Origin of the sequence: Pantoea sp. SO10 (assembly GCF_005281435.1) — a bacterium.
GTDB lineage: Bacteria > Pseudomonadota > Gammaproteobacteria > Enterobacterales > Enterobacteriaceae > Pantoea > Pantoea leporis.
In genome coordinates this window covers 1,264,735-1,321,528 of the sequence record NZ_CP040095.1, presented here as the reverse complement: position 1 = coordinate 1,321,528, position 56,794 = coordinate 1,264,735, and the positions used below count along the sequence as shown (strand labels likewise).

Here is a 56,794-nt window from a genome sequence, read left to right as displayed (position 1 = left end):
CTTCCGCAAACGCAATGCTGACCTGCATCGGCCCGCCGGTATGAATTGGGTTGAGGTTGCCAAACAGCTTTTGCCCCATCGGCACCATATCGATTAAATCATCAAAAATGGCGCTCAGCTCTTTCTCGCTGCGCACCTTATCCAGACGTGCGGCATAGCTTTCGCCATTCGGTGATTTGATCAGCAGTGCGGTGCGCACCAGAAATGCCGGCACATGCACTTTGGCGGCGCGGCGATCAATCTCGCCCCAGGCGATTTTCGGTAAGCCCGGCACCACCGCATCGGCGCTGAAGTTAGACTCCTGATCGGTAACGGCAATCACCGCGCAGAGGTTGCTGACGCTGGCATCAATTTGCTGCACGCGGAACGCGGTATAGATATCGTCGGCCCAGGCGGATTTCTGTTTAACGTCGCTGGGCAACAACTGCTGGATTTGGCTTTTTACATCGGCGGGCTGACGCGCGGGCGCCTGCGGCTCTTTTTTCGTGCTACAACCGGCCAGCACCAGCGCAGCCAGCAAAGCTGCGCCTTTCATCATCTTGCTCGTGTTCATCCTGCTCCCTGACGCCAACAAAAACCGTACCTTAACGTTTTCAGTGGCCTGCCGCTATCGGAGCGGGAGGATTTTGCGCGCTAGCTCCAGCGTTCAGCGGCCTGATGATCGCTATCACGGGCATCAACCCAGCGGTCGCCTGTGGCGGTGGCTTCACGCTTCCAGAACGGCGCGCGGGTTTTCAGGTAATCCATGATGAATTCGGTGGCGGCGAATGCGCTGCCGCGATGCGCGCTGCTGACGCCAACAAACACGATCTCATCGCCAGGAAACAGTTCGCCAACGCGATGGATCACCGTGACCTGCTGCAGCGCCCAGCGCTGACGCGCGTCTTCTACGATCTCCCCCAGCGCTTTTTCCGTCATGCCGGGATAGTGCTCCAGCGTCAAGGCCGCCACGCTGGCACCGAGATTGTGATTGCGCACTTTGCCGGTGAAGGTGACGACCGCGCCATCGCTGTCATGGGCGGCGAGTTTTTCGTACTCCTCGCCGACGTTGAACGGCTCTGAACCCACACGAATCCGCGTTTCCATCATCAGCCTCCGGTGACCGGCGGGAAAAAGGCCACTTCATCACCCGCACGCAGCGGATGACTCATCGGCACCAGCGTTTGGTTTACCGCCGCCAGCAGCTTGCCGGATTCCAGCGCCAGCGCCCAGCGATCGCCCTTCTCTGCTAACGCCGCGCGCAGCGTGGCGACATCGGCGTAGTCAGGCTGCAAATCCAGTGAAGCGGTGCCGGTTAATTCCCGCACCTGAGCAAAAAACAGCACCTTAATCATGGCTCACCGCCCTGAAGTCGCCGGATTTGCCGCCGCTTTTAGTCAGCAAACGCAGTTGGTCGATGACAATGTCTTTTTGCACCGCTTTGCACATGTCATAGATGGTCAGCGCTGCAACGGACGCCGCCGTCAACGCTTCCATCTCGACGCCGGTTTTACCGGTGAGACGACAGAGTGTGGTGACGCGCACGCGATTATGCTGCGGTTCCGCCAGCAAGGTAACCTCCACTTTGCTCAGCATCAGCGGATGACAGAGCGGAATCAGTTCCCAGGTGCGTTTTGCCGCCTGAATACCGGCGATGCGCGCGGTGGCGAACACGTCACCTTTGTGATGGCTGCCGTCAATAATCATCTGCAGCGTTTCGGCGCTCATCAGCACCAGCGCTTCGGCCTGCGCTTCGCGCACCGTTTCGGTTTTGCCTGAGACATCCACCATGTGGGCTTCGCCTGCGGCATTGATATGAGTTAACGATGACATGCTTACAACTTCTTCAAATGTGAGACGAAATTACACGGACGCGTACGCGCATCCAGCTGATCTTCGATAATGCGCTCCCAGGCGCTGCGGCAGGCGTTGGTCGATCCCGGCACGGCAAAAATCAGCGTCTGATTGGCTAATCCAGCCACCGCGCGCGACTGCAGCGTCGAGCTGCCGATCTCTTCATAGGAGATCATGCGGAACAGCTCGCCAAAGCCTTCGATTTCGCGGTCCAGTAGCGGCAGCAACGCTTCTGGCGTGCTGTTTTTGCTATTGAAACCGGTGCCGCCGTTAACGATCACCACTTGCACATCGTCGCTGGCAATCCAGCGCGATACCGTGGCGCGAATGCGATAGCGGTTATCTGGCACAATCGCGCGATCAACCACCTGATGCCCGGCTTCCGCCAGCGCTTCACGCAGATAATCGCCCGATGTGTCATTGCTGGCATCGCGGCTATCCGAGACGGTCATCACCGCCACATTTAAGGCGACAAATTCGCCGGAAGGTTTACCCATGGCCGTAACTCCTGTGTTTAGCCACCAATAAAGGAGAGATTTTGCGTGATGCCGGTGTTGCCCTGATGCAGGAAATGCGTCTGCTTTTTCTGTCCAAGGCTGTGCGCAATGCGCGCCTGCAACTCGTCTTGCTGATCGTCAGAGGCCAGCAGATCGCGCAGCGACACGCCGCCGTCACCAAACAGGCACAGATGCAGATTGCCCAGCGCCGAGACGCGCAGGCGGTTGCAGCTGGCACAGAAATCTTTCTCGTACGGCATGATCAGGCCGACTTCGCCCTGATAATCGGGATGACGGAACACCTGCGCCGGACCGTCGCTGCGGCCGCGCGACTGGCGTTGCCAGCCTTGCAGGATCAGCTGATCGCGGATTACTTCACCGGAGATGTGATGACGGCGGAACAGATCGCTGCCTTCACCGGTTTCCATCAGTTCGATAAAGCGCAGTTGAATCGGTCGCAGGCGCAGCCACTCGAGGAAGGTGCTGAGGCTGTGGCTGTTCACATCGCGCATCAGCACGCTGTTGACTTTCACTTTCTCGAAACCGGCATCAAAGGCGGCGTCGATTCCCGCCATCACCTCGGCAAATTTGTCCTGGCCGGTAATGGCGTAAAACTGGCGTGCGTCGAGGCTATCCACGCTGACGTTGATATGGGTGAGACCGGCAGCGCGCCAGGCATGTACGTCACGCGCCATGCGATAGCCGTTGGTGGTCATCGCGATCTGGCGAATGGCGGCGTTTTCACGCACTGCAGCGATGATGTCGGTGAAATCACGCCGCATGGAGGGTTCGCCGCCCGTCAGGCGCACTTTTTCCGTGCCCGCCGCCGCAAAGGCACGCGTCACGCGACGAATCTCATCCAGCGAGAGAAAACTTTTATTGTGCGTACCGTTCGGCTTATAGCCGTTCGGCAAACAGTAGGTACAACGGAAGTTACACACATCCGTGACCGACAGGCGCAGATAGTAAAAGCTGCGCGCATAGGCATCTGTAAATTGTGGCACCTGAACACCTTTCCAAAGTCGGGAGATGCAGTCATTTCTTTCTGCACCCTGGCAGCTCAAGGCTGCGGCCTGGCTTCCATATCTATAGCGACTTAGGAAACCAGGCTTGGGAGTTTGTTGTCATTATGGACAACACGGTTAAAACGAATGGTAGCGCGATTAACGGTTAGCATCCATGAGTGATTTTCGCTATATATCTTGATGCATAACGTTTTTTCACCGCATTTTCGCGACAGGATACGGTAAAATGCACCACAGATATTGATGCACATCAGTTCAACTACGCCTCAACGCGAGGACGTCAGTGACAAAGGAGAAACATGAATCGAACCCTGGCAGATTTGGATCGCGTAGTGGCATTAGGTGGCGGACACGGTTTGGGCCGCGTGATGTCGGCGCTGGCACCGTTAGGTTCGCGCCTGACCGGCATCGTCACCACCACCGATAACGGCGGATCCACCGGCCGCATTCGCCGCTCGGAAGGCGGCATTGCGTGGGGCGATATGCGTAACTGCATCAATCAGTTGATCACCGAACCGAGCGTCGCCACCGCGATGTTTGAGTATCGCTTCACCGGCAATGGCGAGCTGGCCGGGCATAATCTGGGCAACCTGATGCTGAAGGCGCTTGATCATCTCAGCGTGCGCCCGCTGGAAGCCATCAACATCATCCGCAATCTGCTCAAGGTCGATGCGTTTCTGATCCCGATGTCGGAACAGCCGGTCGATCTGGTGGCGCAGGATGGCGAAGGCAATATGGTGTACGGCGAAACGGCAATTGATGAGATGAAGCAGCCGCCCGAAGAGTTGATGTTACATCCGAATGTGTTGCCAACCCGTGAAGCCATCGAGGCGATTGGCGAAGCGGATTTGATTCTGATTGGCCCCGGCAGCTTCTACACCAGCCTGATGCCGATTCTGCTGATGGAAGAGATGGCGCGCGCGCTGCGCCGTACGCCTGCCACCATGGTGTTTATCGGCAATCTGGGCCGCGAACTGAGCCCAGCGGCGGCTAGCCTGAATGTGGCCGATAAGTTGGCAATTATGGAGAAAGGAATTGGCAAGCGGGTGATTGATGCGGTGGTGGTGAGTCCAGCCGCCGATATTCGCGGCGTGGAAGAGCGTTTAATCATTCGTGAACCGCTGGAGGCCGCCGACATCAAATATCGCCATGACCGCCAGCTACTGCGCATCGCGCTGGAACACGCGATTCAGGCCGTTTAATTTCCAGGTGCGCATGAATGCGCACCCTACGAAAACCGCGCTGAATTCCTGTAGGGTCGTCATTCATGGCGACCTGGATACCACAATCAGGAAGCCGCAATAAACAGCTCGCGCAGTTGATGCAACTGATCGCGCACGCTGGCAGCCTCTTCAAACTCCAGATTCTGCGCGTGCTGCTGCATCTGCCCTTCCAGCTCGTGAATCTTCTTCTGCATCGCTTGCGGCGTAAGCGCCATATAGTTGGCTTCCGCTTCTGCTGCGGTGCGTGAGGCGGTTTTGCCTTTACCACGCGTTTTCACTACGTTTTTGCCGAGCTCAAGAATATCGGTGATCTTCTTGTTGAGCCCTTGCGGCGTAATGCCATTCTCTTCGTTGTATTTCTGCTGCTTCTCACGACGACGCTCGGTTTCGCCCATCGCGCGCTCCATCGACGGCGTGATTTTATCGGCGTAGAGAATCGCCCGGCCATTGATGTTACGCGCGGCGCGACCAATGGTCTGAATCAGTGAACGCTCCGAACGTAGGAAGCCCTCTTTATCGGCATCGAGAATCGCCACCAGCGACACTTCCGGCATATCCAGACCTTCTCGCAGCAAGTTGATGCCAACCAGCACATCAAATTCGCCAAGACGTAAATCGCGGATGATCTCCATACGTTCCACAGTATCGATATCCGAGTGCAGATAGCGCACCTTCTCGCCGTGCTCCACCAGGTATTCGGTAAGATCTTCCGCCATACGCTTGGTCAGCACAGTCACCAATACGCGCTCGTTAATCTCAACACGCTTGCGGATTTCCGACAGTAAATCGTCGACCTGCGTCGCCACCGGCCGCACTTCCAGAATCGGATCCAGCAGGCCGGTTGGACGCACCAGTTGATCGATCACTTCACCACCCGATTTTTCCAGCTCGTAGTTGCCCGGCGTGGCCGACACGTAAATGGTTTGCGGAGCGGCTGCTTCAAACTCTTCAAACTTCATCGGACGGTTATCCAGCGCCGACGGCAGGCGGAAACCGTACTCCACCAGCGTCTCTTTACGCGCGCGGTCACCACGATACATGCCGCCAATCTGCGGAATGGTGACATGCGATTCGTCAACCACCAGCAAGCCATCCGCCGGTAAATAGTCGAACAAGGTCGGCGGCGGCTCGCCCGGTCCGCGCCCGGAGAGATAGCGCGAGTAGTTTTCGATGCCGGAGCAGTAACCCAACTCGTTCATCATCTCGAGATCGAACTGCGTACGCTGGGAAATACGCTGCTCTTCCAGCAGCTTATTGTTCTCCAGCAGCACTTTGCGGCGCACCACCAGCTCATCTTTGATCTCTTCCATCGCCTTAAGAATGCGCTCACGCGGCGTCACATAGTGCGTTTTCGGATAGACGGTAAAGCGCGGGATCACCGAATCAATCTGCCCGGTGAGCGGATCAAACAGCGACAGCCGCTCAACTTCTTCATCAAACAGCTCAATACGCAGCGCAATGTCGTCCGATTCCGCCGGGAACACATCAATCACTTCGCCGCGCACGCGGAAGGTGCCGCGCTGGAAGGCCTGATCGTTGCGGCTGTACTGCAGCTCCGCCAGACGACGCAGAATGCTGCGCTGATCGATAATCATGCCGCGCGTCAGATGCAGCATCATTTTCAGGTAGAGATCGGGATCGCCCAAACCGTAGATCGCCGAAACCGATGCGACTACGATGACATCACGGCGCTCCAGCAGCGCTTTGGTCGCCGACAGACGCATCTGCTCAATGTGCTCATTCACCGAGGCATCTTTTTCGATAAAGGTGTCAGAACTCGGCACATAGGCTTCAGGCTGATAGTAATCGTAATATGAGACGAAAAACTCCACCGCGTTATCCGGGAAGAACTCCTTCATCTCCCCGTAGAGCTGCGCCGCCAGGGTTTTATTTGGCGCCAGCACCATCGTCGGGCGGTTGAGGTCGGCAATCACATTCGCCACGGTAAAGGTTTTACCTGAGCCGGTCACGCCCAACAGCGTTTGATGCGCGAGTCCATCTTCCAGTCCCTCTTCGAGACGGCGAATCGCCTCAGGTTGATCCCCTGAAGGCTTGAAAGCGGAGTTGAGTTTAAAGACTTTGCTCATGTTTTAGCGGTTCCAGCAGATGAAGTCGGCGGGCAGGCTGCTAATTCTACTCTGCTATGGCGAATTTGCCAGAAAAAAATACTGGACATAATCACAGTAACCTTGCACGATAATGGTACCTGACGGCGATTCTCTTCAGTGCAATTTAAGCGGCAGGCGGCAAGTTGTTGTTGCGCAATGTTATCCCCAGGCGGAGGATGCTTTTAACATTTGTCAATAGAGTGTCATTAAATTGCAGTCCGATGACAAGGCAGATAATTCGCATGCTTGATTTTAACTAACCTGCTGTTTTAATTCACTTTGACTCAAAAGCCCAGTTTCTCATCATAATGTAGTAAGGCCGCGAATTTACTCGCTTCCACACGGTTTTCAGTCGCTAATGCACAAGGTTATCCACAGTAATGGTGGATAAGTGAATCCAGCCCCGAGCCCATCGGCTGTGTATAATTTTCTCCCGCCCATTCTTAATCGTGAAAAAAAATTTTTTCGCATTTATTTTTCCCGCCGTGCGTGTCGCATTCCCCCCCTTTTTCCCGGTTTACCTTCCCGTGCCCGGCGTAAAGTCAGGCGTTAAGGCCATTTATTTCTCCGGTTATTGCCTTACGAACGATCAAATGCACCAGAAACGTTAAGCAGTCAGCACCGTCAAAGTGCAGTCGGTTTATCACCGCTGGCAATTGTTAAGCGTTTCTCAACTTTTAGCGGCTGATTTGTCAGGTTTCCGCCGCAGTTGCGCCTGAATTCCTAACCTGGCCTGGGAATTGCAGTGTTAGCACTATGGAGTGACGAGTCCATATCGGCGCTTGCCGACGACAGCGGTGTCCATCAATCGTGCACGACTGTATGCCAGACGACACAGAGCGGGAGCATTCAGGCTAATAATCTGGAAGGAGTATGTCAGATGCTGAGTTTACGTTCGGTGAATCAGTTTTACGGTCAAAATCACATTCTGTGGGATGTCGATCTCGATCTGCCGCCGGGCACCTGTACCGGCGTGCTGGGCAGTCCCGGCATGGGCAAAACCACGTTGGTGAACTGCATTATGGGCCGCCTGCCAATTAACAGTGGCTCAATGACCTGGCAGGAAGATGGCGCGCCGCCGGAAGATTTACTGTTGCAACCGGCCGAACTGCGCGCGCGCACCGGCATTGGTTATGTGCCGCAAGGACGGCATATTTTCTCGCAAATGAGCGTGGAGGATAACCTGCTGATCGCCCTGATGGCGGCACAGGACGATCGTAGCCGTGCCATTCCGGAAATGGTGTTCGACCTGTTCCCGGCACTCTATTCATTGCGCCATCAGCGCAGCGGCGAGTTGCCAATGGAACAGCAGCAACATTTGGCCCTGGCGCGTGCGCTGGTGCTGCAACCCAAGCTGGTGATTCTGGATGAGCCGACAGAGGGGATGTCGCCGTGGCTGGAAGAGGAGATGGGCAATCTGATTCGTCGGTTAAACCGTGAGTATGGTTTAACCATTCTGCTGCTGGAGCAGCACGTCTCGTTTGTCCGCCGCGTCGCCGATTATTTCCTGCTGCTGCATCGCGGACGCAATGTGGCGCACGGCAAAGTGGCGCAGTTGGATGATTTGACGGTGAATAAGTGGCTGACCGCAAGGTGAAGAGGTAGCCAGGTCGCCGTGAATGGCGACCCGGGTTATTTATTGCGGCAACGTCAAAAAACGCCCGCACTCGGCCTGCTGCGCCTGCTCGCGTAGGTGCGGAATCTCACCGAGGAGCGGCGCATCAATGCGCTGACGCAGCGTATCCATGTATTCCTGATGACGTTTGCCGGGCGGCTGAATATCATTGGCAATCCAGCCCGCAAGGCGTAATCCGCGCGCTTTAATCGCTTCGGCGGTGAGCATGGCATGATTGATGCAGCCTAACTTCACACCCACCACCAGAATCACCGGCAGCTGCTCGGCTTCCACCCAATCGGCGTAAGTTTTCGTCTCCGACAGCGGCGTAAACCACCCGCCTGCGCCTTCGACTAACACCCATTCTGCCTGCTGCTCCAGCGCGCGCAAGCCCGCTGACAGCGTGGCAAAGCTAATCGGCCTGCCCTCTTCCGCGCTGATGATATGCGGCGAGGTCGGCTCGACAAACGCCAGCGGGTTCACCTGCTCGTAGCTTAACGACAAGGTGCTGTAGCGTTGCAACGCCAGCGCGTCGCTGTTGCGAATGCCTTGCGGCGTGATTTCGCAGCCGGATGCCACCGGCTTATAGCCTGCGGTGCGTAAACCGGCGGCGCTTGCCGCCTGCAGCAGCGCGCCGCTGGCCACGGTTTTGCCCACTTCGGTATCGGTTCCGGTAATAAACCAGCGTGTCATTTGCTTAAAACTCCATACATCAGGTGATAACTCAGGCGATAACCGGACTCGTCCTGCGGCCAGCGCTGCTCAAGCTGTGCCAGTTGGGAACGCGTTAGCACGCTGGCGCCGCGTCCATCGTGCAGGTGCGTGGCCCCAATGCCTTTCAGCGAGCGCATAGCGCTGAGCGCGCTGGGAAAATGCAGGGTGATAACCTGCTGCTGCACGGCGATCGGCAACGTCGCGGTGGCCGCATGAAACTGCGCAGCGCTGAGGAAACGGTTGGCGTGCCGGCGACCATCCCGCTGCGCCCACGCGTGATGCACTTCGTGCAGCGAACCGTCGAGCAGCGTGGAAAACAGCACCGTGCCGCCCGGCCGCGTGACGCGCAAAAACTGCTGCAGCGCAGTATGCAAGTCGCTGCTCCACTGCACCGCCAGATTGCTCCACACGCCGTCAACGCTGGCGTCCGGCAGCGGCACCGCATCGATATCGCCCAACAGATAGTGCTGCGCCGATTGCTGATCGCGCGCGGTTTGCAGCATGTTGGGCGACAGATCGAGCGCCGTCAGCGTGCGCCCGCGATCGCGCCAGTAGCGGCTATACCAGCCGGTACCGCACCCGGCATCCAGCAGGTGCGGACCAAAACCAGCGGGCGCCAGCGCCAGCAGCGCATCGCCGCTCAGCCGCTGTAACTGCGCGTGCTGCTCGTAATGCGCAGCCGCACGACCAAAAGCCTGCGCCACGGCCTGTTTGTTAACCTGCAGCGTCATACAGCGCCTCCAGCAGACGATCAATGTCATCGGTGTGATGTGCAGCGGTAAGCGTGATGCGTAGCCGAGCTGTGCCCGGCGGCACGGTTGGTGGCCGAATCGCACTGACCCAACAGCCGGCCTGCGCCAGCCGCTGCGACAACGCCATTGCCGCGCTGTTTTCGCCAACGATCAGCGGCTGGATGGCGCTCGCAGAATCGACCAGCTGCCACGGCAAATCCGCCGCAGCGGCGCGGAAACGCGCAATGTGGCTGTGCAGTTTTTCGCGCAGCGCATCACCTTGCTGAATCTGCCGCAGTGCCGCCAGCAGCGCATAGCACTGCGCCGGTGGCATCGCGGTGGAGTAGATCAGATGGCGGGAAAACTGCTCGACGTAATCAGCGGTGGCGTCATCGCACAGCAGCGCCGCGCCGCTGACGCCAAACCCTTTGCCGAAGGTAACGATCAGCAGTTCCGGTTTGACCTGCTGCTGCCAGCAGCTGCCGCGCCCTTGCGCGCCAGTCACGCCGATACCGTGCGCATCATCCACCAGCAGCCAGCCGTTGCCGCGCCGCGTCTCTGCGGCGATCTTTGTTAGCGGAGCGCTGTCGCCGTCCATGCTGAACACGCCTTCGGTCACCACCAGCGTGCCGCCTTCCGACGGTGTTGCCAGCAGCTTCGCCAGGCTTTCCGGCTGATTGTGGGCAAAACGGCGCAGGCTCGCCGGGCTGTGGCTGGCGGCATCCAGCAGTGAAGCGTGCGCCAGCTTATCGGCGAAGATGCGATCCTGCTTTTCCGCCAGCAGATGGATCACCGCCTGATTGGCGGCAAACCCCGAAATGAACAGCAGCGCGCGCGAATAGCCCAGCCAGTCAGCCAGTTCCTCCTCGAGCTGCGCATGGTGGCGGCTGTAGCCGGTCACATGCCCGGATGCACCCGCGCCAGCACCCGTCTCGGCCGCGCCCTGCTGCCACGCGGCAATCACCGCCGGATGCTGGCTCAAGCCAAGATAGTCGTTGCTGGAAAAGTGACGATAACGCTGCCCCTCCAGCGTAATTTCCCGCACGCTGTTGTGCTCAACGCGACGCCGTAAACGCCAGCCATCCGCGGCGCGCCGCGCCGTCAGCGCCTCGTCGATACGTTGTGACCAGCCCATTTACACAGCCGCGTTGTAGAACTGCGCGGTATCCGCGTGCAGCAGCTGCTCGCTGAGCTGATGCTGCTGCTCATTGTCACCCGCCGTTGTCGCGGTGTGCTCCGGATTCAGGCCCAGTTTGCGGAACAGAATCAGATCCTTGTCCTCTTCCGGATTTGGCGTGGTAAGCAGTTTGCAGCCGTAGAAGATCGAGTTAGCGCCGGCCATAAAGCACATCGCCTGCGTTTGCTCGCTCATCTGCTCGCGTCCGGCAGAAAGACGCACGTGCGACGAGGGCATCATGATGCGCGCCACCGCGATGGTGCGGATGAAGTCGAAGGGTTCAACATCGTCGTTATCGGCCAGCGGCGTGCCTTTGACCTTCACCAACATGTTGATCGGTACGCTTTCGGGCGGCGTCGGCAGATTCGCCAGCTGCACCAGTAAGCCCGCACGATCTTTCACCGTTTCACCCAGACCCACAATGCCGCCGGAACACACCTTGATGCCCGCGCCGCGCACTTTATCCAGCGTATCCAGACGTTCCTGATAGCTACGCGTGGTGATGATGTTGCCGTAAAACTCTGGCGAGGTGTCGAGGTTGTGATTGTAGAAATCCAGTCCCGCTTCGGCGAGGCGCTGCGCCTGGTCGCCATCCAGCGTGCCAAGCGTCATGCAGGTTTCCATGCCCATCGCTTTCACGCCCTGCACCATCTGCTGAAGGTAAGGCATGTCGCGCTCGTGCGGGTTTTTCCACGCGGCGCCCATGCAGAAACGGCTCGATCCCGCCGCTTTGGCTTTGCGCGCCGACTCCAGCACCGCGTCCACTTCCATCAGACGTTCCGATTCCAGCCCGGTTTTGTAACGCGCGCTCTGCGGACAGTATTTACAGTCTTCCGGACAGGCGCCGGTTTTGATTGATAGCAGCGTGCTGACCTGCACCTGCCGTGGATCGAAATGTTGACGATGCACTTGCTGCGCTTCAAACATCAACTCAAGGAAAGGTTTATCGAAAAGTGCCTGAGCTTGTGCCAGTGTCCAGCGGTTTGCCATTGCTTACTCCAGAAAAAGGGGGTTCATCCCGACGATTAACGTGGTTATACTTGTAAACTAAATCTTTTTAAAATGGTTTACAACTCACATGTTCACTCAGGATGACCTCAACTTTGACCGTCAGCATATCTGGCATCCCTACACGTCGATGCGCGATCCCCTGCCCTGTTATCCGGTTGTGGCGGCGCACGGCTGCCAGCTGCAGTTGGCCGATGGACGTGAACTGGTGGACGGCATGTCGTCGTGGTGGGCGGCAATCCACGGCTACAACCATCCGCGTCTCAATCAGGCGCTGCAGCAGCAAATAACGCAGATGTCGCATGTGATGTTTGGCGGCATCACCCATCCGGCGGCGGTGGAACTGAGCCGCGAGCTGGTTGCCATGACGCCTGATGCGCTGGAGTGCGTGTTCCTCGCCGATTCGGGTTCGATCGCCGTCGAAGTGTCGATGAAAATGGCGCTGCAATACTGGCTGGGACGCAACCAAACGCGACAGAAATTCCTTACGCTGAAGCGCGGCTATCACGGTGATACCTTTGCCGCGATGTCGGTGTGCGATCCGGAAAATTCGATGCACAGCCTGTGGCGCGGCTATCTGCCGGAACATCTGTTCGCCAACGCGCCGCAGTGCGCTTTTGATGACGCGTGGAACGAGGCCGATTTCGCCGATTTTGCGCAGCTGGTGGAAATCCACCATCGGGAGATTGCGGCGGTGATTCTGGAGCCGATTGTGCAAGGCGCAGGCGGGATGCGTTTCTACCATCCGCGCTATCTGCAGCAGGTGCGCGAGCTGTGCGATCGCTACGGTTTGCTGCTGATTGCCGATGAGATCGCCACCGGATTTGGCCGCAGCGGCAAGCTGTTTGCCTGCGACCATGCGGGTATCACGCCGGACATTCTCTGCCTGGGCAAAGCGCTGACCGGCGGCACCATGACGCTCTCCGCCACGCTGACCACGCGTGAGGTCGCGGATACCATCAGCCGCAGCGCAGCGGGCTGCTTTATGCACGGCCCTACTTTTATGGGCAATCCGCTGGCCTGCGCGGTGGCGGTGGAAAGTCTGAAGATGATCAATGAAGGCGGATGGATAACGCAGGTGGCGCACATCGAACAGCAGCTGCGCACCGAGCTGCTGCCGCTGCGCCGTCATCACGCGGTGGCCGATGCGCGCGTACTGGGTGCGATTGGCGTGATCGAAACCCATCAGGCCGTGAACATGGCGGCGCTGCAGCACTTCTTCGTTGAACGCGGCGTGTGGATTCGTCCATTTGGGCGCTTGCTGTACCTGATGCCACCTTATCTGATTTCTGCCGCCGAACTGACGAAACTAACGCAAGCGGTCGGTGCGGCACTGGATGTTGCGGCGCATTTCCACCATGATTGAGGGTTCTGCACAACCATAAAAGGAGCGATCATGCGCGTAGTTAGCCAGGATTTTAACGACGGCGATAAGATGCCAGAGCGACACGTTTTCAATGGCATGGGTTACCAGGGCGACAATCTGTCACCGCATCTGGCGTGGGATGATGTACCGGCAGGCACAAAAAGCTTTGTTGTCACCTGCTACGATCCTGACGCGCCTACCGGTTCCGGCTGGTGGCATTGGGTGGTAGCGAACATTCCGGCTGAAGTTACCGTGTTGCCGCAGGGTGCCGGTTCCGGCGTGGCGGACTTGCCGGAGAGCGCCATTCAGACGCGTACCGATTTTGGCCAAACCGGCTACGGCGGCGCAGCGCCACCGCAGGGCGAATCCCATCGCTACATCTTTACAGTGCATGCGCTGGATACGGATAAAATTGACGTGGATGAAGGCGCGAGCGGCGCGATGGTTGGCTTTAATGTGCATTTCCATGCGCTGGCCAGTGCGTCGATTACGGTGAAGTACGCGTAACAGCTCAGAATCGCGCTGTTAGGAAATATGCCTGCCTGTTTGATCAGGCAGGCATTTTATTTATCCCAACGGGTGGATAACCACCCACATTGGGCCTTGTCCTACCGCGTAACGCGCCAGCGGATTAAGCAGACCGCGTTCCTGAATCTTATACACTTCGATGTGGTGCGATTTCTGTCCCGCCGCTACCAGATATTGACCGCTGTGATCAATATTGAAGCCGCGCGGCTGGGTTTCAGTTGGCTGGTAGCCTTCAATCGCCAGCACCGAGCCATCTTCACTGATGCTGAACACCGTAATGGTGCTGCTGGTACGGTCGCAGGCATAGAGGAAACGGCCATCCGGCGTGATGTGGATGTCCGCCGCCCAGCGCGTGTCGCTGAAATCTTTCGGCATCATATCAAGGCTCTGCACGCGCTCAACCTGGCCGTGCACATTGTTCAGCGCCCAGACATCCACGGTGCTATCCAACTCGTTCACCACGTAGCCATATGCGCCGTTCGGATGGAAGGCCATGTGACGCGGACCGGCACCTTCAACGGTGGTGACCTGCGCTTGTTCGCGCGGAGCCAGAGTGCCGTCTGCGTTCAGTTGATACAGGCAGATGCGGTCCTGCTTCAGTGCCGGTACAAACAGCGTTTGGTTATTCAGATCGATATTGGCCGAGTGGCAACCGTCTAACCCGCTGATCACCTGAACTGGCGCTTGCGGCAAACCATCGCTGCCAATCGGGCTGATGCTGACGCAGGCATCGTTGTACGAACCGCAGAACAGATAATTGCCCTGACGATCGGTGGAGATGTGGGTTGGGCTGCCCGGCAGCGGTGCTTCACCGGCGAGGCTCAGCGTGCCGTCGGCCGCAATGCGAAACGCCAGCACGCGAAAATTCGGACGCACACCGACATAGAGAAAATCTTTCTTCGGGCTCACCACCATCGGCTGCACCTGGCCGGCAACATCTGTTACCTGCAATAACGTCAGTGCGCCATCTTCCTGCAACTGCCAGGCATGAATCTGCTGGCTCTCGGGACTGGCGGTATACACGACTTGTTTCATGCGTTTTCCTTATTCGCTGCCTGATGAAAGGGATAACTGTAGCGCGTTTCATTTTGTCGCGCTGGATTCATTTGTGCCCTGTTTTTTGTCTCAGGGCCGCTGCCGGGTGTAGACTCAATGCTTTGCCAACTCCCGGACGGAAAGTGTAATGAGCTACCGCGTAATCGCCCTTGACCTCGACGGCACCCTGCTGACCCCGAACAAAACCATCTTGCCTGAATCCATCGAAGCGCTGGCCCGCGCGCAACAGGCGGGCGTGAAAGTTTTGATCGTCACCGGTCGCCACCACTGCGCTATCCACCCTTTTTATCAGGCACTTAAGCTGGATACACCCGCAATTTGCTGTAATGGCACCTATTTGTATGATTATCCCGCGAAACAGGTGCTGGCCGCCGATCCGCTGGATAAAAGCAGAGCCGCGCGGGTGATTGAGATGCTGAATGAAGAGAATATCCACGGTCTGCTGTATGTCGATGATGCGATGCTGTACCAAACGCCAACCGGCCATGTGACGCGTACGCTTAACTGGGCGCAATCGTTGCCGGAAGCGCAGCGTCCGCTGTTCCTGCAGGTGCCAAGCCTGGCGCAGGCGGCGATTGAGGCTGATTCGATCTGGAAATTCGCGCTGTCGCATCCCGACACGCGCGCGCTGCAGCAGTTTGCCGAACGCACCGAAGCCGAACTCGGTCTGGCGTGTGAATGGTCGTGGCACGATCAGGTAGATATCGCCAAAGGCGGCAACAGCAAAGGCAAGCGTCTGGCGCAGTGGGTTGAGAGTCAGGGCTTTAGCATGCAAGACGTGCTGGCGTTTGGCGACAACTACAACGATCTCAGCATGCTGGAACAGGTGGGATTAGGCGTGGCGATGGGCAATGCCGATGACGCCATCAAAGCGCGCGCCAAAAAGGTGATTGGCACCAATCTGGAACCGGGCATCGCCGAAGTGATCTATCAAGAGGTTCTGTAACCGTAAAATGTAGTGGCGCAATTCATGGCGCGGATTTTTCTCACACCGCGCAATGAATCCATTTACGCTGCTATCGACACGCTCTTGATCTGCGCATACAGCCACTGATCCGGTCGAATGCCCAGCTCATCGCGCGCCCACGGCGAAATGCGTGCCCACAGTTCGCTGATGCCAATGCGCAGCTTCACTTCCACCTGATCGTCAATCTCCAGCAGCTCAACCACCTGTGCCGGCAGAATATTGCGGATCGAGGTGTTATGCGGCGGCTGCAATGCCAGCGACACATCGGCTGAGGCGATGCGAATACGCAGCGGTGTTTTCAGCGGCTGATTCACCCGGCTCACCCAAATATGCTGATCGCCAAGCGACAGCGCGGTCATCGGGTAATCAGGATGCTGCTCCAGCACCTGCACGCGCAGCACGCTGGTGCGCTCGGCGAGCGGCAGCCACGGACGCATCGCCGAACTGCTCCACACTTTTTCCAGCGGACCAAAGGCTTTCACCTGGCCGGCATCCAGCACCAGCACGTTATCCGCCAGCTGCAGGATTTCATCGAGGCTGTGCGATACGTAAAGAATGGGAATATCGACCTGCTTCGCCAGCTTTTGCAGATAGGGCATCAGCTCACGTTTGCGCGGCAGATCGAGCGACGCCAGCGGCTCATCCATCAGCAGAATATCGGGCGCCGTCAGCAACGCGCGGCCAATCGCCACGCGCTGTTTTTCACCGCCCGAAAGCGACGCAGGAAAACGCGTCAGTAGCGATTCTAAACCCAGCAGCGCCACCAGCGCGTTGAACTGCGACTTCATTGAGGCCGCCATGCCGTATTGCAGATTGCCGCGCACGCGATAATGTGGAAACAGCCGCGCGTCCTGAAATACATAGCCGATGCGGCGCTTTTCCGGCGGCAAATTCACGCGCGTGGCCGAATCGAACAGCAGGCGATCGTTTAACTCAATACGTCCGCTCTGCGGCTGGGTTAATCCGCCAATCGCGTTAATCAACGAGGTTTTGCCCGCACCCGACACGCCGAAAATGGCGGTAATGCCGCTGGCGGGAATATTGACGTTAACGTCGAGCAGGTGATCGCCCAACTGCTGAGAAAGTTGCAGATTGAGCATTATGCCGCTCCCAGCCGTTTACGGCCCCAACGCGCCAGCAGCTCCGACGCCACCAGCGACATCAGCGCTAACGCTATCGCCACCGCACAGAGGCGCGCGGCGGTGCCTTCCGCGCCCGGCGTTTCAATCAGGGTAAACATCGCCGACGGAATGGTGCGCGTCTCGCCGGGAATGTTGGATACAAACGTGATGGTGGCGCCAAATTCGCCCAGCGAACGGGCAAAGGCCAGCACCGTGCCGACAATAATGCCCGGCAAGGTGAGCGGAAGCGTAATGGTGAAAAATACGCGCCTGCGCCCGGCACCCAGCGTGCGTGCGGCCAGCTCCAGTTTGGTATCCACCGCTTCCAGCGCAAGACGAATTGCACGCACCATCAGCGGAAACGCCATCACCGCCGAAGCGATCACCGCGCCGCGCCAGCTAAAAGCAAAGGTGAAACCGAACCAGTCATACAGCCATTCGCCAATAAAACCGCGCCGGCCTAAGGCGATCAGCAGCAGATAACCGACCACCACCGGCGGCAGCACCAGCGGCAGGTGGACGATGCTGTCCAACAGAGTTTTGCCCGGAAAGCGGCAGCGCGCCAGAATCCAGGCCATCAGGATGCCAAACGGCAAGCTGCATATCACAGCTACACAGGACACTTTCAGGCTGAGAAAAACGGCCTGCCATTCGGGATCGCTCAATATCATTTCTTCGGCGTGAATCCATACTGTTTAAACACGGCAGCGGCATCCGGCCCCTGCAAATAGTTGTAGAAGGCTTTCACCGTTGCGTTCTGATGTTCTTTGACAATCGCCATCGGATATTCCACTGGCTTGTGGCTATCTTCCGGGAATCGTCCTACGACCTGCACTTTTTGACTGGCCACCGCGTCCGAACCATACACGATGCCGTACGGCGTTTCGTTACGCTCAACCAGTGCCAGCGCGGCGCGCACGTTGTTGGCTGGCGCCAGCTGCGGGGATAAAGCGTCCCACGCGCCGAGTTTTTGTAATGCTTCTTTGGCATAAATGCCGGCCGGCACGTGATCCGGATCGCCCACCGCCAGACGCTCGCCTTTCAGCAGGCGTTTCCAGTCGGTTTTGCTATCAATAGTGACCGCTTTAGCCGCGTCGCTTTTCGGTGCAATCAGCACTAAATCATTGCCAAGCAGCGTATAGCGCGTGCTGCTCACCACGCTGTTTTTTGCCACCACATCGTCCATCCACTGCTGATCGGCAGAGATGAACAGATCGGCCGGTGCGCCCTGATCGATCTGGCGCGCCAGCACCGAAGAAGAGGCAAAAGAGGATACCACTTCTACACCGCTTTTCTTCTGGTACTGCGTCGCAATCTCCTGCAGCGCATTGGTCAGCGATGCCGCTGCAAACACGGTGATTTTCTCTGCGGCCGCGGCATGACCGGCCAATGAAACGCTTAAAACGGTTGCAGCAGCCCAACGGTACTTGATGGTTCGCATTTGTTGCTCCTTTTTACGTTATATATTTGATAATACAACGTACGCGCAAATGCGTCATGAGCTTTATATCGGCAGGATTTTACGGAAGTTCAGAAACAAAACGCCCGCAGGAAGCGGGCGTTGAGAAATTAGTGTTGTGAGCTGTTAACAGGACGATCATCGCGGCGGCCAAATTTTGAGATGACGTTGAAAACTTCACCCAGGCCGTAAATCAAACCGAGCATAATCGCCATCACAATCGGCACCATGATGATAGCCACAGCCAGGCTTTTTAACAGTTCCAGCATGGAAACCTCACGCAGAAAATAAAAAAGTGATTGTAACGGTTAGCGAAAAAAACGCACTGCCCTTTTCGTGCTTTTACTTTTAAGCAGTAAACTGAGCGGATTAACCTAAGGAGCTGACATGCAGGCAGAACTTTCTCTCCATATTCGTCTTCAGCAGAAGCTGTTTGCCGATCCGCGTCGCATCGAATTACTGAAACGCGTGCAGCAAACCGGCTCTATCAGCCAGGGCGCGAAACTGGCGGGCATCAGTTATAAAAGTGCCTGGGATGCGATCAATGAGATGAATCAGCTGGCCGACAAAACGCTGGTGGATCGCGCCACCGGCGGTAAAGGCGGCGGCGGCGCGCAGCTGACGCGTTATGGCGAGCGGCTGATTCAGCTGTTCCAGTTGATGGAGCAGATCCAACAAAAGGCTTTCGATGTGCTGCAAAACGACAGCTTGCCGCTCGACAGTTTGCTGGCGGCGATTGCGCGTTTCTCGCTGCAAACCAGCGCGCGCAATCAGCTGTTTGGTACGGTGCTGGCCAGCGATCATCAGCAGGTGCAGCAGCACCTTGAGGTGCTGCTCGCCGATGGCGTAACGCGCCTGCAGGTGGCGATCACCGCACGCAGTGCCGAACGCTTGCAGCTCGACAGCGGCAAAGAGGTGCTGGTGCTGATTAAAGCACCGTGGATTCACGTCAGTCACGCCGCCGCCAGCAGCGACAATCAACTGGCTGCGCAGATCAGCGCAATTGAGCCCGGCGATCAGGTTAGCGAAGTATTGATGGCGTTGCCGAGTGGCGAAACGCTGTGCGCGACCGTCACCAATGAGGCGGTGAAACAGCAGAATCTGCAGGTTGGTGCCAGCGTCACCGCCAGTTTTAATGCCGAACACGCCATCATCGCCACACTGCTCTGAAATCCACGCCATGATTTGACTTCGTCTGCATCGCTGGCTAAAACTGGACGACACGATGCATAAAACGGAATAGATCATGGCTTCATTGCAAATTTCGCAAGGTACGTTTCACCTTAGCGACACCCGAGCACTGTCCCTTAACGATTTAACCCTCAACAGCGGCGAAAGCTGGGCGTTTGTCGGCGCCAACGGCAGCGGCAAGTCATCGCTGGCGCGCGCCCTTTCCGGCGAGTTGCAGCCCGGTAAAGGCAGCGTGCAGCAGGATTTTCAACGCCGTACGCGCCTGTCGCTGGAGCAGCTACAGAAACTGGTCAGCGATGAGTGGGAACGCAACAACACCGATTTGCTAAGTGAAGGCGAAGACGATACCGGTCGCACCGCCGCACAGATCATTCAGGATGAAGTGCAAGATGCGGCGCGCTGTCAGGCGCTGGCGCAGCAGTTTGGCATCACTTATCTGCTCGATCGTCGCTTCAAATATCTCTCCACCGGCGAGACGCGCAAAACACTGTTGTGTCAGGCGCTAATGGCGCAGCCGGATCTGCTGATTCTCGATGAGCCTTTCGATGGGCTGGATGTGGCGTCGCGCGCCAGCCTGGCGCAAACCCTCAACGATCTGCATCAAAGCGGCTATAGCGTGGTGCTGGTGCTCAATCGCTTTGATGATATTCCCGATTTTGTCGGGAAGGTCGGCGTGTTGGCCGAATGCACGTTAACCCACGTGGGCGATCGGCGGGCGATTCTGGCCGAAGCGCTGGTGGCGCAGCTGGCGCACAGCGAGAAGCTTGCTGGCATGGCGCTGCCGGAGGCGGATCAACCCGATCAACTGCCGCAGCTGGCCGAAGATGCGCCGCGCGTGATACTGCGCAACGGCGTGGTGTCGTACAACGACAAAGCGGTGATTGATGGCCTGAACTGGCAAGTTAAACCCGGTGAACACTGGCAGATTGTGGGGCCGAACGGCGCGGGTAAATCCACCCTGCTCAGTTTGGTAACCGGCGATCATCCGCAGGGTTACAGCAACGATTTGACGCTGTTTGGCATCCGACGCGGCAGCGGTGAAACCATCTGGGACATCAAGCAGCACATCGGTTACGTCAGCAGCAGCCTGCACCTCGATTATCGCGTCAGCTGTAATGTGCGCACCGTGGTGCTCTCCGGCTTCTTCGATTCGATTGGTCTGTATCAGGCGGTGTCCGATCGGCAAAAAGCGCTGGCGCGTCAGTGGCTGGCGCTGCTCGGTATGGATAATCAGCTGGCGGATGCGCCGTTCCACAGTTTGTCGTGGGGCCAGCAGCGGCTGGTGCTAATTGCGCGCGCGCTGGTGAAACATCCCACGCTACTCATTCTCGATGAACCGTTGCAGGGGCTCGATCCGATTAACCGCCAGCTAGTGCGCCGCTTTGTCGATGTGCTGATTGGCGAAGGCCGTACGCAACTGCTGTTTGTCTCCCATCACGCCGAAGATGCGCCGAAGTGCATCACCCATCGCCTGAGTTTTGTCGCGCAGGAACAGGGTTACGGTTTCCTGCAAGAGTCGCTGCGTTAAATGGCGGTTGCCATAAATAGCGTAATGCTCGTCAATTAAGACATGAAAAACCCTTATTAACGAGAGCACACATTGTAGCGGCGCAATTCATTGCGCGATAAATCGCGCCGCTACGGAAGGTGCGGTGATTTGATACGGCGCTTAACTGAGCGGCGTTACGCCATCAATGGTGACCCTTATATCTACATGTATCTAATGTGCATAGCGCCATTGCCAAAATAATTCGAGCTGCGGCAAGCAGCAGCAGTTCGAAGTATGAAGGCAATGTAAGCGTTACCATTTCATCGCCTGGTAATTCAACAAACACACGCAACAACCCCACAAAATGAGAATCGTCACCTTGTGTAAACGATACCATTTATCCAGACTGGATCACGCTTTCACGCTGGTCTTTGTGCTACTTTGATCAAAATCATTTTTATCTGTTTGCCGTTTACCAGGACTCATCATGGAAAAATTTAACCCGGTCGATCACCCGCATCGCCGTTATAACCCATTGATCGATCAATGGGTGCTGGTCTCACCCCATCGCGCTAAGCGCCCGTGGCAAGGTGCGCAGGAAACCCCGGCACTGGAGCAACTGCCAGCGCACGATCCTGACTGTTTCCTCTGTGCCGGAAACACCCGCATTACCGGTGACAAAAACCCTGACTATAAAAGCACTTACGTGTTCACCAATGACTTTGCCGCGCTGATGACTAACACGCCAGACGCACCGCAAAGCGACGATCTGTTGATGCGCTGCGAAAGTGCACGCGGTACTAGCCGGGTGATCTGCTTCTCGCCGGATCACAGCAAAACGCTGCCGGAACTGCCGCTGAGCGGGCTGGAAGATATCGTGCGGACCTGGCAGGAACAGACTGCCGATCTCGGCCAGCACTATCCGTGGGTGCAGGTGTTTGAAAACAAAGGCGCGGCGATGGGCTGCTCCAACCCGCATCCGCATGGCCAGATTTGGGCCAACAGCTTCCTGCCGAACGAAGCGCAGAAAGAAGATGACAACCAACGTCACTATTTTGCCGAGAAAGGCACGGCGCTGCTGGTCGATTACGCTGCGCGCGAGTTGAGCGATGGCAGCCGTACGGTGGTGGAAACCGAACACTGGCTGGCCGTGGTGCCGTGGTGGGCGGCGTGGCCGTTTGAAACCTTGCTGCTGCCGAAAGCCCATGTGAAACGCATCACCGATCTCTCCGAGCCGCAGCGCACCGATCTGGCGCTGGCGCTTAAGCAGCTCACCAGCCGCTACGACAACCTGTTCCAGTGCTCTTTCCCCTATTCGATGGGCTGGCACGGCGCGCCGTTCAACGGCGAAGCCAACGATCACTGGCAGCTGCACGCACACTTCTATCCGCCGCTGCTGCGTTCAGCCACGGTACGCAAATTTATGGTTGGCTATGAAATGCTGGCCGAAACCCAACGTGATTTAACGGCGGAACAGGCAGCTGAACGTCTGCGTTCTGTCAGCGATGTCCATTTCCGCGAGGCGCAATAAATGTCATTAAAATCCATTACTCAACAGGTTTTCGCTGACACTTTCGGCTATCAGGCGACACACAGCATTCAGGCACCGGGCCGCGTCAATCTGATTGGCGAACACACCGACTACAACGATGGCTTTGTGCTGCCGTGTGCCATCGATTATCAAACCGTGATTGCCTGCGCCAAACGCGACGATCGCCAGGTGCGCGTGATTGCCGTCGATTACGACAATCAGCAGGACAGCTTCTCGCTGGATGCGCCGATTGAGCCGCTGAAAGAGCCAATGTGGGCCAACTACGTGCGCGGCGTGGTGAAACATCTGCAAAAACGCGATGCCAGCTTTGGCGGCGTTGATATGGTGATCAGCGGCAACGTGCCACAAGGCGCGGGCCTGAGTTCTTCGGCGTCGCTGGAAGTGGCGGTCGGTACCGTATTCCAGCAGCTGTATGCATTAAACCTCGATGGCGCAGCGATTGCGGTGAACGGTCAGGAAGCGGAAAACCAGTTTGTCGGCTGCAACTGCGGCATCATGGATCAGCTGATCTCGGCGCTCGGTCAGCCGGATCACGCCATGCTGCTGGATTGTCGTACGCTCGGCACGCGCGCGGTATCAATGCCGGAAGATGTCGCGGTGGTGATCATCAACTCCAACTTCCGTCGTAGCCTGGTGGGCAGCGAATACAATACGCGTCGTGAACAGTGTGAAACTGGCGCACGCTTCTTCAATAAACCGGCGCTGCGCGATGTGACGCTGGAAGAGTTTGAAGCCTCTGCTGGTGAGCTGGATGTGTTGGTGGCAAAACGCGTGCGTCACGTGATTAGCGAAAATGCGCGCACGCTGGAAGCCGCCGATGCGTTAAGCGCGGGCGATCTGAAACGCATGGGCGAACTGATGGCCGAATCGCACGCCTCAATGCGTGACGATTTCGAAATCACCGTGCCGCAAATCGATCAGCTGGTTGAGATTGTGAAAGCAGAAATCGGTCCGCGCGGCGGCGTGCGTATGACCGGCGGCGGTTTCGGTGGCTGCATCGTGGCGCTGATGCCAACCGATCTGGTCGATGCGGTGAAAGCGGTGGTCGCTGAGAAGTATGAAGCGCAAACCGGCATCAAAGAGACCTTCTACGTGTGCAAAGCGTCCGCAGGAGCAGGCCAATGGTAAGTGATGTGAATTCACACGCGCCAGACGGGCAACCGTGGCGCATCACCGTGCTGCGCAATCGCAACGGCATGGTGGCTACTTTTATGGATTGGGGCGCGACCTGGCTGTCAGCGCGCGTGCCAATGTTGGATCACAGCGTGCGTGAAGCGCTGCTCGGCTGTGCCACGCCGTCCGATTATCTGCATCAGGATGCTTATCTTGGCGCGACGATTGGCCGCTACGCGAACCGCATCGCCTCGGCCGAACTTAAGCAACTCAATTTACAGCTGGCGGCTAATCAGGGCGCACATCAGCTGCACGGCGGGCCGCAAGGTTTCGATAAACGTCGCTGGCAGATTCTCAGTCAGAGCGAAAGCGAGGTGCACTATCGCCTCGATTCGCCCGATGGCGATCAGGGTTATCCCGGCAATGTGATCGCCAATGTCATCTATCAACTTGATGACGATAATTGCTTGTCGATTCGCTATGAAGCGCAAACCGACAAGCCTTGCCCGGTCAATCTCACCAACCATGCTTACTTTAATCTTGATGCGCATCATGGTGATGCGCGCCAGCATCGCTTACAACTGCACGCCGATCGTTACCTGCCGGTGGACAGCGAAGGCATTCCTAACGCGCCGCTGAAAGAGGTGGTGGGAAACAGTTTTGATTTCCGCCAGCCGAAGCGCGTCGCCGATGAGTTCCTTGCCGATGACGATCAAAAAGCGGTGAAAGGCTATGACCACGCCTTTTTGCTTAACACCGCTGGCGACAGCAGCCAGCCCGCCGCCCATTTATGGTCTGCCGATGGCAAGCTGGAGCTGAGCGTGTTTACTGCCGCTCCGGCGCTGCAGTTCTACACCGGCAACTATCTGGCGGGAACACGCGCCCGTGAGCAGGACAGCTATACTGCTTTCCAGGGCATCGCTCTGGAGAGCGAATTTTTACCGGATTCGCCTAACCATGCAGAGTGGCCGCAGCCCGATTGCTGGCTACAACCCGGCGACAGCTGGCAGTCCGTGACGCGTTATCGCTTCACGCCGCACTGAGCCACCGGATGAAAAACGCGCACTGCGCTGCCGACAGGCTTACGCCGTGCGTTGTTTTCCGCTATGGTATGGCGCTATTAGTGAGCCGCTTCTCAGTGGCCGCAGCCGGTTTCAATACTAATCGTAAATCGAGCATTAAGGAGTAAAGCTATGGCCGTAACTAAGCTGGTACTGGTGCGACACGGCGAAAGCCAGTGGAACCAGGAAAACCGCTTCACCGGATGGTACGACGTTGACCTGTCTGACAAAGGTCGCACTGAAGCCAAAGCAGCCGGTCAGCTGCTGAAGAAAGAAGGTTTCGTGTTTGATTTCGCTTACACCTCAGTGCTGAAGCGCGCTATCCATACCCTGTGGAACGTGCTGGATGAGCTGGATCAGGCTTGGCTGCCGGTTGAAAAAACCTGGCGTCTGAACGAGCGTCACTACGGTGCGCTGCAAGGTCTGGATAAAGCAGAAACCGCCGCTAAATACGGTGACGAGCAAGTGAAACAGTGGCGTCGTGGCTTTGCTATCACGCCACCAGAACTGGATCGCGCTGATGAGCGTTTCCCAGGCCACGATCCGCGTTACGCTTCACTGACTGACACGCAGCTGCCAACCACCGAAAGCCTGGCGCTGACCATCGAACGCGTGATTCCTTACTGGAACGAAAGCATTCTGCCGCGCATTAAGAGCGGTGAGAAAGTGATCGTTGCTGCACACGGCAACTCACTGCGTGCGCTGGTTAAATACCTCGACAACCTGAGCGAAGACGAGATCCTCGAACTGAACATCCCAACTGGCGTGCCGTTGGTGTATGAGTTCGATGAGAACTTCAAGCCACTCAAACGTTACTATCTGGGTGATGCTGATGAGATTGCTGCGAAAGCCGCAGCCGTAGCCAACCAGGGTAAAGCGAAGTAAGCGAACGCTGAAACGCAAAAAGGCCAGACGCAAGTCTGGCCTTTTTTATTGCTGCATTAGCTTAGCTGCGGCGCTGTTTGACCGCCTGAGCCAGCTGACGCAACGCCTTCTCAGTGTCTTCCCAGCCGATACAGGCATCGGTCACGCTCTGGCCGTACACCAGCGGTTTGCCGCTTTCGAGGCTCTGATTACCTTCCACCAGATGACTCTCGATCATCACGCCAGTAATCGCCTGCTCACCACCGGCAATTTGCTGTGCCACGTCGTCGGCAACCACCATCTGACGTTGGAACTGCTTGCTGCTATTAGCATGGCTGAAGTCTATCATCACTTGCGGACGCAAGCCTGCTTTCTCCAGACCGGTTTTCACGGCCGCCACGTGTTCGGCGCTGTAGTTCGGCTCTTTGCCGCCGCGCAGGATGATGTGGCAGTCTTCGTTACCGCTGGTTTCGACTATCGCCGAGTGACCATATTTGGTGACTGACAGGAAGCAGTGTGGCGCGCTGGCCGCACCGATGGCGTCAATCGCCACTTTGATGGTGCCGTCGGTACCGTTTTTGAAGCCCACCGGGCAAGAGAGGCCGGAAGAGAGTTCGCGATGCACCTGCGATTCGGTGGTACGTGCACCAATCGCGCCCCAGCTCATCAGGTCGGCCATATATTGTGGCGTGATCATATCGAGGAACTCACCGGCGGCTGGCAACCCGATATCGTTGATATCCACCAGCAGCTTGCGCGCCAGGCGCAGGCCGTCGTTGATCTGGAAGCTGCCATCCATAAACGGATCGTTGATCAGCCCTTTCCAGCCCACCGTGGTGCGCGGTTTTTCAAAGTAAACGCGCATCACCACTTCGAGATCGTCTTTCAGCTCATCACGCAGTGCCAGCAGGCGCGTCGCATACTCTTGCGCAGCCTGGGTATCATGAATTGAGCACGGACCGATCACCACCAGCAGACGATCGTCTTCGCCATGCAGAATGCGGTGAATCGCCTGACGTGACTGCGCTACGGTTGCAGCCGCTTTATCGGTGGCGGGGAATTTTTCAAGCAAAGCAACAGGAGGCAGTAACTCTTTGATCTCTCTGATGCGTAAATCATCGTTCTGGTAATCCATACACAATTCCATTCAAATTTCTGGCCCAACGTCCGTCGGGCGCAACCCGCCCACTTTAGCCCTTCACGCGGTGGGTGTAAATTACGCACCGCGCTTAAAATGTACATCTCAAATTTGCATTTATATATCCATGCACTAAGCTTTTTAAATGTAAGCACTAAGGAATGATGTGTTTGCAAAATTAAATTTTTAAGTGAAGCGTATAAGGTGGATTTTATTCCATCACGGCACGCTATTTTCGTCACTCAACACCAGCGGGTGTTAGACGGCAACTATCCATTAATTACTGGAGCATAATGATGAATAAGTTTGCAATGATCTTTCTGACAGCAGCGATGACCATGGGTAGCGGTGCTGTAATGGCTGCGGATAACAACAATGGTGCGGCCAACGCTTCAGCTGAAGCCGGTGCAGCAGCTGGCGGTGCAAAACAGAATCTGCCACCTAATAATGTTGATAACAGCAAAATTAACAGCGGTAGCACCAATACCAACAGCGCAGCAACGTCAGGCACTGACTCAAGCAATATGTCAGCCAGCCAGGTGCACAAAAACAGCATGTGCAAAGACGGCAAATGCCCGGACATGAATAAAAAAGTCGACACCAAAGAGGGTGGCGGCCACGTGAAACATAAAACAGATGGTACTTCGCAATAAGGTTCCTTCTGTTTGACCAAGGGAGAGCTTCGGCTCTCCCTTTTATTTTGCCTCCCGCCCTTTTCCGCTATGCTGAAGCAATGAAATTCACAGGAACTGTTTCATGGCTTCATTGCTGCTTATTGATGATCACCCGTTAGTTGCCGTCGCACTGGAAGCGGCTTGCGTTAACGCTCCTATCACGTTGAACATTCACGCCGCTGGCGACGAAGCGCAGGCGCGCCAACTGCTTCAACAACATCCCATCGATTTAATAGTGCTGGATATCGGTTTACCCGATTGCGACGGACTCGAACTGCTGCGCCGGTTGCGCGTGCGTAATCAGCACTGCCCGGTGTTGATCTATTCCGCGCAGCAGAGCCGCCACACGCTGCTCAGCGCCGTGTCGCTTGGCGCTGCCGGTTACGTGGTGAAAAGCCAAAGCATGGCGCAACTGCTGAGCGCGATTCTGGCGGTGCTAGGCGGCCAGCAGGCTTTTCCGCCTCTGCCGGAACGTATCGAACTGCCGTTAACCGAGAAAGAGCAGCAGATTGTAGCGCTGCTGGTGCGCGGCCTCTCGAATCTGCAGATTGGCGAACAGCTGCATATCAGCAATAAAACCGTTAGCACCCACAAGAAGAACATCCTGGAGAAAACCGGCGTACAGTCGGTGGTTGAGCTGGCTGAGCTGTGGAAAGCGCAGCAGTGAGGATCTGTTTGCTGCTGTGTACGCTGCTGCTGAGTGTGATGGCGAAAGCCGATCTGCAACCCGCCAGCAGCGTGATGTTACCCGCGATGATGCCAGCCCCACACGCCGAGCCGTGGCCCGGCGCAACGTTGCGCGTCGCGGTGCCGGCACAAAACAGCGCGCCCTGGGCAATGCGTATTGGCGATCACCTCTGGGGCATCGACGCCGACTATCTCAGCGCCCTAAGCCAGTTGACCGGTACGCATTTCACGCTGCAAAGCTATGCCGATCGCGCGCAGCAACTGGCAGCCTTGCAGCGCGGCGAGGTGGATTTGGTGTTAAGTAATCAACATGCCCAGCTCCCATCCGACGTGCTGCTCAGCGACAGCTGGTACAGCAGCCCGATTCGCATTTATCGTAACCGGGATAATCAGCGCGCGGTGATGTTCAATAGCGAAACCGCGCAGCTCACCATTGCCGAAGCGACGCTGGCACAGTTGCCCACTGAATTTGTTCAGCAGCATCGCTGGCACACCTTGCCGGGCGATCTGCAGGCGCTGTATGCGCTGCTCAATCAGCAAAGCGATTATCTGGTCGCCGATGAAGCCAGCGCCGGTTTCTTGCTGGGCCAGCTGCAGCAAGGACAAATTTACCAAATCACTGCCGATCCTGGCGCGGGCGAATTAACGCTACGCGCAATGACGCGCAATGCCGCGCTGATCCACTGGCTTAACAGCCAGCTGCGTCTGCTGCCCGCCGAGTTCAGCAGTCGCGTTCAGCAGCGCTGGAGCCCGCCGCTGCTGCGTTATCAGGACACACAAACTCTGATGCTGTCGGCCAGCGAAAAGCAGTGGCTGGCGCAACATACTGAGATTCCGTATGCGGTTGAGGCGGATAACGCGCCCTGGAGTTATCGCGACAGCAGCGGCAACGCGCGCGGCTTCGGCATCGACATGCTGAACGCGCTGAGCCAAAGTACCGGCCTGCGTTTTACCCCGCGCTGGGTCAACAATCCGCAGCAGGCCGCCACGCTACTGCAGCAACAGCAGGTGATGCTCAACCTGTTGCAGCCGCTTTATGGCGACGATCCCGGCAGCAATACTTTGCCGGTATGGCGCGCCATTTGGGGCATTTACACGCTTGCCACGCATCAGCCAATGAACTGGCAATCGTTACAAGGCCAGCGCGTGGGCGTATTACGCGACGATCTCGCCATACGTTTGCTGCCGTCAGGTATTACGCCGCAACCGTTCGACGATCGGACGCAGCTGTGGCAAGCGCTGAATAACGGTCAGATCGATGCGCTGGTAGATAACGTGCTCTCTGCCCGCTGGCGTATGGCGAGTCACGAAGATAATCGTGTGCATCTGGCGTTTGCTGCCAGCGATATCGCCTGGCCGCTGGCGCCGCAGGTCAGTGCTGAACAGCCTGAGCTGCGCGCCCTGCTCGACCATGCATTGCAGCAAATCCCGCCTGATACGCTCAACCAGATGCGCGTCAGCTGGTCACAGCCGCCGCAGCCCGGCACGACGATGGCGATGCGCAATATTCCGCTGATGATTTTGCTTGCGGCAGGCGTAATTATTCTGTTGCTGTTGGGCTTGCTGGCGCGTCGTTACTGGCAGCAGCGCCGTGACCGATTGCAGCGTGAGCAGGCCGAACGCGCCAATGCCGCCAAAAGCCAGTTTCTCGCCACCGCCAGCCACGAACTGCGCACGCCGATGCAGGCGATACTCGGTTTGCTGGAGCTGGAACAGCAGCAGCATCCGAGTGAACGGCTGGCGCTGATGCACAGCAGCGCGCGGTCGCTGATGGCGCTATTGAACGACTTGCAGGATCACGCGCGTATTGAGAGCCAGAGCTTCCGTCTGGCGCCGCGCCCGCTCAATCTGACGCTCTGGCTGCAGCAACAGCAGCAGTTTTATCATCCCTTAATGCGCGATGCCGGGCCGAACCTGATTGCCGAAGCGCTAACACCGCTGCCTGCCAGCGTGTTGCTGGATGGCGATCGCCTGCAGCAGGTGGTGAATAATCTGGTGGCCAACGCCCTGAAATTTACCCGCGAAGGAGAAGTGCGCCTGTCGCTGGCGGTCAGTGAGCACATCCAGCTTACGGTCACCGACACCGGCAGCGGCATCCCGCTTAACGAGCAGGCAAAACTGTTTAAGCCGTGGTATCAGGCGCCGTCCGGCAAAAGCCATGCGGTGCAAGGCAGCGGCTTAGGTTTGTTTATCTGTCGCGAGATTGTGCAACGAATGGGCGGTACGCTAACGCTCACTTCAGCACCGGGCAGCGGCACCACGGTCAGCGTGCAGCTGCCATTAGTGGTGAGCGAAGAGCCGTTAACCGAGCGCACAGCCAGCTTGCCTGTTTACCCGCAGCTGCGCGTGGCGATTGTGGACGATCACCCGACCAATCTTTTGGTGATGCAGCAGCAGCTGGCGATGTTTGGCGTTGAGGCGCAGGTATTTGAAGAGGGCCGGGCGCTGCTGCGCGCCGATGCTCAGCGCGCCTTCGATATTCTGTTTATCGACCAGATGATGCCGCGCCCGGATGGTTTAACGCTGCTGCGTATTCTGCGCCGTCGTCAGCGCCAGCGCGGCAGCACCTCGCTGCGCGTGCTCTGCTCTGCAGATGTTCAGTTGCTGAAAATCGCCTTGCTGGATGACGAAGCTCTGCTGCTCAAACCCATTGAGCTCGATCATCTGGCACCGCTGCTGGCGCGCGCAGTAAAAGATCCATTGGATGTCTTGCCAAACAGCTTACTGATTCTGGCGCAGGATAATCAGGCATTTATTCCGCGCATCTGTCAAACCTTGCAGCGCACGCTGCAACAGGATCGGGATTTGCTGTTGAACGCGCGCGATACACAAAATTGGACGGCGCTGGAACAGGCTGCACACCGCATGAAGGGCAGCTGGTTGATGCTGGGCATTGATGAGGTAGCCGAGCGCTGTCAGCAGTTGATTGAGCAGGTTAAACAGCAGCAGTTGCCGCTTGATGATCTCAATTTACTGATATCATTAACAAACAGGTTACTTAAACAACTGGATAATTATGGCACACACGCATTCTCACGGGACCGCTAACGGCAACCGCACGCGACTGGCCGCGGCGTTTGCCGTAACGGCGCTGTTTATGGTGGCCGAAGTGATCGGCGGGCTGGTTTCTGGCTCGCTGGCGCTGCTGGCCGATGCCGGACATATGTTGACCGATGCCGCCGCGCTGCTGATGGCGTTACTCGCGGTGCAGTTTGCCCAGCGCAAGCCTAACGCGCGCCATACCTTCGGCTTGCTGCGTCTCACCACCTTAGCGGCGTTCGTCAACGCCATTGCGCTATTGGTGATTACGGTGCTGATTGTCTGGGAAGCGCTGCGTCGCTTCTATGAACCCCAGCCGATTGCCGGCGGATTGATGCTCGGCATCGCCATTGCCGGTTTGCTGGCCAATCTGCTGTCGTTCTGGCTGCTGCATCGCGGCAGCGAAGAGAAGAATCTCAACGTACGTGCGGCGGCATTGCATGTGCTGGGCGATTTGCTGGGTTCGGTCGGTGCGATTGTCGCGGCGGTGATCATCATGCTGACCGGCTGGACGCCAATCGACCCGATTTTGTCGCTGCTGGTGTCATTGCTGGTGGTACGTAGCGCCTGGTCGCTGCTGCGCGAGAGCCTGCATGAGTTGCTGGAAGGTGCGCCGGGCCATATCAACGCGGATAAACTGACACGTGAGCTGACGCGCAATATCGATGAAGTACGTAACGTGCATCACGTTCATTTGTGGCAAGTGGGTGAAAAACCGGTGCTGACGCTGCATGTGCAGGTGATTCCGCCATACGATCATGACGGCCTGCTTAAGCGCATTCACCACTATTTGCATGAGCACTATCAGATTGCCCACGCCACGGTGCAGATGGAATATCAGCCGTGCAGCGGGCCGGACTGCGAGTTGTGTTTAGATAATAGCGCCGCGCAGCACGATCACCACGATCATGCTGCGCTGGAAGGTCACGCTCATCATCACTGATGGGACAGCGCGCGCGAGCCATGTTCGCGTGCGCTTTGCATCCACAGGCGCGAACCGTTAAGCGCAATCAGCGTCAGAATCGCGTACTCCAGTGACATGGCATATACGCCCTGACGCGCAAAGATCATCACGCTGATAACGTTGATCACCACCCAAAGCAGCCAGTTCTCAACATATTTTCGCGTCATCAAAATCATCGCCACAATCGACAGCACCATCATGCACGAATCCCAGAACGGGAACGCGTCAGGCTGCAGTTGCGGCATCGCCACGTTAAGCCCCAGACTCTGCATAATGCCGACCGCTGTTTTGGTCAGGAAGGCAAAGACCGGATCGATGTACACCGTCATCAGCGCAATCGCCACCACGCACGCCGCGCCCCAGCCCAATGCTTTCGGCAGCGGCAGCCAGCGAATTCTCAGCTCCGTTTCGTTGTTAGAGGTTTGCCGACTCCACGCGTACCAGCCGTAAACGTTGGCGACGAAGAAGAACAGTTGCAGCAACAAGCTGGCGTAGAGCTGAATCTGGAAGAAAATCACCGCGAACAGCGTGACGTTTATCAGCCCGAAAAAGTAGTTGATGATTTTCTCAAGGCTGGCGAGCCAGATGCAGAGCAGGCCCGCAAGGGTGCCAACGGCTTCGATCCATGAGAGATCGTAACCGCCAACGCCGATCGGAATGTGAACCAGAATATTTTGCGTGCTAAAGAAGTCCATATTAGGTGCCTGTGTAACGGGAGCCCGTCATGCATTCCCTTTGATTTTAAGTTTAAGATCTGCAGCAAAGGATAGCATGCGGTTGAGCGGTAGCAACGCGGCCTCACGCAACGCGCTATCCACATGGATCTCATGCGCGCTGCCGCCACGCTCCAGTCCTTCAGCAATCGCTTTCAGGCCGTTCATCGCCATCCAAGGACAGTGCGCACAGCTGCGGCAGGTGGCGCCCTCGCCTGCGGTGGGCGCTTCCAGCAACTCTTTGTTCGGCACCGCCTGCTGCATTTTGTAGAAGATGCCGCGATCGGTGGCGACGATCATCTGCGGATGCGGCAAACTTTGCGCCGCCTGAATCAGCTGACTGGTGGATCCCACCGCATCAGCCAGATCGACAATCGCCTGCGGTGATTCAGGATGCACCAGCACCGCCGCATGCGGATAGAGCGCCTTCATGCGTTGCAAAGCCTGTGTTTTGAATTCGTCATGCACAATACAGGCACCCTGCCAGCACAGCACATCCGCGCCGGATTTTTGCGTGACGTAGCGGCCGAGATGGCGATCCGGTGCCCAGATGATTTTCTCGCCGAGGCTATCGAGATGCTCAATCAGCTCAACCGCGATGCTCGAGGTGACGACCCAATCCGCGCGCGCCTTCACCGCCGCCGAGGTGTTGGCATACACCACCACCGTGCGATCGGGATGCTGATCGCAAAAGCGGTTAAATTCTTCAATTGGGCAACCGAGATCGAGCGAGCATTCCGCCTGCAAGGTGGGCATCAGCACGGTTTTTTCCGGGCTAAGGATTTTTGCGGTTTCACCCATAAAACGCACGCCCGCCACCAGCAAGGTTTTAGCGGGATGGGTGCTGCCGAAACGGGCCATTTCCAGTGAGTCCGATACGCAGCCGCCGGTCTCTTCCGCCAGCGCCTGAATTTCGGGATCGGTGTAGTAATGCGCCACCATCACCGCATCGCGTTCTTTCAGCAAGCGTTTGATTTTGTTTTTATAATGGGCTTTTTCATCGTCGCTGAGACGTGCCGGTTTCGGAGGGAAAGGATAGATCGCGCTTTCAGGATCGAACATCAGACTCATGACACGGCTCTCGTTTTCTCAATTTAACAAAATTGCCTGTTACGGCAATGATGCGGCATCAAAACCGCCATCGTGTTTTATATGCTAAACACGATAGCGGAATTGCGCGAGAGTGTCGTCTCTTTTTTGCGCGCTCTACAGCAACAATGCGCTGCTCAACGTTTTCTGCGGACTTTCCAGCTCCAGCAGGAAGGCTTTAACGGTGAGCCCACCTGCAAAACCGGTAAGTTTGCCGTTGCTGCCAATCACGCGATGGCACGGCGCCATAATCGACAGCGGATTTTTACCGTTCGCTGCGCCCACGGCGCGCACCGCTTTCGGATTGCCGATCTGCTCGGCGATTTGCAGGTAGCTGCGCGTTTCTCCAAACGGGATGGTGAGCAGCGCCTGCCACACTTTTTTCTGGAACTCGGTGCCGACGGTGTCGTACGGCATATCAAACTGCTGACGCTCACCGGCGAAATATTCGCGCAGCTGGCGTTCGGCCTCACACAGAATCGGATGCTGATCGTTACGGCTGATCGGTTTCAGCGGCACGCGCTGCGCCCCTTCGTTTTCCCATAGAATCGCCGACAATCCTTTATCGGTGGCAACAAGCGTGAGCTCACCAACGGGCGTCGCGATGATTTTGGCATGATACATGGTGCACCTCCGGCATATTCTCTGCTGGCGATTATCGCATTTCCGTCGCAGGAAACTGGCTGTTTTCGGTCATCAGCATAAACTGGTTAGCTGTCCGAAAGCAGCGAGTTTTCCTGTTCAGCTTGCGCGACTATGCCGTTTATTTGCCGGAGACGATGATGTTTGATGCTGAAATTGCGTACCAGGCGCTGACGTCGCGCGATAGCCGCTTCGACGGGCTGTTTTTTGTTGGCGTGACATCCACCGGCATTTATTGCCGCCCCATTTGTCCAGTGAAAGCGCCGATGCAGAAGAACTGCCTGTTTTTTAGCAGCGCAGAGGCCGCCGAGAAAGCGCACTTCCGTCCGTGTTTACGCTGCCGTCCGGAACTGGCGCCCGGCTCTGCGCCGGTGGATAGCCATCACCGCATTGCCGATCGTTTGATTCGCCGCATCGAAGAGGGCTTGCTGGAAGAGCAGGAGACGCTGGCAGACATCGCTGGCGAGTTTGACCTCAGTGAACGTCAATTGCGTCGCGTGGTGCAGCAGGAGCTCGGCGTATCGCCTTTAGAGCTGCGTCAGACACGTCGTATGCTGCTAGCCAAGCAACTTCTGACAGAAACCTCTTTGCCGGTCACGGAAATTGCTTACGCCAGCGGCTTCCGTAGTTTGAGGCGCTTTAACGATGTGTTCCAGGCGCGCTATCGCATGACGCCCTCCCGCCTGCGCAAGCAGAATCAACCCGACGCCGTGAAAACCACTCAGGAGAGCGCCGAACTGCGCCTGAGTTATCGGCCGCCTTACGATTGGGATGCGATGCTCGATTTCCTGCAACAGCGCGTGATGAAGGAAGTGGAATGGGTGAACGAGGGCATGTATCACCGCACCGTGGCGCTGGGCAACTGTCGCGGCTGGGTGCGCGTGAGCCATGTTGCGGGTAAACAGTCGCTGAAGGTGCAATTCACAACGTCGCTGACGCCAGTGCTGCCCGCTTTGCTGCGTCGGCTACGCGATCTATTTGATTTGGATGCGCAGCCACAGCGCATAGCTGAGCATCTAAGCCACGATCCGCTTTTAGCCGAGAGCTTATCGCGCTTTCCCGGCTTACGCGTTCCTGGTGCGTTTGACGGCTTTGAGTTGGGTGTGCGCGCGATACTCGGGCAGCAGGTTACCGTGAAAGCCGCAACCACGCTAAGCAGCCGAATGGCACAGCGCTTTGGTGAGCCGCTGGTGACGCCGTGGTCAGAACTTTCGCGTTTGCCGCCAAATGCGGAGTCGCTGGCGGCGGCGAGCATCGATGATATTGCCAGCCTGGGAATCGTCAGTGCGCGTTCACATGCCATTCAGGCGTTGGCGCAGGCCTGCGCTTCTGGCGCATTACGCTTTAACGGTGCGGTGAATCCGGACGTGGTTCAGCAGCAGTTACTGGCGCTGAAAGGCATAGGGCCGTGGACGGCAAGTTATATCGCCATGCGCGCGCTGCGTTGGCCTGATGCGTTTCCCAAAGAGGATATTGCGATTCGTAATAATCTCGGCGGCGTGAGTGCCAAAGTGGCGGAGCAGTTATCGCAGGTTTGGCGGCCGTGGCGCAGCTATGCGGTGCTGCATATCTGGAAGAGTCTGACGCCGGTTAAGAAATCCAAATAGTGCGTTTCAGGCGGAAATAAGGGGCGGTTACGTAAAGTCGCCGTGGATACATCCCTGTAGGCTCTGCCGGCGCATCCATGCGCCGGAAGCTTTACTCCACCGCCCCTTATCCCCGCCTTCATGCAAATATGTGCACTTATTTAGAAGCGACTCTTGAGCCTGATAGCTCTAAAAGGCGGGAGCGGAGGAGCGAAGCGTCCGAGCCATGGACAAAAACGCCGGGAGCGTTTTTGCACAACGCGAAGCGTTGCCCGCTTGCGGGCGAGCCTCATGGATGAGGCGAGTACTTGCGAGGGCGATCCACAGGGATGTGATGTGTCTTCGCGATCCGTCCCGCCTTTTAGGGCCCGGCACCCATCCCAAAGCAACACTGCTAAAATTTTATTAAAACGTAGAAAAGCAAAAAGGCGCCTTTAGGGCGCCTTTCTACATAACTGGTGGGTCGTGCAGGATTCGAACCTGCGACCAATTGATTAAAAGTCAACTGCTCTACCAACTGAGCTAACGACCCGCTGTGGGGCTTACAACCTTTACTTGATGGTGGGTCGTGCAGGATTCGAACCTGCGACCAATTGATTAAAAGTCAACTGCTCTACCAACTGAGCTAACGACCCATCAAGGTTGTGAAGCTTACTGAAGAAATCATCTCTCTTACAACGGGTTGAGATGGTGGGTCGTGCAGGATTCGAACCTGCGACCAATTGATTAAAAGTCAACTGCTCTACCAACTGAGCTAACGACCCATCTTCAGCGCTGCCGATACTTGTTAAGATATGTCCCGGCAACGGCGGCATATATTACTGATTTAGCGGGAGGGCGCAACCCTTATTTTCCACTAAATATCTCAATTGCTTACCTTTCATGCTGTAAGACCAGAAATCACACGAAATCCGGTCTTTTAGGCACAAATTACAACCCGGCAAGGCGTTTTTGCGCCTGCTTAGCGGAATCACTATTTGGGAATTGTTTGATCACTTGCTGGAAGACAGCCTTGGCTTTCGCCGTGTCGTTCTTCTCTTGCATGATCACACCAACCTTAAACAGCGCTTCCGGTGCTTTTGGCGATTTCGCGTAATTTTTTACCACAGTGGCAAAATAATAGGCCGAATCGTCTTTTTTGCCCTTGTTGTAAAACAGCTGACCCAGCCAGTAATTGGCATTAGGCTGATAGGTAGAATCAGGATATTTCTTCACCCAAGCCTGCAGGGCAGTAATCGCCTGATCGTACTGCTTCTTCTCCAGAATCAGCGCAACCGCAGCATTGTAGTCCGTGTTGGCATCGCCGGTTTGCGCTGGCGCGGCCGAACTGGCGCTGCTACCGCTATCCGCAGAAGCCGCAGCGCCCGCTGCAGCGGCATCAGCACCACCGCTCGCCTGCGCACCATTACTGCCGGAGCTAAGGCTGTCGATTTGCTGATAGAGCTGCTTCTGGCGCTCAATCACCTGATTAAGCTGATAGCTGTTTTGCTGGATTTGCCCGCGCAGCGAATCGATATCGCTTTGGTTGTCGCTCATCTGCTGCTGCAATTGCTGCAAAAGCTGAGCCTGGGCATTAGAGATACGTTCAAGAGTGGTGACACGGTCTTCGACCGAGCCTGAGCCAACGCTACTGATTGACGCCTGGGCATTAGCGGCCCCCAAAGGAGCCGCTAAACCAACCAGTAACGACAGACTCAACAGATGAAGTCTGAAGTTACTCATCATGATATTTTCTTAGTAAACCAGTACGGCACGACGGTTTTTAGCGTAAGCCGCTTCGTCATGACCCAGTACAGCTGGTTTTTCTTTACCGTAAGAAACGATAGACATCTGGTCAGCAGAAACGCCTTTGCCTTGCAGATACATCTTAACGGCGCTTGCACGACGCTCGCCCAGGGCGATGTTGTATTCTGGGGTACCGCGCTCATCCGCATGACCTTCGATGGTCACTTTGTAAGACGGGTTGCCACGCAGGAATGCAGCGTGCTGATCCAGCATCTGAGCGTAGTCAGAAGCCACGTCATATTTGTCCAGACCGAAGTAAACGATGTTGTTCTGCTGCAGCTGCTGCATCTGCAGGCGCGCTTGCTCATCAGAAGACATGTTACCGCCGTTCTGACCAGCACCGTAAGCACCGTCGTTAGCGCCCATGCCAGTCTGATCGTTGTTGTTGTTTTTGTGTGAGCTACATGCAGCTACTGCGATAACCGGCAGAGCCAGCATCAAACCCTTCAGCACTTTGTTCAGTTGCATTTCTTTATCCTATTATTTTGTTTGCCATACATTTTAATCCCCCGCCGTGCAGGGGACCTATGCATCACAGATACGGCGACCAGGCAGGGAATTTGACCTGTCCATCAGTTGCCGGAAGACGCGCTTTGAAACGCCCGTCGGTTGAAACCAATTGCAACACGGAACCCATCCCCTGAGTAGAGCTATAGATTACCATTGTGCCGTTTGGCGCCAGACTTGGCGTTTCATCCAGGAACGTGTCCGTTATTGTTTGAACGGCTCCCGTTACCAGATCCTGTTTGGCGACGTGCTGAGCGCCACCGGCGCTGCTGATCATCACCATAGTTTTACCGTCAGTTGACACATCCGCATCCTGGTTTTGCGCACCTTCCCAGGTAATACGTTGTGGCGCACCGCCGTTGATACCAACTTTATAAATCTGGGGCGCACCGGCCTGATCCGAGGTGTAAGCCAGTGTCTGGCTGTCCGGGAACCACGTTGGTTCAGTGCTGTTGTAGCGACCATCGGTCACCTGGCGCGTCTGACCAGAAGCCAGATCCATCACATACAGGTTCAGGCTACCGGTTTTCGACAGCGCGAAGGCGAGTTTAGAACCGTCTGGTGAGAAGGCTGGCGCACCGTTATGACGCGGATAAGAAGCCACCTGACGGATTGCACCGTTAGACAACGTCTGAACCACCAGCGCAGATTTGCCGCTTTCGAAGGTCACGTAAGCCACTTTGCTGCCATCTGGCGACCAGGCCGGAGACATCAATGGCTGCGGTGAACGGTGAACCACAAACTGGTTGTAGCCATCGTAATCCGACACGCGCAACTCATACGGGAACTGACCGCCATTGGTCTGTACCACATAGGCAATGCGGGTACGGAATGCGCCTTTGACGCCGGTCAGCTTTTCGAACACTTCGTCACTGGCGGTGTGCGCTGCGTAACGCAGCCACTGCTTAGTCACTTTATAAGAGTTCTGCGCCAGCACGGTGCCTGGCGCGCCGCCGGTGTCCACCAGCTGATAGGCAACTTGATAGCTGCCGTCAGCGTTAGGCGTTACCTGACCAACTACGACCGCATCAATACCCAATGCGCTCCATGCGGCAGGTTGAACTTCCTGCGCGCTGGCTGGCTGTTGTGGCAGACGAGAACGATCGAGCGGATTGAATTTACCGCTGTTACGTAAGTCAGCAGAAACGATCCCGCCGATGTCTTCTGGTGCCGCGCCTGGGCCAGCCCATTGGAACGGAACCACACCAATAGGACGTGCGGTGTTAACGCCCTGCGTAATTTCAATACGGACTTCTGCATGAAGCATTGCTGCCCACAGCAGTACAAAAAAACCTAAGGTTACACGAAGTGCCTGCTTCATTTTTTCTCCCTTACCTGAACCAAAGGTTCATGATAATTCGCACAGTTCCTGAAAAACACGAGTACTCATAGAGTATGGCAAGCTAACCTTAGTTCAACCTGCCGTACGTTACTGCATTATTCTGGTTTGAAACGCATCGGTGCGTTTTTAAACACTTCATACACCGCCTGCGAAGGCGGCTTCGGAATCCGCGCCTGCTTCGCGGCAGCAATTGCCGCCTGACACAAGGCGGGGTCGCCACCTTCCGATTTAACGTCAATCAGCAAACCATCCGGTGCCAGTTTAATACGCAGGTTACACTCTTTACCTTTGTACAAATCTGCATCGTAGAAACGGCTCTGAATCGCCCCGACCACTTGCCCCAGATAATTATTGATATCTGCGCCTGACGCGCCCGCTTTCTTCTGATTGCCCTGCCCTGCAGCGCCACCCGATGCGGTGCCGCTTTTCGGTGCATTCTTACCAGAAGACAAACCACCCAACAGGTCATCAACCGCATTTTCGTTCTTCGCAGCTTCAGCGGCGGCTTTTTTGGCATCCGCAGCCGCTTTCGCTTTTGCATCCGCTTTGGCCTTAGCAGCCGCATCGGCCTTGGCTTTCGCCTCGGCGGCAGCCTTCTCTTTGGCTTCTGCTGCGGCTTTTTCCTTCGCCTCAGCAGCCGCTTGCTCTTTAGCCTCTTTGGCTTCCTGAGCCGCTTTCGCCTTGGCATCGGCAGCAGCCTGCGCTTTGGCTTCAGCATCCGCTTTGGCTTTCGATTCTGCGGCCGCTTTTGCCTGCTGCGCCGCTTTCTCTTTCGCTGCTTCAGCGGCAGCGGCTTTCGCCTGCTCTTCTGCTTTCTTCTTCGCGTCAGCTGCGGCTTGCTTGGCTTCTTCTACCGCTTTGGCTTTGGCGTCAGCCGCTGCTTTTGCCTGCGCATCAGCTTCCGCTTTGGCATCAGCCTTGGCTTTCGCTGCGGCGGCTTCGGCAGTTTTCTGCTGTTCCTGGGCTTGCTTAGCGGCGGCTTCAGCGGCTTTCTGCTGCTCGGCCTGCTGCTTCGCCTGCTCTTTGGCTTCCTGCTGGGCCTGTAAGCGCTCTTTTTCCATCTCTTTCAGGCGCTGCTGCTCAGTAGCTTGTTTCTGCTGTAACTCTTCGGCCTGCTGCTGCGACTGCTTCTGACGCTGCTGCTCGGCGCGCTGGCTGTCTCGTTGCTGATTCTGCTGGCGGTTATACTGCTCAACCACGGCGCCGGAATCGACCATCACTGCGTCAATATCACTGCCACCGCCACCGCCGCTGGATTCGATTTTTTCGTTAAACGAGCTCCAAATCAGTAGGGCGATCAGCACGATGTGCAGAATCACCGAAACGATTATCGCGCGCTTTAACTTGTCGTTCTGCTCGGTTGCCTTCGACACACTCGGTTCCCAAAAAACGGTTCGCTTTAAATCGGCTGCGTCATCAAACCGACAGATTTCACGCCTGCCTGATGTAACAGGTTCAGCGCCTTGATGATTTCGTCGTAAGGGACGTCTTTCGCACCGCCGATCAGGAAGACCGTTTTCGGATTGGCTTCAATCCGGCGTTGCGCTTCGCTCACCACCTGCTCCGGCGGTAACTGCGTCATACGATCGTGATCCACCACCAGGCTGTACTGGCCAACACCAGACACTTCAACAATCACCGGTGGATTATCATCAGTTGAGACGGTTTTTGAATCTGTCGCATCCGGCAGATCCACTTCCACGCTCTGGGTAATAATCGGCGCGGTTGCCATAAAGATGAGCAGCAACACCAACAGCACGTCCAACAGTGGAACAATGTTGATTTCCGACTTAAGGTCGCGTTTACCGCGACCACGGGTTCTGGCCATCGTAAACCTCGACTTACTTCGTGTTGTCGGTGGAGAAAGCCTGACGATGCAGGATAGCCGTGAACTCTTCCATGAAGTTGTCGTAGCCCTGTTCCAGCTTGTTAACGCGCTGGTTCAGACGGTTGTACGCCATAACGGCAGGAATGGCCGCAAACAGACCGATTGCGGTCGCGATCAACGCTTCGGCAATACCCGGTGCAACCATCTGCAGCGTGGCCTGTTTTACCGCACCGAGGGCGATAAAGGCGTGCATGATCCCCCACACCGTACCAAACAGACCGATATACGGACTGATGGAGCCAACGGTGCCAAGGAAAGGAATGTGAGTTTCCAGCGTTTCCAGTTCACGATTGAAGGAGATACGCATCGCACGGCTCGCGCCCTCAACAACCGCTTCAGGCGCATGGTTGTTAGCACGATGTAAACGCGCAAACTCTTTGAAACCCGAATAGAAAATTTGCTCAGATCCGCTCAGTTCATCGCGGCGTCCCTGGCTTTCCTGATACAGGCGTGACAACTCGATACCCGACCAGAACTTATCTTCAAACGCTTCGGCTTCGCGCCCCGCCGCATTCAAAATGCGCGTACGCTGAATAATGATCGCCCATGAGGCAATAGAAAAGCCGATCAAAATCAACATGATAAGTTTGACCAGAAGGCTCGCCTTCAGGAACAAATCAAGAACATTCATGTCAGTCACTGCTTGAACTCCGCGACAATAGACTTGGGAAGCGCAATTGGCTTCATTAGATGTGGGTTGATGCAGGCAATCAGGACTTCTGCTTCATTTAGCACTTTGCCTTCTGCATTCACGATACGCTGCGAGAACGTCATCGTTGCACGCGTCATTGAGGTCACTTCTGTTTGAATTTCCAAAAGATCGTCCAGACGTGCAGCCGCAACAAAATCGATCATCATGCGTCGTACCACAAAAGCCACCTGCTCTTCCAACAGGACCTGCTGATTGAAATGGTGCTGGCGCAACATTTCGGTACGTGCTCGTTCATAGAAAGCAAGATAACTGGCGTGGTAAACCACACCACCGGCATCAGTGTCTTCGTAATAGACACGAACCGGCCAGCGAAACAGCGTTGTACTCACTCTACATCCCGGTCTCATTTTAAACGTTGCTACTATACGCAAGAGAGATCGGCTTGGGAATGGTCCGCTGACGCCGCGAGAAAATAATTATCACAGGTTAACAACTGGAAGGATTTATAGGATGTTTCTTGACCGGACGCTGACAAAACCTCACGTCAGCGTCTGAAATTGCGGCGTTTTTAAGTCCTGAGCCTGGACTTAATAGTAGAACCAGAAAATTCCTGCCATTAAAACTATCATCGCGGGCAACGGCGAGAAGAGCGCTTGCCAGCGTAGGCGCTGAGGGCGAAATCCGGTGCCGTGTATCACGCCGGTACAAACGGCCCAAATCAGCAGCATTCCATGCCATATCGCTAAATCACTGGTACGCGCGGCAAAGCGTGAAGGCTGCCAAATGACACAGCCCGCCAGCCACAGCGCGAGGATTAGCGAAAGGGCCCGAAGCGGGCCCTTGTCCATCAGACGATAAAGAGTCTGAATCAGTGCGCGCATCAGACTTGCTCGTCCTTCGCGCTGCTCTCTTCAACGTGCTCCAGCGCCAGCGCCGTAATCACACCGAACGCACAGGCCAGCAAGGTGCCAAGAATCCAGGCAAAATACCACATGCTCAATCTCCTTAATCAGTACAGGGAGTGCGTATTGCTCTCAATGTGTTCTTTGGTGATACGGCCAAACATCTTGTAATAACACCAGGCGGTGTACGCCAGGATAATCGGTACAAAGATGATGGCGGCAATGGTCATCACTTTCAGCGTCAGCAGGCTAGACGTGGCATCCCACATGGTCAGGCTGATGCCCGGCACGGTGCTGGACGGCATGATGAAGGGGAACATCGCAATCCCGGCCGTCATGATCACGCAAGCTAAGGTCAATGAAGACGAGATAAACGCCAGAGCGCCCTTCTCGATACGCGAGCAGAGAATGGTCAGCAGCGGCAACACCACGCCCAACAGCGGGAACAGCCACAGCACTGGCATCTGATCGAAGTTCACCATCCACGCACCGGCTTCACGCACCACATCTTTACCCAACGGGTTGGATGCCGCGTGATGATCGATAACGCTTTTCAGCACATAACCGTCGATGCCGTATTTCACCCACACACCCGCGAGAATGAAGCACACCATCATTACCAGCGCCGAGATTTGCGCGGTGCTGCGGCTGCGGACGTGCAACTCACCGGCAGTACGCATTTGCAGATAGGTTGCGCCTTGCGTCAGGATCATCGCCACACTCACCACTCCCGCCAGCAAGCCAAACGGGTTCAGCAGCTGGAAGAAATTGCCGGTATAGAAGAGACGCAGATATTCGTCAGCATGGAACGGCACCCCTTGCAGCAGGTTGCCGAACGCCACACCAATCACCAGCGGCGGAACAAAGCTGCCGATGAAAATGCCCCAATCCCACATGCCGCGCCAGCGCATATCTTCAATCTTTGAACGGTAATCAAATCCAACCGGACGGAAGAACAGTGAAGCCAGCACCAGAATCATCGCCACGTAGAAGCCGGAGAACGCGGCGGCATATACCATTGGCCAAGCGGCAAACAGCGCGCCACCGGCGGTGATCAGCCAAACCTGGTTTCCGTCCCAGTGCGGCGCAATGGTATTAATCATGATGCGACGTTCGGTATCAGTACGACCCAGAATGCGCGTCAGCATACCAACGCCCATATCAAAGCCATCGGTGACCGCGAAACCGATCAGCAACACGCCAATCAGCAGCCACCAGACAAAGCGCAATACTTCGTAATCAAACATGGTCGCTCTCCTTATCCACGCGCCGGCTGAGATGATGTCTTCAGCGTTTCATGATGATAGCGGCCGGTTTTCAGGCTGCTCGGACCGAGGCGCGCGAACTTGAACATCAGGTACATTTCCGCCACAAGGAACAAGGTGTAGAGACCGCAAATCAATGTCATTGAGAACAGCAGATCGCCAACGGTCAATGAGGAGTTAGCGACCGCGGTTGGCAGCACCTCACCAATTGCCCACGGCTGGCGACCATACTCAGCAACGAACCAACCCGCTTCAATCGCAATCCACGGTAACGGAATGCCGTACAACGCGGCTTTCAGTAACCAGCGAGACTTACCGATGCGGTTACGAATCACGCTCCAGAAGGAGAGCGCAATAATGCCCAGCATCAGCACACCGCCCAGCACCATGATGCGGAAGGCGAAGTACAGTGGCGCAACGCGTGGGATCGAATCCTGTGTCGCTTTCTGAATCTGCTCTTCGCTGGCGTTAGCCACATCCGGCGTATAGCGCTTCAGCAGCAGGCCATAACCGAGATCTTGTTTGCTGGCTTCAAACTGGCTGCGCACCTCAGGATCTTTGCTGCCACCACGCAGTTCGTTCAGCAGCGCGTAGGCTTTCATGCCATTACGAATACGCACTTCATGTTGTGCCAGCAGCTCTTTCAAACCGGTGACCGGCGTATCCACTGAACGCGTGGCGATCAGGCCGAGCAGATACGGAATCTGAATCGCATATTTGTTCTCCTGCGTCTCCTGATCCGGAATACCAAACAGCGTAAACGCAGCCGGAGCCGGTTGGGTTTCCCATTCCGCTTCAATTGCCGCCAGTTTGGTTTTCTGCACGTCACCGATTTCATAACCGGATTCGTCACCCAGTACGATCACTGACAGAATCGCCGCCATACCGAAACTGGCTGCGATGGCGAAAGAGCGTTTAGCGAAAGCAATGTCGCGCCCTTTCAGCAGATACCATGCGCTGATACCAAGGATGAACATCGCGCCCGTGGTGTAACCGGCGGCCACGGTATGGACAAACTTCACCTGCGCAACCGGGTTCAGCACCAGCTCGGAGAAACTCAACATCTTCATACGCATGGTTTCGAAATTGAATTCCGATGCAATGGGGTTTTGCATCCAGCCGTTCGCCACCAGAATCCACAGCGCGGACATGTTCGAACCGAGCGCCACCAGCCAGGTCACCGCAAGGTGTTGCACCTTACCGAGGCGATCCCAGCCGAAGAAGAACAGGCCAACAAAGGTGGATTCGAGGAAGAACGCCATTAAACCTTCGATGGCGAGCGGCGCACCGAAGATATCGCCGACATAGTGTGAATAATATGACCAGTTGGTACCGAACTGGAATTCCATGGTCAGGCCGGTAGCCACGCCGAGTGCAAAGTTAATACCAAACAACTTGCCCCAGAACTTGGTCATATCTTTATAAATTTGTTTCCCCGTCAGGACATATACCGTTTCCATGATCGCCAATAAAAACGCCATACCCAGCGTTAATGGCACGAACAGGAAATGGTACATCGCCGTCAGGGCAAACTGTAAACGCGACAGCTCGACAATATCTAACATGATGACTCCTTGCTCCTCGCATGAACTTCCCCTGCGGATGACAACGGCAAACAACAGACATTGACGCGCAGAACAAGATTCAGGAACGACTGATTATTGATTCCAGTTTTGTTACTGATAGAACAGAGAAAGCTGTTGCCCGAAGAGAGCGAGTAACAGTGATAAAATTCCCTTAAAAACCGATCTTTTCAGTCAATTTAAAGCAGGAGTAACACGAGGAGGCGGCAGAATTGATATAACAACGCCTGGCACAAACTCCTGATAAATTATGACGAAGACTGAATTGATGCAGCGCAATTTATACCGGTTAGTCGGCCTTTTGCTAGCGGTAAAGTTTCCTATAAGTCGCCAATTATTGATCTAGATTAAGACAATAAATTTCCAGATATGTAGTGTTACAGTGGTTGTTAATTAGATGTCACAACATCATCATATTATTAAGAATATAATTACCTTTTCCGCAATTATTTAACCTCATTTTGGAAAGCCGCACGCCAATTGCTTGACAAAAATCCAGCGCCTTTTCCCTTCTTTACCTTGATGACAGAGTAAGCATAGCCGCAATTTTTTGAAGCCGTTGCGCTTTTTTCCCTCTCTTTCAGGCGGGTTATTACCAAAAAAAAAGCCACCCGAAGGTGGCTTTTCATTGTCAGTCTGTATTGGCTTATTTGATTGGTAAAACCGCTTTAACCGCGTCACCAATGTCTGCCAGACTGCGTACGGTTTTCACACCGGCCGCTTCCAGCGCAGCAAATTTCTCATCAGCGGTACCTTTACCACCGGCAATGATGGCGCCTGCGTGCCCCATACGTTTGCCTTTGGGTGCAGTCACACCGGCGATGTAGCCGACAACCGGCTTGGTCACGTGGGCTTTGATGTAAGCTGCTGCTTCTTCTTCTGCGCTACCACCGATCTCACCGATCATCACGATCGCTTCGGTCTGTGGATCTTCCTGGAACAATTTCAGGATATCGATGAAGTTAGAGCCAGGGATCGGGTCACCACCGATACCTACGCAGGTTGACTGGCCGTAGCCGATGTCAGTGGTCTGCTTAACAGCTTCATAAGTCAGCGTACCTGAACGCGATACGATACCTACGCGGCCTGGCTGGTGAATGTGGCCTGGCATGATACCGATCTTACATTCGCCAGGCGTGATCACGCCTGGGCAGTTCGGGCCGATCATGCGCACGCCAGCTTCATCCAGCTTCACTTTCACGGTCAGCATATCCAGCGTTGGGATACCTTCGGTGATGGTGATGATCAGTTTAATGCCCGCATCGATCGCTTCCAGGATGCCGTCTTTGCAGAACGGCGCTGGAACGTAAATCACGGTGGCGGTTGCGCCGGTGGCTTCTACTGCTTCACGTACGGTGTTGAACACCGGCAGGCCGAGATGCGTGGTGCCGCCTTTGCCTGGCGTTACACCGCCAACCAGCTGCGTACCGTAAGCCAGCGCCTGCTCAGAGTGGAACGTCCCTTGACCACCGGTGAAACCCTGGCAAATGACTTTGGTGTTTTTGTCGATCAAAATGGACATTATTTACCCTCCGCTGCAGCTACAACACGCTGTGCAGCGTCTGTCAGGCTGGTTGCTGCAATGATGTTCAGACCGCTGTCCGCCAATTTCTTAGCGCCCAGCTCGGCGTTGTTACCTTCCAGACGTACCACAACTGGCACGTTGACACCCACTTCTGCCACGGCACCGATGATGCCGTCTGCGATCAGATCGCAACGCACAATGCCGCCGAAGATGTTAACGAACACAGCTTTCACTGCATCGTCAGACAGGATGATTTTGAAGGCTTCGGTGACGCGCTCTTTGGTTGCGCCGCCGCCAACGTCCAGGAAGTTTGCTGGCTCACCACCGTGGTGTTTCACGATGTCCATGGTGCCCATCGCCAGACCGGCGCCGTTCACCATACAGCCGATGTTGCCATCCAGCGCAACGTAGTTCAGTTCCCACTGCGTTGCGTGGGCTTCACGTGGATCTTCCTGGCTCGGATCGCGCATTTCACGCAGTTCCGGCTGACGGAACAGTGCGTTACCGTCCGCGCCCAGTTTGCCGTCGAGGCAGATCAGATCGCCCTGCTTGGTGATCACCAGCGGGTTAATCTCAACCATCGCCAGATCGCGCTCAAGGAACATGGTCGCCAGGCCCATGAAGATTTTGGTGAACTGGCTAACTTGCTTGCCGGTCAGGCCGAGTTTGAACGCCAACTCGCGGCCCTGATACGGCTGTGGACCCGCTAATGGATCGAGCGCCATCTTGTGGATCAAGTGTGGCGTTTCTTCTGCCACTTTCTCAATCTCAACACCGCCTTCTGTCGAAGCCATGAAGATGACACGACGGGTAGCACGGTCAACAACCGCACCCAGATACAGCTCCTGATCGATATCCGTCGCGGCTTCAACCAGAATCTGGTTTACCGGCTGACCGTGCGCATCAGTTTGATAGGTCACCAGACGTTTGCCCAGCCAGTGTTCAGCAAAAGCACGAATGTCTTCTTTGCTGTTCACCACTTTCACGCCGCCCGCTTTACCGCGGCCACCGGCATGAACCTGACATTTCACTACCCACGGACCTGCGCCAATTTTAGACGCGGCTTCTTCAGCTTCACGTGGCGTGGTGCAGGCGTAGCCTGTCGGTGCTGGCATGCCATAGCGTGCAAACAGCTGCTTCGCCTGGTATTCATGTAAATTCATGATGTTCTATCCATTCAGGTATGAGTTTGGGCGCGCCTTCACACCGCGCGCCCGGCGAAATTAGACGTCCAGCAGCAGGCGAGCTGGATCTTCCAGCATCTCTTTCACCGCCACCAGATAGCCAACGGATTCACGACCATCAATCAAACGGTGATCGTAAGAGAGCGCCAGATACATCATTGGCAGAATCACAACCTGACCATTAACCGCCATTGGGCGATCTTTGATGGCGTGCATGCCGAGAATCGCGCTCTGCGGCGGGTTGATGATTGGCGTAGACATCAGCGAACCAAACACACCACCGTTGGTGATGGTGAAGTTACCGCCGGTCAGCTCTTCAACCGTCAACTTGCCGTCGCGGCCTTTCACCGCCAGCTCTTTAATTTTCTTCTCAATGTCGGCCATGCTGAGTGCATCAACATCTTTCAGCACCGGCGTAACCAGACCACGCGGGGTAGAAACCGCAATGCTCACATCGAAATAGTTGTGGTAAACCACATCTTCGCCATCAATAGACGCGTTAACTTCCGGGAAGCGTTTCAGCGCTTCCACTACCGCTTTGATGTAGAAGGACATGAAGCCCAGACGCACGCCGTGACGTTTCTCAAACGCGTCGCCGTACTGCTTGCGCAGATCCATGATTGGCTTCATGTTGATTTCGTTGAACGTGGTCAACATCGCGGTGCTGTTTTTCGCTTCCAGCAGACGCTCGGCAACACGCTTACGCAGACGCGTCATCGGTACGCGTTTTTCGCTGCGGTTAGCCACAGCGGCCTGCGGTGCAGCAGCGGCTGGCGCTGCAGCCGGTGCAGCTTTGCCACCGTCAGCTTTCTTCGCCAGATGTTTTTCCACATCTTCACGCGTCAGACGGCCACCAACGCCGGTGCCTTTGATCTGGCTGGCATCGAGGTTGTTTTCAGCAATCAGGCGGCGTACCGCTGGGCTGAGCGCATCGTTGCTCTCTTCTTCCAGCGAAGCGGTCTGGCGCTGTGCCGGTGTAGATTCGTTGCTTTCCGCTTTGGCCGCAGTCTCTTTCCCGCCGCTGTTGCCCTCTTTCAGACGGCCCAGAATCTGACGAGAAGTGACGGTAGCGCCTTCCTCTTCCAGCACGGCTTCCAGGATGCCATCCGCTGAAGCAGGCACTTCCAGAACCACTTTGTCAGTTTCAATCTCTACCAGTACTTCATCGCGGCTCACAGAGTCGCCAGGTTTTTTGTGCCAGGTTGCAACCGTTGCGTCCGCTACGGATTCAGGCAAATCGGGAACGAGAATTTCTACGCTACTCATTTTCTTTCCTTTTTATTAACCAAGGTTCAGCGCGTCATTAACCAGGTCTTGCTGCTGTTTTTGATGTACGGACATGTAGCCCACGGCCGGTGAAGCAGAAGCCGGACGGCCTGCATAACGCAGTGACGCACCAAATGGAACCACTTCGCGGAAATGATGCTGACTGCAATACCATGCGCCCTGATTCAGCGGCTCTTCCTGACACCACACGAAATCCTGCACATGAGCATAGTTTTTCAATACGTCCTGCACGACTTTGTGCGGGAACGGATAGAGTTGTTCGATACGCACGATGGCCACGTCGGTTTGCTCGTTTTTACGACGCTGCTCCAGCAGATCGTAATAAACCTTGCCTGAACACAGCACCACGCGTTTTACCTGTTGTGGATCGAGATCGTCGATCTCACCAATCGCTGGCTGGAAGCTGCCTGTGGCCAACTCTTCCAGGCTGGAAATCGCCAGCGGATGACGCAGCAGTGATTTCGGTGACATGACGATCAGCGGACGGCGCATACCGCGCAGCGCCTGACGACGCAGCATGTGGTAAACCTGCGCTGGCGTAGAAGGCACGCACACCTGCATGTTCTGTTCGGCACAGAGTTGCAGATAACGCTCCAGACGCGCGGAGGAGTGCTCAGGACCCTGACCTTCATAACCGTGCGGTAGCAACATGACCAGGCCACACATACGGCCCCATTTCTGTTCGCCGGAGCTGATGAACTGGTCGATCACGACCTGCGCGCCGTTGGCGAAGTCGCCGAACTGCGCTTCCCAGATGGTCAGCACGCGCGGTTCTGCGGTGGCATAGCCGTATTCGAAAGCCAGTACCGCTTCTTCAGACAGCACGGAATCCCACACTTTGAACTGACCCTGGCCGTTATGGACATGGTGCAGCGGCGTGTAGGTTGAGCCGTTGGTCTGGTTGTGGATCACCGCATGACGGTGGAAGAAGGTCCCGCGACCGGTATCTTCACCGGAAAGACGCACCGGAATCCCCTCGTCAACCAGCGTGGCATAGGCGAGGTTTTCTGCACCGCCCCAGTCGAACGCTTTGTTGCCTTCGGCCATCTCTTTACGATCGTTGTAGATCTTGGCAACGCGAGACTGCACTTCTACCGATTCCGGTACGCTGCTAATGCGACGCGCCAGTTCCTGCAGGCGTTTCAGTTCCACGGTTGCCGGGTAGCTTTCGTCCCACTCGTGGTTCAGATACGGCGACCAGGTGAATGAGTGCAGGCTCATCGGACGCCACTCTGGCACCACGCATTCGCCTTCATCCAGCGCGTCGCGATAGAGATTGACCATCTCGGTGGCATCTTCGCTGGTCGCTACGCCTTCGCTTTCCAGCTGATCGGCATAGAGTTTACGCGGCGTCGGATGCTTTTTGATTTTCTGGTACATCAACGGCTGCGTTGCACTTGGCTCGTCGGCTTCGTTGTGGCCGTGACGGCGATAGCACACCAGGTCGATGAAGACATCACGTTTAAAGGTGTTGCGATAATCCAGCGCCAGGCGCGTCACAAAGGCTACGGCTTCCGGATCGTCCGCGTTAACGTGGAAAATCGGTGCCAGCACCATCTTGCCGATATCCGTACAGTACGGCGTAGAGCGCGCATCTTTCGGGTTGGAGGTGGTGAAACCAACCTGGTTGTTGATCACGATGCGAACGGTACCGCCCACTTCGTAGCCACGCGCCTGCGACATGTTCAGGGTTTCCTGCACCACGCCCTGACCAATAACAGCGGCATCACCGTGAATGGTGATAGGTAGAACTTTGTTGCTGCTTGGCTCAGCCAGACGATCCAGACGCGCACGCACCGAACCCATCACTACCGGGCTCACGATTTCCAGATGCGACGGGTTGAATGCCAGCGCCAGGTGCACTAAGCCGCCTTCGGTTTCCACGTCAGACGAGAAGCCCATGTGGTACTTCACGTCGCCGGTGCCGAGGTGTTCTTTGTGCTTGCCGGAGAATTCGTCGAACAGATCCTGCGGCTTCTTACCTAATACGTTGATCAGTACGTTGAGACGACCGCGGTGCGCCATACCCAGCACCACTTCGCGCGTACCGCTCTTGCCCGCGTGACGAATCATCTCGCGCAACATGGGCACCAGTGCATCGCCGCCTTCCAGCGAGAAGCGCTTCGCACCCGGGAATTTTGCACCCAGATATTTTTCCAGGCCTTCTGCCGCGGTCAGCTCTTTCAGGAAACCTTTTTTCTCGTCACTGCTGAAAGACGCGTGGCCCACCACCGATTCCAGACGCTGCTGAATCCAGCGCTTCTCGTCGGTGTTGTTGATGTGCATGTACTCAGCACCAATCGAGCCACAGTAAGTCTGCTGCAGCGCCGCAAACAGATCCGCCAGCTTCATGGTCTCTTTGCCGATAGCAAAAGAGCCTACGTTAAAGCTTTCCTGAAAATCGGCGTCGGTCAGATCGTGATAAGCCGGATCGAGGTCGGCTACCGTGTCCTGTTTCCACAGGCCAAGCGGATCGAGGTTTGCATGCTGATGGCCGCGGAAGCGGAACGCATTAATCAGCTGCAGCACTTTTACCTGTTTGGAGTTGGTTGCCGGATCGGTCACGGTTGATGTGTAACGCGTGGCGTCTTTAGCCAGGCGGCGGAAGTAGTCACGCGTGGTGGAGTGAAATTGCTCAGGTTTCACGCCAGTGCCCGGCAGCTGTTGGAACAGCTCGCGCCACATGTCATCAACTGAGTCAGGATCGGTCAGGAAATCCTCATAGAGCTGCTCTATGTAAGATTGGTTCGCGCCGGCCAGCCAGGAGGAGTCCAGCCAGGGTTTCATCGCGCTGTTCTGCATTGTGATCCCTTAAGCATTAATCTGCTTTTTATGAGGTTTCATTTTTTACCGCTTACGCGGCTTGCCGTAGTGAGTTCAGCGATACGAACCTGTGCGCTACCGGCGCCTGGCTCGTAAGGGAACCTTTATAAGCGTGGTCAGCACCGCGCTTATAGAGGCTTCCGTAAACATCCGGGAACCCAGGTTCCCGGAGAGTGACTTTTTCTGTTACGCCCCGCGTTGCAGCAGCATCGACTTAATATGGCCGATGGCGCGCGTTGGGTTTAGGCCTTTCGGGCACACGCTCACACAGTTCATGATGCTGTGACAGCGGAAAACACTGAAAGCATCGTTAAGATTGTCGAGACGCGCATTGGTTTCCGTGTCGCGGCTGTCGATCAGGAAACGGTAAGCGGCCAGCAGGCCAGCCGGACCGACAAACTTGTCCGGATTCCACCAGAACGACGGGCACGACGTTGAGCAACAGGCGCAGAGAATACACTCATACAAACCGTCCAGATGCTCACGCTCGGCTGGGCTCTGTAAGTGCTCGCGCGCCGGTGGATTTTCCCCATTATTCAACAGGAAAGGCTTAATCTTCTCATACTGTGCATAGAATTGTCCCATGTCTACCACGAGGTCGCGGATCACCGGCAAACCTGGCAGTGGACGGATAACAATTTTCTTCGAACCGTTGCCCAGCGCAGAGATCGGCGTGATACACGCCAGACCATTTTTACCGTTCATGTTCAGACCATCTGAACCGCACACGCCTTCACGGCAAGAGCGACGAAAAGCCAGCGTAGGGTCTTTCTCTTTCAGACGGATCAGCGCATCCAACAGCATCATGTCGCGACCATCTTCCGACTCCAGGGTGTACTCCTGCATACGCGGCTTGGCATCGACTTCCGGGTTGTAACGATAGATTGAAAATTCGAGTCTCATGATGATCTCCGCAATTAGTAGGTACGCGCTTTCGGCGGGAAGGCCGCACGCAGTTTCGGTTGCATGTTCACCTCACGGCGCGTCATGCTTTCCGTCTGCGGAACATAGAGACTGTGGCACAGCCAGTTTTCATCATCGCGGTCCGGGAAGTCGAAGCGGCTATGTGCACCACGGCTTTCGGTACGGAAGTTGGCGGCAACAGCGGTGGCGTAAGCGGTTTCCATCAGGTTATCCAGCTCAAGGCATTCGATACGCTGGGTGTTGAAGTCTGGCGAACGGTCATCAAGACGCGCTGATTTCAGACGCTCACGAATCACTTTCAGCTCTTCCAGACCTTCACGCATCGCATCGCCATCGCGGAACACCGAGAAGTTGTTCTGCATGCAGCGCTGCAGCGCTTTACGGATTTCGACAGGATCTTCACCGGTGGTGTTATTTTCCCAGCGGTTGAAGCGCGCCATCGCTGCATCGATATTTTCCGGCGTGGCTTCACGCAGTTCGCCCTGCTCTTCAATACACTCCAGCAGATGCACACCGGCTGCGCGACCGAACACCACCAGATCGAGCAGCGAGTTGCCGCCGAGGCGGTTAGCGCCATGAACCGATACGCAGGCGATTTCGCCGACGGCGAACAGACCCGGAATCACCTCATCCTGGCCCTGCTCATTCACGCGCAGCGCCTGGCCGGTCACTTTGGTCGGCACGCCGCCCATCATGTAGTGGCAGGTCGGGATCACCGGAATCGGTTCTTTAATTGGGTCGACGTGGGCAAAGGTACGCGACAGCTCAAGGATGCCCGGCAGACGCGACTCCAGCACTTCGGCACCGAGATGGTCGAGTTTCAGTTTGATGTGCGGACCCCAGGGGCCATCGCAACCGCGACCTTCACGGATTTCCACCATCATCGAACGCGCAACCACATCACGACCCGCCAGATCTTTGGCGTTCGGCGCATAACGTTCCATGAAGCGTTCACCGTGCTTATTCAGCAGGTAACCACCTTCACCACGGCAACCTTCAGTAACCAGCACGCCCGCACCGGCAATACCGGTTGGGTGGAACTGCCACATTTCCATATCCTGCACCGGCACGCCGGCGCGCAGCGCCATGCCAACGCCGTCACCGGTGTTGATGTGGGCGTTAGTGGTGGATTGGTAAATACGGCCCGCGCCGCCGGTTGCCAGAATAGTTGCCTTGGCTTTGAAATAGACGGTTTCGCCGGTTTCCATGCAGATAGCCGTACAGCCGACAATCGCGCCGTCTTCGTTTTTCACCAGATCCAGCGCATACCATTCGGAGAAGATGGTGGTTTTGTTTTTCAGGTTCTGCTGATACAGCGTATGCAGCAAGGCGTGGCCGGTACGGTCGGCCGCAGCTGCGGTACGCGCCGCCTGCTCACCGCCGAAATTCTTCGACTGACCACCAAACGGACGCTGATACACCCGGCCGTCATCCAGACGGGAGAACGGCAATCCCATGTGTTCCAGTTCCAGAATCGCTTCCGGACCGACATGACACATATATTCGATCGCGTCCTGGTCGCCGATAAAGTCGGAACCTTTGACGGTGTCGTACATGTGCCATTCCCAGTTATCGTCATGGGTGTTACCCAGCGCAACGGTAATACCGCCCTGCGCCGATACGGTATGGGAACGGGTTGGGAATACTTTGGATAACAGGGCACAAGTCTGGCCCGATTGGGAGATTTGCAGAGCGGCGCGCATTCCTGCGCCACCCGCGCCGATCACCACGGCATCAAATTCTCTGACTGGCAAACTCATTTACACACCCCACACAACAACGGTTCCATAAATCGCATATGACAACAGCGCAACCACAATCACAAACTGCAGCAACAAACGGGTTGCAACAGGTTTCACGTAGTCAGTCAGCACCTGCCACATTCCAATCCAGCCGTGGATCAGAATCGAGAACAGCGTCAACATGGTGAACACTTTCGTGAAGGCGGACGAGAAGAAGCCATGCCAGACGTCATACGTCAGCGTGCCTGTCATCACGACAAAACCGAGGATGTAGAGAATATAGAGCGTAATTAAGATTGCAGCAGCACGCAGTAACAGCCAGTCATGGATACCGTTGCGTCCTAATGCAGAAGCATTGCTTACCATACGAGGACTCCAGCCAAAATTGAGAGCACGACAGTGATAACAAAAGCCGCTTGCGCGGAACGGGTTCCCACCTGCAGGGTTTCTGCTGTTACACCAAAATCAGCCAACATATGGCGAATACCGCTCACAGCGTGATACGCCAGCGCAGTTAAAATGCCCCACATGATGAATTTGGCGAAGAAGCTATCCATGATGGATGCCGCTTGCTGGAAACCTTCTGGAGAGGAGAGAGAGAGACCCAGTAACCAGAGCAGAATTCCGAGAGCGACAAAGGTGATCACGCCGGAGACGCGGTGGAGAATGGACGATATTGCAGTAACGGGAAACCGGATCGTCGAGAGATCCAAGTTAACAGGTCTTTGTTTTTTCACGGTTTTGCCCACACAGCTCTTTTTTATTTTGCTTCCTCCGGTCCTGAGTTGCATCAGAGACACAGCGTGTGTTCAGACTGCAACCGCCACCAAAATAGCAACATCCAGTGTTAAATAAAGCGGGTAAAACGCTGGGTGGCTCCTGGTGTCAGGGTGTTCCGGAGACCTGGCCGCAGTATAGGAGGATCACATTCTGATTACAATTCCCCTACAATCTCTTTGGTCACATTTAGGCTGAACAGTGATCACCTTCACGATTTTCACAATTTATACATTTTTAATTATCTGATTTGACAAAGAATCAACATTTCAGTTACAAACAATCGCATTAAAGCCCTATGATGCACAAAAGTTATGGGGATACACTTTCCCCTAAGCTCAAGTTATGTAACATTGCCAATACAAGTTATATAAAGCA

55 protein-coding genes, 3 tRNA genes and 1 riboswitch (1 of these 59 cut by a window edge) are annotated in these 56,794 nt (G+C 55.9%); of the genes, 16 read left to right on the top strand and 42 right to left on the bottom strand.

From position 1 onward, the window contains the following. From FCN45_RS06120 to moaA, 6 genes are all read right to left on the bottom strand, one after another. On the bottom strand, window positions 1-553 hold the 5' portion of the coding sequence (locus tag FCN45_RS06120; protein WP_137385412.1) for a DUF1615 domain-containing protein. 542 nt of this gene lie to the left of the window's left edge; only the first 553 of its 1,095 coding nucleotides appear in the window; it begins with the start codon at window positions 551-553; the stop codon falls past the left edge of the window. A gap of 80 nt (window positions 554-633) precedes the next feature. Then, on the bottom strand, window positions 634-1,086 hold the full coding sequence (gene moaE, locus FCN45_RS06115; RefSeq protein ID WP_137386858.1) for a molybdopterin synthase catalytic subunit MoaE: 453 nt from the start codon (window positions 1,084-1,086) through the stop codon (window positions 634-636). A 2-nt stretch (window positions 1,087-1,088) separates the two neighbouring features. Further along, window positions 1,089-1,334, bottom strand: coding sequence for a molybdopterin synthase sulfur carrier subunit (gene moaD / locus FCN45_RS06110; protein WP_101763175.1), 246 nt, complete (start codon window positions 1,332-1,334; stop codon window positions 1,089-1,091). Next, entirely contained in the window at window positions 1,327-1,812 is a 486-nt protein-coding gene (gene moaC / locus FCN45_RS06105; protein WP_137385411.1) for a cyclic pyranopterin monophosphate synthase MoaC, read from the bottom strand. Before moaC ends, moaD begins: the two co-directional genes overlap by 8 nt. A gap of 2 nt (window positions 1,813-1,814) precedes the next feature. Beyond that, window positions 1,815-2,330, bottom strand: coding sequence for a molybdenum cofactor biosynthesis protein B (gene moaB / locus FCN45_RS06100; protein WP_101763177.1), 516 nt, complete (start codon window positions 2,328-2,330; stop codon window positions 1,815-1,817). 17 nt (window positions 2,331-2,347) lie between these two features. After that, a complete protein-coding gene (moaA, locus tag FCN45_RS06095; protein ID WP_137385410.1) occupies window positions 2,348-3,334 on the bottom strand; it encodes a GTP 3',8-cyclase MoaA in 987 nt (328 codons plus the stop codon). Further along, window positions 3,324-3,459, bottom strand: a riboswitch (molybdenum cofactor riboswitch). (Overlaps the previous gene by 11 nt.) Before the next feature lie 195 nt (window positions 3,460-3,654). Here moaA and yvcK point away from each other — a divergent pair. Next, window positions 3,655-4,557: a uridine diphosphate-N-acetylglucosamine-binding protein YvcK gene (yvcK, locus tag FCN45_RS06090; RefSeq protein WP_137385409.1), complete on the top strand. Its 903-nt coding sequence runs from the start codon at window positions 3,655-3,657 to the stop codon at window positions 4,555-4,557. Window positions 4,558-4,643: 86 nt separating this feature from the next. Here yvcK and uvrB read toward each other — a convergent pair whose 3' ends face one another. Further along, on the bottom strand, window positions 4,644-6,665 hold the full coding sequence (uvrB, locus tag FCN45_RS06085; RefSeq protein ID WP_101763180.1) for an excinuclease ABC subunit UvrB: 2,022 nt from the start codon (window positions 6,663-6,665) through the stop codon (window positions 4,644-4,646). A gap of 901 nt (window positions 6,666-7,566) precedes the next feature. On the opposite strand from uvrB, the gene FCN45_RS06080 reads away from it, so the two are divergent. Next, entirely contained in the window at window positions 7,567-8,283 is a 717-nt protein-coding gene (locus tag FCN45_RS06080) for an ABC transporter ATP-binding protein (protein WP_110865765.1), read from the top strand. A 39-nt stretch (window positions 8,284-8,322) separates the two neighbouring features. On the opposite strand, the gene bioD is transcribed toward FCN45_RS06080, so the two are convergent. From bioD to bioB, 4 genes are read right to left on the bottom strand one after another with little or no spacing between them, the layout of a single operon-like run. Next, on the bottom strand, window positions 8,323-8,994 hold the full coding sequence (bioD, locus tag FCN45_RS06075; protein WP_137385408.1) for a dethiobiotin synthase: 672 nt from the start codon (window positions 8,992-8,994) through the stop codon (window positions 8,323-8,325). After that, window positions 8,991-9,746 (bottom strand): malonyl-ACP O-methyltransferase BioC, encoded by a 756-nt coding sequence (bioC, locus tag FCN45_RS06070; RefSeq protein ID WP_137385407.1) that lies wholly within the window; start codon window positions 9,744-9,746, stop codon window positions 8,991-8,993. The genes bioD and bioC overlap by 4 nt, the downstream gene beginning before the upstream one ends. Next, a complete protein-coding gene (gene bioF / locus FCN45_RS06065; RefSeq protein WP_137385406.1) occupies window positions 9,730-10,881 on the bottom strand; it encodes an 8-amino-7-oxononanoate synthase in 1,152 nt (383 codons plus the stop codon). Before bioF ends, bioC begins: the two co-directional genes overlap by 17 nt. Further along, window positions 10,882-11,913, bottom strand: coding sequence for a biotin synthase BioB (gene bioB / locus FCN45_RS06060; protein WP_137385405.1), 1,032 nt, complete (start codon window positions 11,911-11,913; stop codon window positions 10,882-10,884). Window positions 11,914-12,001: 88 nt separating this feature from the next. Between bioB and bioA the strand changes: the two genes are divergently transcribed. Further along, complete coding sequence (gene bioA / locus FCN45_RS06055; RefSeq protein ID WP_137385404.1) at window positions 12,002-13,297, top strand: adenosylmethionine--8-amino-7-oxononanoate transaminase; 1,296 nt, start codon at window positions 12,002-12,004, stop codon at window positions 13,295-13,297. A gap of 30 nt (window positions 13,298-13,327) precedes the next feature. After that, the gene (locus FCN45_RS06050) at window positions 13,328-13,804 is read left to right on the top strand and encodes a kinase inhibitor (protein WP_137385403.1); all 477 of its coding nucleotides are present in this window, start codon (window positions 13,328-13,330) and stop codon (window positions 13,802-13,804) included. Window positions 13,805-13,864: 60 nt separating this feature from the next. Here the strand turns inward: FCN45_RS06050 and pgl are convergent, their stop codons facing one another. Beyond that, window positions 13,865-14,860: a 6-phosphogluconolactonase gene (gene pgl / locus FCN45_RS06045; protein ID WP_137385402.1), complete on the bottom strand. Its 996-nt coding sequence runs from the start codon at window positions 14,858-14,860 to the stop codon at window positions 13,865-13,867. A gap of 148 nt (window positions 14,861-15,008) precedes the next feature. Between pgl and FCN45_RS06040 the strand changes: the two genes are divergently transcribed. Next, window positions 15,009-15,827, top strand: a complete 819-nt coding sequence (locus FCN45_RS06040; RefSeq protein WP_137385401.1) for a pyridoxal phosphatase — start codon at window positions 15,009-15,011, stop codon at window positions 15,825-15,827. 62 nt (window positions 15,828-15,889) lie between these two features. Here FCN45_RS06040 and modC read toward each other — a convergent pair whose 3' ends face one another. The 4 genes from modC to FCN45_RS06020 form a co-directional block, all read right to left on the bottom strand. Further along, on the bottom strand, window positions 15,890-16,948 hold the full coding sequence (gene modC, locus FCN45_RS06035; protein ID WP_137385400.1) for a molybdenum ABC transporter ATP-binding protein ModC: 1,059 nt from the start codon (window positions 16,946-16,948) through the stop codon (window positions 15,890-15,892). Further along, window positions 16,948-17,640, bottom strand: a complete 693-nt coding sequence (modB, locus tag FCN45_RS06030; protein WP_137385399.1) for a molybdate ABC transporter permease subunit — start codon at window positions 17,638-17,640, stop codon at window positions 16,948-16,950. Before modB ends, modC begins: the two co-directional genes overlap by 1 nt. Continuing rightward, window positions 17,637-18,410 carry a molybdate ABC transporter substrate-binding protein gene (gene modA / locus FCN45_RS06025; RefSeq protein WP_137385398.1) on the bottom strand — a complete coding sequence of 258 codons (774 nt, stop codon included), beginning with the start codon at window positions 18,408-18,410 and terminating at the stop codon, window positions 17,637-17,639. The genes modB and modA overlap by 4 nt, the downstream gene beginning before the upstream one ends. 128 nt (window positions 18,411-18,538) lie before the next feature. Continuing rightward, complete coding sequence (locus FCN45_RS06020) at window positions 18,539-18,697, bottom strand: AcrZ family multidrug efflux pump-associated protein (protein ID WP_137385397.1); 159 nt, start codon at window positions 18,695-18,697, stop codon at window positions 18,539-18,541. A 118-nt stretch (window positions 18,698-18,815) separates the two neighbouring features. Here FCN45_RS06020 and modE point away from each other — a divergent pair, with 118 nt between their 5' ends. From modE to gpmA, 6 genes are all read left to right on the top strand, one after another. Next, entirely contained in the window at window positions 18,816-19,598 is a 783-nt protein-coding gene (gene modE, locus FCN45_RS06015) for a molybdenum-dependent transcriptional regulator (protein ID WP_137385396.1), read from the top strand. Window positions 19,599-19,674: 76 nt separating this feature from the next. Beyond that, the gene (gene modF, locus FCN45_RS06010) at window positions 19,675-21,147 is read left to right on the top strand and encodes a molybdate ABC transporter ATP-binding protein ModF (protein WP_137385395.1); all 1,473 of its coding nucleotides are present in this window, start codon (window positions 19,675-19,677) and stop codon (window positions 21,145-21,147) included. 448 nt (window positions 21,148-21,595) lie between these two features. Continuing rightward, window positions 21,596-22,639 (top strand): galactose-1-phosphate uridylyltransferase, encoded by a 1,044-nt coding sequence (gene galT, locus FCN45_RS06005; protein ID WP_137385394.1) that lies wholly within the window; start codon window positions 21,596-21,598, stop codon window positions 22,637-22,639. Beyond that, window positions 22,640-23,788, top strand: a complete 1,149-nt coding sequence (gene galK, locus FCN45_RS06000; protein WP_137385393.1) for a galactokinase — start codon at window positions 22,640-22,642, stop codon at window positions 23,786-23,788. After that, complete coding sequence (gene galM / locus FCN45_RS05995; RefSeq protein ID WP_137385392.1) at window positions 23,782-24,816, top strand: galactose-1-epimerase; 1,035 nt, start codon at window positions 23,782-23,784, stop codon at window positions 24,814-24,816. The genes galK and galM overlap by 7 nt, the downstream gene beginning before the upstream one ends. 150 nt (window positions 24,817-24,966) lie before the next feature. Continuing rightward, entirely contained in the window at window positions 24,967-25,719 is a 753-nt protein-coding gene (gene gpmA, locus FCN45_RS05990; RefSeq protein ID WP_137385391.1) for a 2,3-diphosphoglycerate-dependent phosphoglycerate mutase, read from the top strand. Between the two features lie 61 nt (window positions 25,720-25,780). Here the strand turns inward: gpmA and aroG are convergent, their stop codons facing one another. Continuing rightward, window positions 25,781-26,833 (bottom strand): 3-deoxy-7-phosphoheptulonate synthase AroG, encoded by a 1,053-nt coding sequence (gene aroG, locus FCN45_RS05985; RefSeq protein ID WP_110865751.1) that lies wholly within the window; start codon window positions 26,831-26,833, stop codon window positions 25,781-25,783. Window positions 26,834-27,132: 299 nt separating this feature from the next. Between aroG and FCN45_RS05980 the strand changes: the two genes are divergently transcribed. From FCN45_RS05980 to zitB, 4 genes are all read left to right on the top strand, one after another. After that, window positions 27,133-27,489 carry a YbgS-like family protein gene (locus tag FCN45_RS05980; RefSeq protein ID WP_192414256.1) on the top strand — a complete coding sequence of 119 codons (357 nt, stop codon included), beginning with the start codon at window positions 27,133-27,135 and terminating at the stop codon, window positions 27,487-27,489. Between the two features lie 103 nt (window positions 27,490-27,592). Next, the gene (locus FCN45_RS05975; protein ID WP_137385389.1) at window positions 27,593-28,177 is read left to right on the top strand and encodes a response regulator transcription factor; all 585 of its coding nucleotides are present in this window, start codon (window positions 27,593-27,595) and stop codon (window positions 28,175-28,177) included. A 38-nt stretch (window positions 28,178-28,215) separates the two neighbouring features. Next, a complete protein-coding gene (locus FCN45_RS05970) occupies window positions 28,216-31,245 on the top strand; it encodes an ATP-binding protein (RefSeq protein ID WP_137386857.1) in 3,030 nt (1,009 codons plus the stop codon). After that, on the top strand, window positions 31,214-32,179 hold the full coding sequence (gene zitB / locus FCN45_RS05965) for a CDF family zinc transporter ZitB (protein WP_137385388.1): 966 nt from the start codon (window positions 31,214-31,216) through the stop codon (window positions 32,177-32,179). Before FCN45_RS05970 ends, zitB begins: the two co-directional genes overlap by 32 nt. Here zitB and pnuC read toward each other — a convergent pair. The 3 genes from pnuC to FCN45_RS05950 all read right to left on the bottom strand — a co-directional run bounded on the left by pnuC (window position 32,173) and on the right by FCN45_RS05950 (window position 34,626). Then, window positions 32,173-32,895 carry a nicotinamide riboside transporter PnuC gene (gene pnuC / locus FCN45_RS05960; protein ID WP_137385387.1) on the bottom strand — a complete coding sequence of 241 codons (723 nt, stop codon included), beginning with the start codon at window positions 32,893-32,895 and terminating at the stop codon, window positions 32,173-32,175. The genes zitB and pnuC overlap by 7 nt on opposite strands. 27 nt (window positions 32,896-32,922) lie before the next feature. Then, complete coding sequence (nadA, locus tag FCN45_RS05955) at window positions 32,923-33,984, bottom strand: quinolinate synthase NadA (protein WP_101763203.1); 1,062 nt, start codon at window positions 33,982-33,984, stop codon at window positions 32,923-32,925. A gap of 135 nt (window positions 33,985-34,119) precedes the next feature. Next, window positions 34,120-34,626, bottom strand: a complete 507-nt coding sequence (locus FCN45_RS05950) for a methylated-DNA--[protein]-cysteine S-methyltransferase (RefSeq protein ID WP_101763204.1) — start codon at window positions 34,624-34,626, stop codon at window positions 34,120-34,122. A 158-nt stretch (window positions 34,627-34,784) separates the two neighbouring features. On the opposite strand from FCN45_RS05950, the gene FCN45_RS05945 reads away from it, so the two are divergent. Then, the gene (locus tag FCN45_RS05945) at window positions 34,785-36,251 is read left to right on the top strand and encodes an AlkA N-terminal domain-containing protein (RefSeq protein WP_137386856.1); all 1,467 of its coding nucleotides are present in this window, start codon (window positions 34,785-34,787) and stop codon (window positions 36,249-36,251) included. A 435-nt stretch (window positions 36,252-36,686) separates the two neighbouring features. On the opposite strand, the gene FCN45_RS05940 is transcribed toward FCN45_RS05945, so the two are convergent. The 22 genes from FCN45_RS05940 to sdhC all read right to left on the bottom strand — a co-directional run bounded on the left by FCN45_RS05940 (window position 36,687) and on the right by sdhC (window position 56,430). Further along, a tRNA-Lys gene (locus FCN45_RS05940) sits at window positions 36,687-36,762 on the bottom strand. 27 nt (window positions 36,763-36,789) lie between these two features. After that, window positions 36,790-36,865, bottom strand: a tRNA-Lys gene (locus FCN45_RS05935). 53 nt (window positions 36,866-36,918) lie between these two features. After that, window positions 36,919-36,994, bottom strand: a tRNA-Lys gene (locus FCN45_RS05930). A gap of 166 nt (window positions 36,995-37,160) precedes the next feature. Further along, a complete protein-coding gene (gene cpoB, locus FCN45_RS05925; protein ID WP_110865745.1) occupies window positions 37,161-37,955 on the bottom strand; it encodes a cell division protein CpoB in 795 nt (264 codons plus the stop codon). Between the two features lie 9 nt (window positions 37,956-37,964). Further along, the gene (pal, locus tag FCN45_RS05920) at window positions 37,965-38,483 is read right to left on the bottom strand and encodes a peptidoglycan-associated lipoprotein Pal (protein WP_101763207.1); all 519 of its coding nucleotides are present in this window, start codon (window positions 38,481-38,483) and stop codon (window positions 37,965-37,967) included. A gap of 64 nt (window positions 38,484-38,547) precedes the next feature. Then, complete coding sequence (gene tolB / locus FCN45_RS05915; protein ID WP_137385386.1) at window positions 38,548-39,843, bottom strand: Tol-Pal system beta propeller repeat protein TolB; 1,296 nt, start codon at window positions 39,841-39,843, stop codon at window positions 38,548-38,550. 116 nt (window positions 39,844-39,959) lie between these two features. Next, window positions 39,960-41,237, bottom strand: a complete 1,278-nt coding sequence (gene tolA, locus FCN45_RS05910; protein WP_137385385.1) for a cell envelope integrity protein TolA — start codon at window positions 41,235-41,237, stop codon at window positions 39,960-39,962. Between the two features lie 26 nt (window positions 41,238-41,263). Then, a complete protein-coding gene (tolR, locus tag FCN45_RS05905; RefSeq protein ID WP_008107389.1) occupies window positions 41,264-41,692 on the bottom strand; it encodes a colicin uptake protein TolR in 429 nt (142 codons plus the stop codon). 13 nt (window positions 41,693-41,705) lie between these two features. After that, a complete protein-coding gene (gene tolQ, locus FCN45_RS05900; protein ID WP_101763210.1) occupies window positions 41,706-42,392 on the bottom strand; it encodes a Tol-Pal system protein TolQ in 687 nt (228 codons plus the stop codon). Beyond that, a complete protein-coding gene (ybgC, locus tag FCN45_RS05895) occupies window positions 42,389-42,811 on the bottom strand; it encodes a tol-pal system-associated acyl-CoA thioesterase (RefSeq protein ID WP_371419601.1) in 423 nt (140 codons plus the stop codon). Before ybgC ends, tolQ begins: the two co-directional genes overlap by 4 nt. 180 nt (window positions 42,812-42,991) lie before the next feature. Then, a complete protein-coding gene (gene ybgE, locus FCN45_RS05890; protein WP_137385383.1) occupies window positions 42,992-43,285 on the bottom strand; it encodes a cyd operon protein YbgE in 294 nt (97 codons plus the stop codon). Continuing rightward, the gene (cydX, locus tag FCN45_RS05885) at window positions 43,285-43,398 is read right to left on the bottom strand and encodes a cytochrome bd-I oxidase subunit CydX (protein WP_007890642.1); all 114 of its coding nucleotides are present in this window, start codon (window positions 43,396-43,398) and stop codon (window positions 43,285-43,287) included. Before cydX ends, ybgE begins: the two co-directional genes overlap by 1 nt. 15 nt (window positions 43,399-43,413) lie before the next feature. Beyond that, window positions 43,414-44,553, bottom strand: coding sequence for a cytochrome d ubiquinol oxidase subunit II (gene cydB / locus FCN45_RS05880; protein ID WP_101763212.1), 1,140 nt, complete (start codon window positions 44,551-44,553; stop codon window positions 43,414-43,416). An 11-nt stretch (window positions 44,554-44,564) separates the two neighbouring features. Further along, the gene (gene cydA, locus FCN45_RS05875; protein ID WP_137385382.1) at window positions 44,565-46,136 is read right to left on the bottom strand and encodes a cytochrome ubiquinol oxidase subunit I; all 1,572 of its coding nucleotides are present in this window, start codon (window positions 46,134-46,136) and stop codon (window positions 44,565-44,567) included. Window positions 46,137-46,800: 664 nt separating this feature from the next. Then, window positions 46,801-47,676 (bottom strand): succinate--CoA ligase subunit alpha, encoded by an 876-nt coding sequence (gene sucD, locus FCN45_RS05870; RefSeq protein WP_101763214.1) that lies wholly within the window; start codon window positions 47,674-47,676, stop codon window positions 46,801-46,803. Continuing rightward, entirely contained in the window at window positions 47,676-48,842 is a 1,167-nt protein-coding gene (gene sucC / locus FCN45_RS05865; RefSeq protein WP_007890646.1) for an ADP-forming succinate--CoA ligase subunit beta, read from the bottom strand. Before sucC ends, sucD begins: the two co-directional genes overlap by 1 nt. Before the next feature lie 60 nt (window positions 48,843-48,902). Next, a complete protein-coding gene (gene odhB / locus FCN45_RS05860) occupies window positions 48,903-50,129 on the bottom strand; it encodes a 2-oxoglutarate dehydrogenase complex dihydrolipoyllysine-residue succinyltransferase (RefSeq protein ID WP_101763215.1) in 1,227 nt (408 codons plus the stop codon). A gap of 15 nt (window positions 50,130-50,144) precedes the next feature. Further along, entirely contained in the window at window positions 50,145-52,952 is a 2,808-nt protein-coding gene (gene sucA / locus FCN45_RS05855) for a 2-oxoglutarate dehydrogenase E1 component (RefSeq protein WP_110865741.1), read from the bottom strand. Window positions 52,953-53,159: 207 nt separating this feature from the next. Further along, the gene (locus FCN45_RS05850; protein ID WP_007890649.1) at window positions 53,160-53,876 is read right to left on the bottom strand and encodes a succinate dehydrogenase iron-sulfur subunit; all 717 of its coding nucleotides are present in this window, start codon (window positions 53,874-53,876) and stop codon (window positions 53,160-53,162) included. A gap of 14 nt (window positions 53,877-53,890) precedes the next feature. Then, on the bottom strand, window positions 53,891-55,657 hold the full coding sequence (sdhA, locus tag FCN45_RS05845; protein ID WP_101763217.1) for a succinate dehydrogenase flavoprotein subunit: 1,767 nt from the start codon (window positions 55,655-55,657) through the stop codon (window positions 53,891-53,893). After that, the gene (sdhD, locus tag FCN45_RS05840) at window positions 55,658-56,005 is read right to left on the bottom strand and encodes a succinate dehydrogenase membrane anchor subunit (RefSeq protein WP_049850912.1); all 348 of its coding nucleotides are present in this window, start codon (window positions 56,003-56,005) and stop codon (window positions 55,658-55,660) included. Beyond that, complete coding sequence (gene sdhC / locus FCN45_RS05835) at window positions 55,999-56,430, bottom strand: succinate dehydrogenase cytochrome b556 subunit (RefSeq protein WP_168197448.1); 432 nt, start codon at window positions 56,428-56,430, stop codon at window positions 55,999-56,001. Before sdhC ends, sdhD begins: the two co-directional genes overlap by 7 nt. Between the last annotated feature and the right edge of the window lie 364 nt (window positions 56,431-56,794).

Excerpts from the sequence above, each read along its gene's own strand:
- moaE (WP_137386858.1), bottom strand. The coding sequence starts at position 1,086 with ATGGAAACGCGGATTCGTGTGGGTTCAGAGCCGTTCAACGTCGGCGAG.
- moaD (WP_101763175.1), bottom strand. The coding sequence starts at position 1,334 with ATGATTAAGGTGCTGTTTTTTGCTCAGGTGCGGGAATTAACCGGCACC.
- moaC (WP_137385411.1), bottom strand. The coding sequence starts at position 1,812 with ATGTCATCGTTAACTCATATCAATGCCGCAGGCGAAGCCCACATGGTG.
- moaB (WP_101763177.1), bottom strand. The coding sequence starts at position 2,330 with ATGGGTAAACCTTCCGGCGAATTTGTCGCCTTAAATGTGGCGGTGATG.
- yvcK (WP_137385409.1), top strand. The coding sequence starts at position 3,655 with ATGAATCGAACCCTGGCAGATTTGGATCGCGTAGTGGCATTAGGTGGC.
- uvrB (WP_101763180.1), bottom strand. The coding sequence starts at position 6,665 with ATGAGCAAAGTCTTTAAACTCAACTCCGCTTTCAAGCCTTCAGGGGAT.
- FCN45_RS06080 (WP_110865765.1), top strand. The coding sequence starts at position 7,567 with ATGCTGAGTTTACGTTCGGTGAATCAGTTTTACGGTCAAAATCACATT.
- bioD (WP_137385408.1), bottom strand. The coding sequence starts at position 8,994 with ATGACACGCTGGTTTATTACCGGAACCGATACCGAAGTGGGCAAAACC.
- bioC (WP_137385407.1), bottom strand. The coding sequence starts at position 9,746 with ATGACGCTGCAGGTTAACAAACAGGCCGTGGCGCAGGCTTTTGGTCGT.
- bioF (WP_137385406.1), bottom strand. The coding sequence starts at position 10,881 with ATGGGCTGGTCACAACGTATCGACGAGGCGCTGACGGCGCGGCGCGCC.
- bioB (WP_137385405.1), bottom strand. The coding sequence starts at position 11,913 with ATGGCAAACCGCTGGACACTGGCACAAGCTCAGGCACTTTTCGATAAA.
- bioA (WP_137385404.1), top strand. The coding sequence starts at position 12,002 with ATGTTCACTCAGGATGACCTCAACTTTGACCGTCAGCATATCTGGCAT.
- FCN45_RS06050 (WP_137385403.1), top strand. The coding sequence starts at position 13,328 with ATGCGCGTAGTTAGCCAGGATTTTAACGACGGCGATAAGATGCCAGAG.
- pgl (WP_137385402.1), bottom strand. The coding sequence starts at position 14,860 with ATGAAACAAGTCGTGTATACCGCCAGTCCCGAGAGCCAGCAGATTCAT.
- FCN45_RS06040 (WP_137385401.1), top strand. The coding sequence starts at position 15,009 with ATGAGCTACCGCGTAATCGCCCTTGACCTCGACGGCACCCTGCTGACC.
- modC (WP_137385400.1), bottom strand. The coding sequence starts at position 16,948 with ATGCTCAATCTGCAACTTTCTCAGCAGTTGGGCGATCACCTGCTCGAC.
- modB (WP_137385399.1), bottom strand. The coding sequence starts at position 17,640 with ATGATATTGAGCGATCCCGAATGGCAGGCCGTTTTTCTCAGCCTGAAA.
- modA (WP_137385398.1), bottom strand. The coding sequence starts at position 18,410 with ATGCGAACCATCAAGTACCGTTGGGCTGCTGCAACCGTTTTAAGCGTT.
- FCN45_RS06020 (WP_137385397.1), bottom strand. The coding sequence starts at position 18,697 with ATGCTGGAACTGTTAAAAAGCCTGGCTGTGGCTATCATCATGGTGCCG.
- modE (WP_137385396.1), top strand. The coding sequence starts at position 18,816 with ATGCAGGCAGAACTTTCTCTCCATATTCGTCTTCAGCAGAAGCTGTTT.
- modF (WP_137385395.1), top strand. The coding sequence starts at position 19,675 with ATGGCTTCATTGCAAATTTCGCAAGGTACGTTTCACCTTAGCGACACC.
- galT (WP_137385394.1), top strand. The coding sequence starts at position 21,596 with ATGGAAAAATTTAACCCGGTCGATCACCCGCATCGCCGTTATAACCCA.
- galK (WP_137385393.1), top strand. The coding sequence starts at position 22,640 with ATGTCATTAAAATCCATTACTCAACAGGTTTTCGCTGACACTTTCGGC.
- galM (WP_137385392.1), top strand. The coding sequence starts at position 23,782 with ATGGTAAGTGATGTGAATTCACACGCGCCAGACGGGCAACCGTGGCGC.
- gpmA (WP_137385391.1), top strand. The coding sequence starts at position 24,967 with ATGGCCGTAACTAAGCTGGTACTGGTGCGACACGGCGAAAGCCAGTGG.
- aroG (WP_110865751.1), bottom strand. The coding sequence starts at position 26,833 with ATGGATTACCAGAACGATGATTTACGCATCAGAGAGATCAAAGAGTTA.
- FCN45_RS05980 (WP_192414256.1), top strand. The coding sequence starts at position 27,133 with ATGAATAAGTTTGCAATGATCTTTCTGACAGCAGCGATGACCATGGGT.
- FCN45_RS05975 (WP_137385389.1), top strand. The coding sequence starts at position 27,593 with ATGGCTTCATTGCTGCTTATTGATGATCACCCGTTAGTTGCCGTCGCA.
- FCN45_RS05970 (WP_137386857.1), top strand. The coding sequence starts at position 28,216 with ATGGCGAAAGCCGATCTGCAACCCGCCAGCAGCGTGATGTTACCCGCG.
- zitB (WP_137385388.1), top strand. The coding sequence starts at position 31,214 with ATGGCACACACGCATTCTCACGGGACCGCTAACGGCAACCGCACGCGA.
- pnuC (WP_137385387.1), bottom strand. The coding sequence starts at position 32,895 with ATGGACTTCTTTAGCACGCAAAATATTCTGGTTCACATTCCGATCGGC.
- nadA (WP_101763203.1), bottom strand. The coding sequence starts at position 33,984 with ATGAGTCTGATGTTCGATCCTGAAAGCGCGATCTATCCTTTCCCTCCG.
- FCN45_RS05950 (WP_101763204.1), bottom strand. The coding sequence starts at position 34,626 with ATGTATCATGCCAAAATCATCGCGACGCCCGTTGGTGAGCTCACGCTT.
- FCN45_RS05945 (WP_137386856.1), top strand. The coding sequence starts at position 34,785 with ATGTTTGATGCTGAAATTGCGTACCAGGCGCTGACGTCGCGCGATAGC.
- cpoB (WP_110865745.1), bottom strand. The coding sequence starts at position 37,955 with ATGATGAGTAACTTCAGACTTCATCTGTTGAGTCTGTCGTTACTGGTT.
- pal (WP_101763207.1), bottom strand. The coding sequence starts at position 38,483 with ATGCAACTGAACAAAGTGCTGAAGGGTTTGATGCTGGCTCTGCCGGTT.
- tolB (WP_137385386.1), bottom strand. The coding sequence starts at position 39,843 with ATGAAGCAGGCACTTCGTGTAACCTTAGGTTTTTTTGTACTGCTGTGG.
- tolR (WP_008107389.1), bottom strand. The coding sequence starts at position 41,692 with ATGGCCAGAACCCGTGGTCGCGGTAAACGCGACCTTAAGTCGGAAATC.
- ybgC (WP_371419601.1), bottom strand. The coding sequence starts at position 42,811 with ATGAGACCGGGATGTAGAGTGAGTACAACGCTGTTTCGCTGGCCGGTT.
- ybgE (WP_137385383.1), bottom strand. The coding sequence starts at position 43,285 with ATGCGCGCACTGATTCAGACTCTTTATCGTCTGATGGACAAGGGCCCG.
- cydX (WP_007890642.1), bottom strand. The coding sequence starts at position 43,398 with ATGTGGTATTTTGCCTGGATTCTTGGCACCTTGCTGGCCTGTGCGTTC.
- cydB (WP_101763212.1), bottom strand. The coding sequence starts at position 44,553 with ATGTTTGATTACGAAGTATTGCGCTTTGTCTGGTGGCTGCTGATTGGC.
- cydA (WP_137385382.1), bottom strand. The coding sequence starts at position 46,136 with ATGTTAGATATTGTCGAGCTGTCGCGTTTACAGTTTGCCCTGACGGCG.
- sucD (WP_101763214.1), bottom strand. The coding sequence starts at position 47,676 with ATGTCCATTTTGATCGACAAAAACACCAAAGTCATTTGCCAGGGTTTC.
- sucC (WP_007890646.1), bottom strand. The coding sequence starts at position 48,842 with ATGAATTTACATGAATACCAGGCGAAGCAGCTGTTTGCACGCTATGGC.
- odhB (WP_101763215.1), bottom strand. The coding sequence starts at position 50,129 with ATGAGTAGCGTAGAAATTCTCGTTCCCGATTTGCCTGAATCCGTAGCG.
- sucA (WP_110865741.1), bottom strand. The coding sequence starts at position 52,952 with ATGCAGAACAGCGCGATGAAACCCTGGCTGGACTCCTCCTGGCTGGCC.
- FCN45_RS05850 (WP_007890649.1), bottom strand. The coding sequence starts at position 53,876 with ATGAGACTCGAATTTTCAATCTATCGTTACAACCCGGAAGTCGATGCC.
- sdhA (WP_101763217.1), bottom strand. The coding sequence starts at position 55,657 with ATGAGTTTGCCAGTCAGAGAATTTGATGCCGTGGTGATCGGCGCGGGT.
- sdhD (WP_049850912.1), bottom strand. The coding sequence starts at position 56,005 with ATGGTAAGCAATGCTTCTGCATTAGGACGCAACGGTATCCATGACTGG.
- sdhC (WP_168197448.1), bottom strand. The coding sequence starts at position 56,430 with ATGCAACTCAGGACCGGAGGAAGCAAAATAAAAAAGAGCTGTGTGGGC.